The 57,671-nt window shown below is 55.1% G+C and carries 48 protein-coding genes and 1 pseudogene (1 of these 49 running past the window's edge); 17 read left to right on the top strand and 32 right to left on the bottom strand.

Translation table 11 applies throughout. From position 1 onward, the window contains the following. Positions 1-28, bottom strand: partial view of an AI-2E family transporter gene (locus C3708_RS15945; RefSeq protein WP_103947319.1) — the 5' portion only. It extends 1,034 nt beyond the left edge of the window; 28 of the gene's 1,062 nt are visible here — the first part of the coding sequence; its start codon is at positions 26-28; its stop codon lies off the left edge, out of view. Positions 29-249: 221 nt separating this feature from the next. Here C3708_RS15945 and bepA point away from each other — a divergent pair, with 221 nt between their 5' ends. Together bepA and arsC are read left to right on the top strand one after the other, a co-directional pair. After that, positions 250-1,713, top strand: a complete 1,464-nt coding sequence (bepA, locus tag C3708_RS15940; protein ID WP_095282868.1) for a beta-barrel assembly-enhancing protease — start codon at positions 250-252, stop codon at positions 1,711-1,713. 12 nt (positions 1,714-1,725) lie between these two features. After that, positions 1,726-2,085 carry an arsenate reductase (glutaredoxin) gene (gene arsC / locus C3708_RS15935; RefSeq protein ID WP_103949697.1) on the top strand — a complete coding sequence of 120 codons (360 nt, stop codon included), beginning with the start codon at positions 1,726-1,728 and terminating at the stop codon, positions 2,083-2,085. On the opposite strand, the gene C3708_RS15930 is transcribed toward arsC, so the two are convergent. Next, the gene (locus tag C3708_RS15930) at positions 2,082-2,906 is read right to left on the bottom strand and encodes a hypothetical protein (RefSeq protein ID WP_103949696.1); all 825 of its coding nucleotides are present in this window, start codon (positions 2,904-2,906) and stop codon (positions 2,082-2,084) included. The genes arsC and C3708_RS15930 overlap by 4 nt on opposite strands. Before the next feature lie 158 nt (positions 2,907-3,064). On the opposite strand from C3708_RS15930, the gene celB reads away from it, so the two are divergent. The 3 genes from celB to C3708_RS15915 are packed head-to-tail and all read left to right on the top strand — an operon-like array spanning position 3,065 to position 6,771. Then, positions 3,065-4,384, top strand: coding sequence for a PTS cellobiose transporter subunit IIC (gene celB / locus C3708_RS15925; RefSeq protein WP_103949695.1), 1,320 nt, complete (start codon positions 3,065-3,067; stop codon positions 4,382-4,384). Positions 4,385-4,387: 3 nt separating this feature from the next. Continuing rightward, a complete protein-coding gene (locus C3708_RS15920) occupies positions 4,388-5,347 on the top strand; it encodes a N(4)-(beta-N-acetylglucosaminyl)-L-asparaginase (RefSeq protein WP_095282872.1) in 960 nt (319 codons plus the stop codon). After that, positions 5,344-6,771, top strand: coding sequence for a M17 family metallopeptidase (locus C3708_RS15915; protein WP_103949694.1), 1,428 nt, complete (start codon positions 5,344-5,346; stop codon positions 6,769-6,771). Before C3708_RS15920 ends, C3708_RS15915 begins: the two co-directional genes overlap by 4 nt. Before the next feature lie 82 nt (positions 6,772-6,853). On the opposite strand, the gene C3708_RS15910 is transcribed toward C3708_RS15915, so the two are convergent. The 4 genes from C3708_RS15910 to C3708_RS15895 form a co-directional block, all read right to left on the bottom strand. Then, a complete protein-coding gene (locus tag C3708_RS15910) occupies positions 6,854-7,555 on the bottom strand; it encodes a DnaA inactivator Hda (protein WP_199184160.1) in 702 nt (233 codons plus the stop codon). A 96-nt stretch (positions 7,556-7,651) separates the two neighbouring features. Then, on the bottom strand, positions 7,652-8,941 hold the full coding sequence (gene uraA, locus C3708_RS15905) for a uracil permease (protein ID WP_095282874.1): 1,290 nt from the start codon (positions 8,939-8,941) through the stop codon (positions 7,652-7,654). Between the two features lie 87 nt (positions 8,942-9,028). Then, a complete protein-coding gene (upp, locus tag C3708_RS15900; RefSeq protein WP_023308769.1) occupies positions 9,029-9,655 on the bottom strand; it encodes a uracil phosphoribosyltransferase in 627 nt (208 codons plus the stop codon). A 294-nt stretch (positions 9,656-9,949) separates the two neighbouring features. Then, positions 9,950-11,380: a 6-phospho-beta-glucosidase gene (locus C3708_RS15895; RefSeq protein WP_103949693.1), complete on the bottom strand. Its 1,431-nt coding sequence runs from the start codon at positions 11,378-11,380 to the stop codon at positions 9,950-9,952. Between the two features lie 270 nt (positions 11,381-11,650). Here C3708_RS15895 and purM point away from each other — a divergent pair, with 270 nt between their 5' ends. From purM to ppx, 4 genes are all read left to right on the top strand, one after another. After that, positions 11,651-12,688, top strand: coding sequence for a phosphoribosylformylglycinamidine cyclo-ligase (gene purM, locus C3708_RS15890; RefSeq protein WP_095282876.1), 1,038 nt, complete (start codon positions 11,651-11,653; stop codon positions 12,686-12,688). Beyond that, the gene (purN, locus tag C3708_RS15885; RefSeq protein ID WP_095282877.1) at positions 12,685-13,326 is read left to right on the top strand and encodes a phosphoribosylglycinamide formyltransferase; all 642 of its coding nucleotides are present in this window, start codon (positions 12,685-12,687) and stop codon (positions 13,324-13,326) included. The genes purM and purN overlap by 4 nt, the downstream gene beginning before the upstream one ends. 244 nt (positions 13,327-13,570) lie before the next feature. Next, entirely contained in the window at positions 13,571-15,631 is a 2,061-nt protein-coding gene (ppk1, locus tag C3708_RS15880) for a polyphosphate kinase 1 (RefSeq protein ID WP_095282878.1), read from the top strand. A 3-nt stretch (positions 15,632-15,634) separates the two neighbouring features. Then, on the top strand, positions 15,635-17,176 hold the full coding sequence (gene ppx, locus C3708_RS15875; protein ID WP_103947309.1) for an exopolyphosphatase: 1,542 nt from the start codon (positions 15,635-15,637) through the stop codon (positions 17,174-17,176). 10 nt (positions 17,177-17,186) lie between these two features. Here ppx and C3708_RS15870 read toward each other — a convergent pair whose 3' ends face one another. Continuing rightward, positions 17,187-19,427 (bottom strand): EAL domain-containing protein, encoded by a 2,241-nt coding sequence (locus C3708_RS15870; RefSeq protein WP_095282880.1) that lies wholly within the window; start codon positions 19,425-19,427, stop codon positions 17,187-17,189. A gap of 349 nt (positions 19,428-19,776) precedes the next feature. Between C3708_RS15870 and C3708_RS15865 the strand changes: the two genes are divergently transcribed. Next, positions 19,777-19,965 (top strand): YfgG family protein, encoded by a 189-nt coding sequence (locus C3708_RS15865; RefSeq protein WP_095282881.1) that lies wholly within the window; start codon positions 19,777-19,779, stop codon positions 19,963-19,965. A gap of 133 nt (positions 19,966-20,098) precedes the next feature. On the opposite strand, the gene guaA is transcribed toward C3708_RS15865, so the two are convergent. Then, on the bottom strand, positions 20,099-21,676 hold the full coding sequence (gene guaA, locus C3708_RS15860; RefSeq protein WP_095282882.1) for a glutamine-hydrolyzing GMP synthase: 1,578 nt from the start codon (positions 21,674-21,676) through the stop codon (positions 20,099-20,101). Positions 21,677-21,737: 61 nt separating this feature from the next. Next, positions 21,738-23,204: an IMP dehydrogenase gene (gene guaB, locus C3708_RS15855; RefSeq protein ID WP_095282883.1), complete on the bottom strand. Its 1,467-nt coding sequence runs from the start codon at positions 23,202-23,204 to the stop codon at positions 21,738-21,740. 159 nt (positions 23,205-23,363) lie between these two features. Between guaB and xseA the strand changes: the two genes are divergently transcribed. Further along, positions 23,364-24,737, top strand: a complete 1,374-nt coding sequence (xseA, locus tag C3708_RS15850) for an exodeoxyribonuclease VII large subunit (RefSeq protein ID WP_095282884.1) — start codon at positions 23,364-23,366, stop codon at positions 24,735-24,737. A 116-nt stretch (positions 24,738-24,853) separates the two neighbouring features. Here xseA and C3708_RS15845 read toward each other — a convergent pair whose 3' ends face one another. The 12 genes from C3708_RS15845 to C3708_RS15790 form a co-directional block, all read right to left on the bottom strand. Beyond that, the gene (locus tag C3708_RS15845; RefSeq protein ID WP_103949692.1) at positions 24,854-25,069 is read right to left on the bottom strand and encodes a zinc ribbon domain-containing protein; all 216 of its coding nucleotides are present in this window, start codon (positions 25,067-25,069) and stop codon (positions 24,854-24,856) included. Between the two features lie 42 nt (positions 25,070-25,111). Continuing rightward, positions 25,112-26,143: a Gfo/Idh/MocA family oxidoreductase gene (locus tag C3708_RS15840; protein WP_103949691.1), complete on the bottom strand. Its 1,032-nt coding sequence runs from the start codon at positions 26,141-26,143 to the stop codon at positions 25,112-25,114. Between the two features lie 73 nt (positions 26,144-26,216). Beyond that, positions 26,217-27,692, bottom strand: a complete 1,476-nt coding sequence (gene der / locus C3708_RS15835) for a ribosome biogenesis GTPase Der (RefSeq protein ID WP_095282887.1) — start codon at positions 27,690-27,692, stop codon at positions 26,217-26,219. Between the two features lie 110 nt (positions 27,693-27,802). Then, positions 27,803-28,981 carry an outer membrane protein assembly factor BamB gene (gene bamB, locus C3708_RS15830; protein WP_095282888.1) on the bottom strand — a complete coding sequence of 393 codons (1,179 nt, stop codon included), beginning with the start codon at positions 28,979-28,981 and terminating at the stop codon, positions 27,803-27,805. 10 nt (positions 28,982-28,991) lie between these two features. Beyond that, the gene (locus C3708_RS15825) at positions 28,992-29,612 is read right to left on the bottom strand and encodes a YfgM family protein (RefSeq protein WP_095282889.1); all 621 of its coding nucleotides are present in this window, start codon (positions 29,610-29,612) and stop codon (positions 28,992-28,994) included. 13 nt (positions 29,613-29,625) lie between these two features. After that, a complete protein-coding gene (gene hisS / locus C3708_RS15820; protein ID WP_095282890.1) occupies positions 29,626-30,900 on the bottom strand; it encodes a histidine--tRNA ligase in 1,275 nt (424 codons plus the stop codon). Between the two features lie 91 nt (positions 30,901-30,991). Then, the gene (ispG, locus tag C3708_RS15815; protein WP_095282891.1) at positions 30,992-32,110 is read right to left on the bottom strand and encodes a flavodoxin-dependent (E)-4-hydroxy-3-methylbut-2-enyl-diphosphate synthase; all 1,119 of its coding nucleotides are present in this window, start codon (positions 32,108-32,110) and stop codon (positions 30,992-30,994) included. A 26-nt stretch (positions 32,111-32,136) separates the two neighbouring features. After that, on the bottom strand, positions 32,137-33,138 hold the full coding sequence (gene rodZ / locus C3708_RS15810) for a cytoskeleton protein RodZ (RefSeq protein WP_103947304.1): 1,002 nt from the start codon (positions 33,136-33,138) through the stop codon (positions 32,137-32,139). 299 nt (positions 33,139-33,437) lie between these two features. Beyond that, positions 33,438-34,604 carry a bifunctional tRNA (adenosine(37)-C2)-methyltransferase TrmG/ribosomal RNA large subunit methyltransferase RlmN gene (locus C3708_RS15805; RefSeq protein WP_095282893.1) on the bottom strand — a complete coding sequence of 389 codons (1,167 nt, stop codon included), beginning with the start codon at positions 34,602-34,604 and terminating at the stop codon, positions 33,438-33,440. A gap of 163 nt (positions 34,605-34,767) precedes the next feature. Then, entirely contained in the window at positions 34,768-35,199 is a 432-nt protein-coding gene (gene ndk, locus C3708_RS15800; protein WP_095282894.1) for a nucleoside-diphosphate kinase, read from the bottom strand. Between the two features lie 156 nt (positions 35,200-35,355). Beyond that, positions 35,356-37,680 carry a peptidoglycan glycosyltransferase PbpC gene (gene pbpC, locus C3708_RS15795; RefSeq protein WP_103949690.1) on the bottom strand — a complete coding sequence of 775 codons (2,325 nt, stop codon included), beginning with the start codon at positions 37,678-37,680 and terminating at the stop codon, positions 35,356-35,358. 1 nt (position 37,681) lies between these two features. Next, positions 37,682-42,631, bottom strand: coding sequence for an alpha-2-macroglobulin (locus tag C3708_RS15790; RefSeq protein WP_103949689.1), 4,950 nt, complete (start codon positions 42,629-42,631; stop codon positions 37,682-37,684). Positions 42,632-42,908: 277 nt separating this feature from the next. Between C3708_RS15790 and C3708_RS15785 the strand changes: the two genes are divergently transcribed. The 4 genes from C3708_RS15785 to C3708_RS15770 all read left to right on the top strand — a co-directional run bounded on the left by C3708_RS15785 (position 42,909) and on the right by C3708_RS15770 (position 47,539). After that, positions 42,909-44,453: a PTS transporter subunit EIIC gene (locus tag C3708_RS15785; RefSeq protein WP_103949688.1), complete on the top strand. Its 1,545-nt coding sequence runs from the start codon at positions 42,909-42,911 to the stop codon at positions 44,451-44,453. A gap of 11 nt (positions 44,454-44,464) precedes the next feature. After that, the gene (locus C3708_RS15780) at positions 44,465-45,832 is read left to right on the top strand and encodes a 6-phospho-alpha-glucosidase (RefSeq protein WP_103949687.1); all 1,368 of its coding nucleotides are present in this window, start codon (positions 44,465-44,467) and stop codon (positions 45,830-45,832) included. 91 nt (positions 45,833-45,923) lie between these two features. Further along, a complete protein-coding gene (gene sseA / locus C3708_RS15775; protein ID WP_095282899.1) occupies positions 45,924-46,769 on the top strand; it encodes a 3-mercaptopyruvate sulfurtransferase in 846 nt (281 codons plus the stop codon). Continuing rightward, positions 46,769-47,539 (top strand): MurR/RpiR family transcriptional regulator, encoded by a 771-nt coding sequence (locus tag C3708_RS15770; protein ID WP_095282900.1) that lies wholly within the window; start codon positions 46,769-46,771, stop codon positions 47,537-47,539. Before sseA ends, C3708_RS15770 begins: the two co-directional genes overlap by 1 nt. A gap of 18 nt (positions 47,540-47,557) precedes the next feature. Here the strand turns inward: C3708_RS15770 and sseB are convergent, their stop codons facing one another. The 11 genes from sseB to trmJ all read right to left on the bottom strand — a co-directional run bounded on the left by sseB (position 47,558) and on the right by trmJ (position 56,492). Continuing rightward, the gene (gene sseB, locus C3708_RS15765; protein WP_103949686.1) at positions 47,558-48,334 is read right to left on the bottom strand and encodes an enhanced serine sensitivity protein SseB; all 777 of its coding nucleotides are present in this window, start codon (positions 48,332-48,334) and stop codon (positions 47,558-47,560) included. A gap of 96 nt (positions 48,335-48,430) precedes the next feature. After that, positions 48,431-49,717, bottom strand: a complete 1,287-nt coding sequence (pepB, locus tag C3708_RS15760) for an aminopeptidase PepB (protein WP_103947297.1) — start codon at positions 49,715-49,717, stop codon at positions 48,431-48,433. A gap of 183 nt (positions 49,718-49,900) precedes the next feature. Beyond that, positions 49,901-50,101: a Fe-S cluster assembly protein IscX gene (gene iscX, locus C3708_RS15755; RefSeq protein ID WP_095282903.1), complete on the bottom strand. Its 201-nt coding sequence runs from the start codon at positions 50,099-50,101 to the stop codon at positions 49,901-49,903. Between the two features lie 11 nt (positions 50,102-50,112). Next, the gene (gene fdx / locus C3708_RS15750; RefSeq protein WP_095282904.1) at positions 50,113-50,448 is read right to left on the bottom strand and encodes an ISC system 2Fe-2S type ferredoxin; all 336 of its coding nucleotides are present in this window, start codon (positions 50,446-50,448) and stop codon (positions 50,113-50,115) included. A 1-nt stretch (position 50,449) separates the two neighbouring features. Further along, on the bottom strand, positions 50,450-52,300 hold the full coding sequence (hscA, locus tag C3708_RS15745; RefSeq protein ID WP_103949685.1) for a Fe-S protein assembly chaperone HscA: 1,851 nt from the start codon (positions 52,298-52,300) through the stop codon (positions 50,450-50,452). 14 nt (positions 52,301-52,314) lie between these two features. Beyond that, positions 52,315-52,830: a co-chaperone HscB gene (hscB, locus tag C3708_RS15740; protein WP_095282906.1), complete on the bottom strand. Its 516-nt coding sequence runs from the start codon at positions 52,828-52,830 to the stop codon at positions 52,315-52,317. 76 nt (positions 52,831-52,906) lie between these two features. Further along, entirely contained in the window at positions 52,907-53,230 is a 324-nt protein-coding gene (gene iscA / locus C3708_RS15735) for an iron-sulfur cluster assembly protein IscA (protein ID WP_095282907.1), read from the bottom strand. A gap of 13 nt (positions 53,231-53,243) precedes the next feature. After that, a complete protein-coding gene (gene iscU, locus C3708_RS15730; RefSeq protein ID WP_005120408.1) occupies positions 53,244-53,630 on the bottom strand; it encodes a Fe-S cluster assembly scaffold IscU in 387 nt (128 codons plus the stop codon). A gap of 24 nt (positions 53,631-53,654) precedes the next feature. Then, positions 53,655-54,869, bottom strand: coding sequence for an IscS subfamily cysteine desulfurase (locus C3708_RS15725; RefSeq protein WP_095282908.1), 1,215 nt, complete (start codon positions 54,867-54,869; stop codon positions 53,655-53,657). 169 nt (positions 54,870-55,038) lie between these two features. Next, positions 55,039-55,530 carry a Fe-S cluster assembly transcriptional regulator IscR gene (iscR, locus tag C3708_RS15720; protein ID WP_095282909.1) on the bottom strand — a complete coding sequence of 164 codons (492 nt, stop codon included), beginning with the start codon at positions 55,528-55,530 and terminating at the stop codon, positions 55,039-55,041. Between the two features lie 227 nt (positions 55,531-55,757). Beyond that, positions 55,758-56,492 (bottom strand): tRNA (cytosine(32)/uridine(32)-2'-O)-methyltransferase TrmJ, encoded by a 735-nt coding sequence (gene trmJ, locus C3708_RS15715; protein ID WP_095282910.1) that lies wholly within the window; start codon positions 56,490-56,492, stop codon positions 55,758-55,760. Positions 56,493-56,630: 138 nt separating this feature from the next. On the opposite strand from trmJ, the gene suhB reads away from it, so the two are divergent. Together suhB and C3708_RS15705 are read left to right on the top strand one after the other, a co-directional pair. Then, positions 56,631-57,437: an inositol-1-monophosphatase gene (suhB, locus tag C3708_RS15710; RefSeq protein WP_095282911.1), complete on the top strand. Its 807-nt coding sequence runs from the start codon at positions 56,631-56,633 to the stop codon at positions 57,435-57,437. A gap of 106 nt (positions 57,438-57,543) precedes the next feature. Beyond that, positions 57,544-57,671, top strand: a pseudogene (locus C3708_RS15705) (IS481 family transposase); the annotation flags it as partial.

Genomic DNA, 57,671 nt, shown 5'->3' with positions numbered 1-57,671 from the left:
GATACCACTGCATTAACATTTCGAGCATACAACCCTTCCCTGAATCTGATGGCTGGAGCGAGAGGCGAATTGTATCTAACTGTCACTCAAAAGACTTTCGCTTTTTGACTCTGGGTCACGAAACGCAAAAGGCCGTTGTTTGGGATTTTCTTCACGCCACAACACCGCTACACTCGCAGAGCAGTTGAAGGTGAACGATATGCACGTTCTTCGGTCAAATGGCTACATCCAAAATACAGGGCAGAGGTTATGTTCAGGCAGTTGAAAAAAACTCTGGTTGCAACGCTTATTGCCGCATTGACTGTCGGTCAGATGGCGCCAGCTTTCGCTGACTCCGCCGATACATTGCCGGATATGGGAACCTCAGCAGGCAGCACGCTTTCCATCGGACAAGAAATGCAGATGGGGGATTATTATGTGCGCCAGCTTCGTGGCAGCGCGCCGCTAATCAATGACCCGCTGCTGGTGCAATACATCAACGGGCTGGGGATGCGCCTGGTTGCCCATGCTGACTCGGTTAAAACGCCCTTTCACTTCTATTTAATCAATAACGACGAAATTAACGCCTTTGCCTTCTTCGGCGGAAATGTGGTGTTGCATTCGGCGTTATTCCGCTATTCCGATAACGAAAGCCAGCTCGCATCGGTGATGGCACACGAAATCTCCCACGTCACCCAGCGCCATCTGGCGCGTGCGATGGAAGATCAGAAAAAGAATGCGCCATTGACCTGGGTCGGTGCCCTAGGCTCGATTCTGCTGGCGATGGCCAGCCCGCAGGCCGGCATGGCGGCGCTGACTGGCACGCTCGCCGGGACGCGCCAGGGGATGATCAGCTTTACTCAGCAGAATGAACAGGAAGCGGACCGCATCGGCATTCAGGTACTCCAGCGCTCCGGGTTTGATCCACAGGCAATGCCCTCGTTCCTCGAAAAACTGCTCGACCAGGCGCGTTATTCCACACGCCCACCGGAAATTTTGCTGACGCACCCCCTGCCGGAAAGCCGCCTGTCGGATGCGCGTAACCGTGCCAACCAGATGCGCCCGGTCGTCGTCCAGTCATCGCAAGATTTTTACATGGCGAAGGTCAGAACCCTCGGCATGTATAACTCCGGGCGTAACCAGCTAACCAGCGATCTGCTTGATACGCTGGCGAAAGGCAACGTCCGTGAGCAGAATGCGGCACAATATGGTCGGGCGCTTCAGGCGATGGAAGCCAACAAATACGATGAGGCGCGTAAAGCGCTCCAGCCGCTTTTGTCGGCTGATCCGAACAATGCCTGGTATCTCGACCTCTCAACCGACATCGATTTGGGGCAGAAGAAAACGGCTGACGCGATCAACCGTCTGAAAAATGCTAAAGATCTGCGCACCAATCCGGTGTTACAGCTCAACCTTGCGAACGCTTACTTACAGGGCGGCCAGCCTAAAGATGCGGCAACCATTCTGAATCGTTATACGTTTGATCATAAAGACGATCAAAACGGCTGGGATTTGCTGGCGCAAGTCGAAGGGCAGCTCGGCAACCGTGACCAGGAATTAGCAGCCCGCGCCGAAGGTTTTGCTTTAGTTGGGCGACTGGATCAGTCGATTTCCTTGCTCAGCAGCGCCAGTTCGCAGGTTAAACTGGGCAGCCTGCAGCAGGCACGTTACGACGCCCGAATCGATCAGCTGCGCGCCTTGCAGCAACGCTTCAAGCCGTACGAAAAGATGTAATAAGGAGAAGTCATGTCAGACGCGGTAAAAATTTATCACAACCCTCGCTGCTCCAAGAGCCGCGATACGTTGAGCCTGTTGAAATCTAACGGTATCGATCCTGAAATCGTATTGTATCTGGACACCCCTCCGGACGCCGCAACCCTTCGCCAGCTTCTGAGTATGCTGGGCATGGCAAGCGCGCGGGAACTGATGCGCCAGAAAGAGGATCTGTATAAGTCGTTAAACCTTGACGATAGCCATCTGTCCGAAGATGCGCTCATTCAGGCGATGGTCGAGAATCCAAAGCTGATTGAGCGCCCGATTGTGGTCGCAAACGGTGAAGCGCGCATTGGTCGCCCACCGGAAGATGTGCTCGAAATCCTCAATTAATTCGACCGCCGCAGCGCTTCGAGAAAAGCCTGCGGCGTACTGTCTCCCAGCTTTTTCTGCGTTTTACCCTGATTATAAAATTCACAGATCCGCATCAGCAGTTGCCCTGCCGGTTCCATATTCATCCGAGGAATAATCTCGCCTAACGGGATCGCCACCTGCACCGCGCAATACCGGGCCGCGCTTCTTTTTGCCCCAATCCCTTCAAGCGTTAACGGTGCAGTAAACCCAAAAGTCTCAACAGATTGGATATCAGCCGGACAGGCTTTTAACAATTCATTCGCCCAGTTAGCCACCAGCTGCGCCGAGATGCCTGCGTAAAGCCGGGCAAAACACCAACCGCTGATCGGCTCCCGTGCCCACAAAAGATGTTGCTCGCCACCATCGTCCATGTGCAACGAGAGCGGCAGATGGTGCAATTCAAGCCGATGCGGCACCCCGCCTGCTTTTAAGGCTTTTTTACCCTGCAACGGCGCGCCCTGCCGTTGCACCGCAGCCGGTTTCAGGTAGCGATTGAGCGTTGCCCGCGAAACGCTGATCCCCAATCCTTCCGTCACCAAAAACAAAAGCTCGTCCAGCGGCGCACCGGTAGCGTCGCGTAGAGCATTAATCAACGCGATCTGCTCTTGTCTCATTGCTTTGTGTATCACTTTTGGGGTGGTGTGATTGTCTGTAACCTGGTCTCGTTTACGCCAGCGCCGGACGGTGGTCACTGAAATCCCCAGTTCAACAGCCAGCTCTCTGTGGCTTTTTTCGGACTGCTGAAGGTAGCGACGCGTCCGCGGCGTGGTCGTGGCATTGGCGTGCAGTTTAATTTCCATCGCGAGCCCTCAGTGAAATTTCTTATAACCAATCTTGTGAGATTTATATTAACAAGGCGATTACATTGTGACCTGTTTCACCTTTCGGTCGCAACGCTTCGCTGATAATCCTCAGACATAACACAAACAACGTCACTCGATCTTGTACGGAGTTCACAATGAACAATGTTCTGGGATTTATGGAAGCAAAATTGATGCCGCTGGCGGCCAAAACGGCTCAGCAGCGTCATCTGGGTGCCATTCGTGGCGCGTACGTATCATTCATGCCATTTATCATCGTCGGCTCAATTCTGCTGGTGATCTCCTCGTTCCCGAATCAGACGTATCAGCAGTTTATGTCCTCGGCCTTTGGCGAAAGCTGGAGCTCGATCATTGAAATCCCGTTTAACGCCGTCTTCTCTACCATGTCGCTGTTTATCAGCTTCCTGGTCGCCTTCCGTCTGGCGGAACATTACGGCGAAGACCGCATTTCGTGCGGTATTCTGGCGCTGGTTAGCTTCCTGATCCTCACGCCATTTATCAAAGTCGCGGAGAACGGCGGCATAACCGTCATGCCGGTCGAATGGATTGGCAGCAAGGGGCTGTTCGTGGCAATGATTGGTTCGCTGCTGTGGACGGAACTGTTCTGCTGGCTGAAGCGCAAAAATCTGGTGATCAAAATGCCAGACGGCGTGCCGCCTGCGGTGCAGGAATCTTTCGCCGCGCTGATCCCCGCCCTGCTGGTGATGATCCTGGTGCTGGTCATTCGCATCGTGTTTGAAAACACCCACTATCACACCATTCATCAGTTCATCTATGAAGTGGTCGCCACGCCGGTGCGCCACTATGGCACGTCCTATTTCGGCGCGCTGATGACAGTGTTCAGCATCACCATTTTGTGGTCTGTGGGTATTAACTCCGGGTCGATGATCAACGGCATCATCCGTCCGCTGTGGATGGAGAACCAGACCGACAACATCGCCGCCATTCAGGCAGGCGTGACGCCGCCGCACATTATCACCGAGCAGTTTTTTGACATGATCTGGATGGGCGGCGCGGGTGCCACCCTGTCGCTGGTGATCGCGATGCTGATTTTTGCCCGCAGTAAAAACATGCGCGAAGTGGCGCGGCTCGGCGCGGGCGCGTCGGTGTTCAATATCAACGAACCGATTTTGTTCGGCCTGCCGGTGATCATGAACCCGATCATGCTGATTCCGTTTAACCTGGTGCCGCTGGTATTAGTCACCGTGCAATACGCGGCGATGAAACTGGGCGCCGTGGCGGTTACAACGGGGGTCTTTATTCCCTGGACGCTGCCGCCGGTGATCAGCGGGTTTATCGTCACCGGGCATATTAGCGGCAGCGTGATGCAGCTGCTTAACCTGCTGATTGGCGCGATGCTTTATCTGCCTTTCATGCGGATTCTGGACAAACAGTACCGCGCGGCGGAAATTGCCACCGCGACGCAACCCGAAGCCACACTGGCGAAACAGGAGTAAAGCATGTGGGGAATTATCGCAACCTGGCGAATGGCGCTGGAAGGCGTGACGGAGTCTGCGTCTGCGCTGGCTGCGGGGAAGCCAGTTTCATCGGCGGTGGTGGATGCCGTTGCCACCGTTGAAGACTTCCCGTATTACAAGTCGGTCGGTTACGGCGGGCTGCCCACCGAAAATGGCGACGTGGAACTCGACGCCGCCTATATGGACGGCGATACGCTGGCCTTTGGTGCGGTAGGGAATCTGGTGGATATCGCCAACCCGGTGCGCGTCGCTCAGGCGCTTAGCCGCCAGCGCTACAACAGTCTGCTGGTCGGCCAGGGCGCGCGGGAATGGGCGCTCAGCCAGGGTTTTGCCGACAAAACCATGCTCACCGACCGGGCGATGCAGCACTACCGCAAGCGCTGTCGCGAAACGCTGGATAAAGGCTTAAGCCCCTACGATGGACACGACACCGTCGGCATTATCGGGCTTGATAAACAGGGGTCGATGAGCGTCGCCACCTCCACCAGCGGCCTGTTTATGAAAAAACGCGGACGCATCGGGGATTCACCGATCATCGGTTCCGGCTTTTATTGCGACAGCGAAACAGGTGCCGCCACTGCCACTGGTGTGGGGGAAGATTTAATGAAAGGCTGCACCAGCTACGAGATCGTGCGCCGTATGGCGCAGGGGATGACACCACAACGCGCTGCAGATTCCGTGGTCTTCGAACTGGAAGACAAACTGATGTCGCGCTTTGGTCGCGTGGGCGATCTTTCGGTGGTGTGTATGAATAACAAAGGCGAGTTTGGCGCAGCGACCAATATCAAAACCTTCTCGTTTGTCGTCGCTACCGCAAATCAACCGTTGACCGTTTTCCGCACCGAACGCCTGCGCGAGAAAACCCATTATCAGGCCGTGGATGACGAATGGATGCAGGCCTATGCCGCGCGGATCCGCGCCCCGATTGAGGAACAATCATGATTTCCTGTGAGCTTATAACCACTCTTGCAAAAGCAAAACCGCACAGCCATTTGCTGGCGTACCCGTCCAGCGCCCTGCTGCCAGATACTGCGCTTATCAACGAAATGCGCGAACAGAAAAACGTGGCGGATGCGCGCTTCGGCTGCGCGCCGTTTTCCCGTATTACCCTCCTGCCGGACGCACTCTGGCATGACGCGCTGACCGATGGATTACTCGCCGCGCTGCGCCCACTTTTCGCCGCACCGGTCAGCGAGAATGTGGTGCTGGATGTCAGCAACATTCACGACACCGTTCTGGTGCAGGTGCTGCGCTTTCTGTTCAATCAGGCGCACAGACTCAGCGATTTAAAGCTGAAGAAAACAGCCGACACTGACCTTCGGATTCGCCACGTCACCGTCCTGTGTTTGCCTGAGCAGCAGGAACACCTGAGCAAAATCATTGAGCAGCAGCGGGCCATCGCCAACGGTATGATCGCCGCACGCCGTCTGGCAGATACGCCGTCGGATCGCTGTACGCCGCAGTATGTGGTCGACGAGGCGCAAACACTCTGTGCCGCCTTCCCTGCCCTGCGCTGCGAAGTGCTCGATGAAAAACAGATCGTAGAGCAAGGTCTGGGACTGTTACACGCCGTCGGCAAAGGGGCCACCTGCCCGCCGCGCCTGTTGGCGATTCATTATGACGGCACAAATGACGGTCCGGTGCGCTGCTACGTAGGCAAAGGGATCACGTTTGATACGGGCGGTCTGTGGCTGAAAGAAGGCGCGGGCATGTACACCATGAAGTACGACATGTGCGGTGCAGCCAACGTACTGGGCCTGATGCTGATCGTGGCGGAGTTGAATCTTCCCGTGAGGATCATGGGCGTGCTGGCGCTGGCGGAAAACGCCATTGGCCCGGATGCCATGCAGCCGGGAACGGTGGCACGCGCCTGTAACGGTCTGACGGTGGAAATCAACAATACCGACGCCGAAGGACGGCTGGTGTTGGCCGATGCCATCGCCTGGGCCAGCGAGCGGCATCCGCAGGCGCACTACATTATTGATATGGCGACATTAACCGGCGCGGTGGTAAAAGCGCTGGGGTATGAGCTGAGTGGGTTGATGACGCAGAACGAGCCACTGCGCCAGGCGTTGTCCCTCGTAGGCAAAACGAGCGGCGATGACGTATGGTCGCTGCCGCTGGACGCGCGGCTGAAAAAGCAGACGGAGAGCACGATTGCCGACCTGTGCAATACGCCGACCAACAATGCGGCGATCAGCGCGTCGGCTGCATGGTTATTACATCATTTTTGTCCGCCGACGATTCCGTGGGCGCACCTGGATATCAGCGGGACCGCGTTGTGGCGTGAAGGCGGGAGAAGCGTGGCGTCAGGAAGACCGATTCCGTTATTAGTCGAGCATTTGTTAGCGGATATCGAATCGTAGGCCCGTGCAAGCGAAGCGCCGCCGGGCAACAAAGCCGGGTGGCGGCTTCGCCTTACCCGGCCTACAGGACCGTCGGTTTTTGCTATAACTTGAGCGTTTCTTTCACAAACGGAATGGTCAGCTTGCGCTGAGCGGTAATGGACGCGCGATCGAGCTGATCCAGCGTATCAAATAGAGTTCGCATCTCGCGATCCAGCCGCTTTAACAGAAAACGTCCCACGTCTTCCGGCAGCTCAAACCCACGTAACCGCGAGCGCAACTGCAGCGCCTGAAGCTTATCTTCATCAGAGAGTGGCTGGAGTTTATAGATTTGTCCCCAGTCGAGGCGCGACGCCAGATCCGGTAATCCGAGGTTTAGCTGACGCGGCGGGCGATCCCCGGTGATCAGCAACCGGGTTTTACCCGATTCCAGAATGCGATTGTAGAGGTTGAACATCGCCATTTCCCACAGCTCATCCCCGGCGATGCATTCGATATTGTCGATACAGACCAGCGAAAGATGTTCCATACCGTCGAGCACTTCCGGGACAAACCAGGTGCGCTTATCCAGCGGCACATAGCCTACCGCGTCACCGCGCTGGGAAAGCTCCGCGCAGGCGGCGTGCAGCAGATGGCTGCGTCCCGCGCCTTCGCGTGACCAGATATAAATGTATCCGCTGTGCTCCTGGCGTAACACGTTTTGCAACGCAGCCAGTAAAGAGGGGTTATCGCCCGGCCAAAAACTCGCGAAAGTTTCGTCGTCAGGAAGATAAAGTGGCAGAGAGAGCTGTGCCGGTCCGTTCAGAAATACCTCGATCAAGGTCTCACATAAAATCGGGAGGCAGTTTATCACGGAACCCGCGATGAGAGAACCGGGCGGATCGTCCGCCCGGTTTTAGGATCAATGTGATGCTTTTTCGCTCTCCTGAGCGTCCAGCACTTCTTCCTCAGGGCGAAGCACAGAGATCAGCTTGAAGATCAGGCTCAGACCCACACCAACGATAGTCGCCAGCGCCATCCCTTTCAGCTCTGCCGCGCCGATATGCACCTTCGCACCGCTCACGCCGATGATCAGGATAACGGAGGTCAGGATCAGGTTCTGCGTTTTGTTGTAATCCACTTTGGACTCAATCAGCACGCGAATACCGGACGCACCGATGACTCCGTACAGCAGCAGAGAAACACCGCCGATCACCGGAACCGGGATAATCTGGATCGCCGCCGCCAGTTTCCCGACACAGGAGAGCAGAATCGCAAAGATAGCCGCCCCGCCGATCACCCAGGTACTGTAGACGCGGGTAATCGCCATCACGCCGATGTTCTCACCGTAGGTGGTGTTTGGCGTGGAGCCGAAGAAACCGGAAATCATGGTCGACAGGCCGTTAGCAAACATCGAACGGTGCAGGCCTGGGTCGCGGATCAGATCTTTTTTGACGATATTCGCCGTCACCACCAGGTGACCAACGTGCTCGGCAATCACTACCAGCGCCGCAGGCAGAATGGTGAAGATCGCAAACCACTCAAAGCGTGGCGTGTAGAAGGTTGGCAGTGCGAACCAGTGCGCCTGCGCAATCGGAGAAGTATCCACCACGCCCATCGCGAAGGAGAGCGCGTAGCCCGCCAGCACCCCAATCAGAATCGGGATAATCGCCAGGAAGCCGCGGAACAGCACCGAACCGAAGACGGTTACACCCAGAGTCACCAGCGAAATAATAATGGTTTTGGATTCAGGCGATTGCCCGTCCGCAGGCAGCAGGCCGGCCATGTTTGCTGCCACACCGGCAAGCTCCAGACCAATGACGGCAACGATTGCGCCCATCGCCGCAGGCGGGAACATCACGTCCAGCCAGCCGGTCCCGGCTTTCTTCACAATGAAGGCCACCAGGCAGAACAGCGCGCCGCACATGATAAAACCGCCCAGCGCCACTTCGTAGCCTAACGGCAGTAACAACAAGACCGGGGAGATAAATGCAAAGCTGGAGCCCAGATACGCCGGAATTTTGCCTTTACAGATGAAAAGGTACAGCAGCGTGCCGACGCCGTTGAACAGCAACACGGTGGCCGGGTTAATGTGAAACAGGATGGGCACCAGTACGGTTGCGCCGAACATGGCAAACAAGTGCTGCAAACTAAGCGGGATCGTCTGCAAAAGCGGCGGTCTTTCACTCACCCCGATAGTACGGCGCGTCATAGTGTTTTCCTCTAAGTATTGTGAGTTGTTTGTGTTTTATTCAAAAAAAAGCCGACTTTCAAAGTCGGCTTCTTTATCGTTATTCGATTATTTCGTACCAAAAATCTTGTCGCCGGCATCGCCGAGCCCAGGGATGATATACCCATGCTCGTTCAAGCCCTGATCGATAGAGGCGGTATACAGCTCAACGTCCGGGTGTGCTTTTTCCAGCGCCGCGATACCTTCCGGTGCCGCAACCAGTACCAGCACCTTGATGCTGTTACAGCCGGCATTTTTCAGCAGGTCGATGGTGGCGATCATGGAGCCGCCGGTGGCGAGCATCGGGTCAACGACCAGCGCCATACGCTCGTCGATGTTGGACACCAGCTTCTGGAAATACGGGACGGGCTCGAGGGTTTCTTCATTACGGTAGATACCGACCACGCTGATACGCGCGCTCGGTACGTGCTCCAGCACGCCTTCCATCATGCCCAGACCTGCGCGCAGGATTGGCACCACGGTAATTTTTTTACCTTTGATCTGTTCAACCTGGACCGGGCCATTCCAGCCTTCGATGGTCACTTTTTCAGTTTCCAGGTCAGACGTCGCTTCGTAAGTCAGTAAGCTTCCAACTTCAGAGGCCAGTTCGCGAAAACGCTTCGTGCTGATGTCATGCTCACGCATCAGGCCCAGCTTGTGTTTAACGAGTGGGTGTTTCACTTCCACAATCTTCATTCTCATTCTCCTCTGAGGTGGCTACCGCAAAAAAAATCGCCGGATTATACCGCTTTTTTCCGGGATCGCCATACCCATCTTGCTTGATGCGGATCAAGCAAAGTGGATTAGGGAGCGATAGTGAGTATAAAACAGGAAAAAAAAGAAGGGAGTTTTGCCGGGTGGAGGTAAAGGCAAAACGGCAACCAGGTTGCCGTTTTTGGTGTTTGCGCCCTCTCCCGTGGGAGAGGGTCGGGGTGAGGGCACCAGACCGCAGAGGCTTATGGCCCGTGCAAGCGCAGCGCCGCCGGGCGATTACAGGTCTGCGCCGTTAGTGGCGATCACCTTCTGATACCAGTCGAAAGATTTTTTCTTGCTGCGGTTCAGGGTGCCGTTTCCTTCGTTATCTTTATCAACAAAAATAAAGCCGTAACGTTTTTTCATCTCGCCGGTGCCGGCAGAGACCAGATCGATACAGCCCCACGGTGTGTAACCCATCAGATCCACGCCATCTTCAACGACCGCTTTTTTCATCTCGCGGATATGGGCGTCGAGATAATCGATACGGTACTGGTCATTGACCGTGCCGTCACTCTCCTGCACGTCGATCGCGCCGAAGCCGTTCTCAACGATAAACAGCGGCAGCTGATAGTGATCCCAGAACCAGTTCAGGGAGTAGCGCAGGCCCATCGGGTCAATCTGCCAGCCCCAGTCGGACTTCTGCACGTACGGGTTGGAAACGAGGCTTTTGCTCTCGTCATAATCCAGCTGCGGGTTATCCGGCGTGGCTTTGGTGGCGAAAGACATGTAATAACTGAAGCCGATGTAATCCACACAGCCCTGCTTCAATGCCGCAACGTCTTCTTCAGTGATATCCAGCTCAAAACCACGACGCTCAAAGTAGTTCAGCAGATGCTGCGGATATTTCCCGCGCACGTGCACGTCGGTGAACCAGTAGCGACGGTGCATAGCGTTCATCGCCATCATGATGTCGTTTGGCGCGCAGCTCAGCGGATAGATTGGGCACATGGCAATCATGCAGCCAATTTGCAGGGACGGATTGATCTCACGTCCGGCTTTTACCGCCAGGGCGCTGGCCACCAGTTCGTAATGCGCAGCCTGGAACATCACCGGCTCGCGATCTTCGCCTTCTTCATACTTCAGGCCGGAGTTGGTGAACGGCGCAAAATCTTCGTGGAAGTTAGCCTGGTTGTTGATCTCGTTAAAGGTCATCCAGTACTTCACTTTGTGCTGATAACGCTTGAAGCAGACGCTGGCGAACCGCACAAACATGTCGATCAGCTTACGGTTGCGCCAGCCGCCGTATTCGGTCACCAGATGGAAAGGCATCTCGAAGTGCGACAGGGTAATTACCGGTTCGATGCCGTATTTCAGGCACTCGTCAAACAGGTCGTCGTAGAATTTCAAACCGGCTTCGTTCGGCTCCAGCTCGTCGCCTTTCGGGAAAATGCGCGTCCAGGCAATGGAGGTGCGGAAACATTTAAAGCCCAGTTCGGCAAAAAGTTTGATGTCTTCTTTGTAGCGATGGTAAAAATCGATGGCTTCGTGGTTCGGGTAATTTTTGCCCTGAATGACGCCCTGGGTGATTTCACGCGGTACGCCGTGCGCCCCAACGGTCATTACGTCTGCGACGCTGATACCCTTACCGCCCTCTTTCCAGCCACCTTCCAGCTGATGCGCCGCCACCGCGCCGCCCCACAGAAAACCTTCTTTAAATCCTGGCATGCCTTTTCCCTCATTCTGCGTTATTTTCTGCAAAAACAATTACAGAAACCGGTTTCAGTCAAATCATGTGCAATGGTTTAGCCTGTTGCAAGCAGATTACCGAAACCGGTTTCATTTTCGTGAACGGCATCAAGTTTGTCTGCGCCCGATGTATAAATGTGTAAATTTGCAGCGACTTTTTTTGACCGCAGAATAGGCTCGCAAACGTTTGCCTGGACTGTTAGAATTGCGCCGATTTTTCTTACTATGCTATGCGTGGGGACTTAAGCCGTGACCAACAAAACTTCTCTCAGCTATAAAGATGCCGGTGTTGATATTGACGCAGGTAATGCGCTGGTTGACCGAATCAAAGGTGTGGTCAAAAAGACTCGCCGCCCTGAAGTGATGGGTGGTCTGGGTGGATTTGGCGCGCTGTGCGCACTACCGCAAAAATATCGTGAGCCTGTTCTGGTTTCTGGCACTGACGGCGTGGGCACGAAACTGCGTCTGGCGATGGATCTCAAACGCCACGACACCATCGGCATCGATCTGGTGGCCATGTGTGTGAATGACCTCGTGGTGCAGGGTGCGGAACCCCTCTTCTTCCTCGATTATTACGCGACCGGCAAACTGGACGTGGATACTGCATCCAGCGTGATTACCGGTATCGCTGAAGGCTGTCTGCAGTCTGGCTGTGCACTGGTCGGTGGTGAAACCGCAGAAATGCCGGGGATGTACCACGGTGAAGATTACGACGTCGCAGGATTCTGCGTCGGTGTAGTAGAAAAATCAGAAATTATCGACGGCAGCAAAGTGGCCGATGGCGATGTCCTGATTGCGCTGGGCTCCAGCGGCCCGCACTCCAACGGTTATTCCCTGGTGCGTAAAATTCTTGAAGTCAGCGGCTGCGACCCGGAAACCACCGAGCTTGAAGGTAAACCGCTGGCCGATCATCTTCTGGAACCTACCCGTATTTACGTGAAGAACATTCTTGAGCTGATTGCGAACGTTGACGTTCACGCCATTGCGCACCTGACCGGTGGCGGCTTCTGGGAAAATATTCCGCGCGTTCTGCCTGACAATACGCAGGCGGTGATCGACGAGTCCTCCTGGCAGTGGCCGGCTGTGTTTAACTGGCTGCAAACCGCGGGCAACGTCAGCCAGCACGAAATGTATCGCACCTTCAACTGCGGCGTCGGCATGCTGATTGCTCTGCCTGCCAGCGAAGCGGATAAAGCCGTTGAGCTGATGCAGGCGAAAGGTGAAAACGCGTGGAAAATCGGTATCATCAAAGCGTCTGATTCCGAACAGCGCGTGGTCATTGAATGAAAAATATCGTGGTGCTCATATCCGGAAACGGAAGCAATTTGCAGGCTATTATCGATGCCTGCAAACAGAAACAGATCAATGGCACCATTCGCGCAGTATTCAGCAACAAGGCCGACGCGTTCGGCCTTGAGCGGGCGCGGGATGCACATATCCCAGCGCACGCGCTGGAAGCCTCTCAGTTTGCCAGTCGTGAAGCGTTTGACCGGGAGCTGGTGCAGGAGATCGACGCCTATGCGCCGGATGTCGTGGTGCTAGCCGGTTATATGCGTATCTTAAGCCCGGCGTTTGTTTCGCACTATTCCGGGCGCCTGCTGAACATCCACCCTTCTCTTCTGCCGAAATATCCTGGCCTGCATACGCATCGTCAGGTGCTGGAAAATGGCGATGAGGAGCATGGTACTTCCGTGCATTTCGTCACCGACGAGCTGGACGGCGGGCCAGTAATCCTGCAGGCGAAAATCCCGGTGTTTGACGGCGATGACGAAGACGATATCACCGAACGCGTCCAGTCTCAGGAACACGCCATCTATCCTTTAGTGGTGAGCTGGTTTGTCGACGGGCGTCTTGAGATGCGCGATAACGCCGCCTGGCTGGATGGCGTTAAGCTGCCCGCGCAGGGACATGCAGCTGACGAGTAGTCTGTTTGTCGGGTGGCGCTTACGCTTACCCGACCTACAAAACCGTAGGCCCGTGCAAGCGCAGCGCCGCCGGGCATTATTTTGCGGTCCCGCATTTATCCCCACCAACTCTCTAAATTCCCCCAGAAAAAAAATTAACTGTCATACTTTTCTGGCACAGTTGGACATCTCGTGTCAAAGCTCGCCATAATAGAATCGAGACGGATTTGCTGCGTCCCGTGATTGAAACGGAGTGTAAGTTGTAATGGGTCAGGAAAAGTTATACATCGAGAAAGAGCTAAGCTGGTTAGCGTTTAACGAGCGCGTGCTTCAGGAAGCGGCTGATAAAAGTAATCCGCTGATTGAACGTATGCGTTTTCTGGGTATTTATTCCAATAACCTGGATGAATTCTATAAAGTCCGTTTTGCTGAACTGAAGCGGCGGATCATCATCAGCGAAGAGCAAGGCCTGAACTCCCATTCGCGCCACCTTCTGGGTAAAATCCAGGCGCGCGTCCTGAAAGCAGACCAGGAATTTGACGGTTTGTACAACGAGCTGCTGCTCGAAATGGCGCGTAATCAGATCTTCCTGATTAACGAACGCCAGCTTTCCGCCAACCAACAAACCTGGCTACGCCACTACTTCAAACATTATCTGCGCCAGCACATCACCCCTATTCTTATCAATCGCGAAACCGATCTGGTGCAGTTCCTGAAAGACGATTACACCTATCTGGCGGTTGAAATTATTCGTGGCGACTCCATTCGCTACGCGCTGCTGGAGATCCCGTCGGATAAAGTCCCGCGCTTTGTGAACCTGCCGCCGGAAACGCCGCGCCGTCGCAAGCCGATGATCCTGCTGGATAACATTCTGCGCTACTGCCTGGACGACATTTTCAAAGGCTTCTTCGATTACGATGCGTTGAACGCCTACTCCATGAAAATGACCCGCGACGCCGAATACGATCTGGTGCACGAGATGGAAGCCAGTCTGATGGAGCTGATGTCCTCCAGCCTGAAACAGCGTCTGACCGCCGAACCGGTGCGCTTTGTTTATCAGCGAGATATGCCAGACGCGATGGTGGAAATGCTGCGCGACAAGCTGACCATTTCCCGCTACGACTCCATCGTGCCGGGCGGGCGTTACCACAACTTTAAAGACTTTATTGGCTTCCCGAACGTCGGTAAAGCTAACCTGGTTAACAAGCCGCTGCCGCGTCTGCGCCATATTTGGTTCGATAAATTCCGTAACGGATTCGACGCCATCCGTGAGCGCGACGTGCTGCTCTACTATCCTTACCACACCTTTGAGCACGTGCTGGAACTGCTGCGTCAGGCGTCGTTCGACCCGAACGTGCTGGCTATTAAGATCAACATTTACCGCGTGGCGAAAGACTCGCGCATCATAGATGCGATGATTCACGCTGCCCACAACGGTAAAAAAGTGACGGTAGTGGTTGAGCTGCAGGCCCGTTTCGACGAAGAAGCGAACATCCACTGGGCGCGTCGTCTGACGGAAGCCGGTGTACACGTCATCTTCTCCGCGCCTGGCCTGAAAATTCACGCCAAACTGTTCCTGATTTCCCGTAAAGAAGGTGACGACGTGGTGCGCTACGCCCACATCGGGACCGGTAACTTTAACGAGAAAACCGCGCGACTTTATACGGACTACTCGCTGCTGACCGCCGACGCGCGCATCACCAACGAAGTGCGTCGGGTGTTTAACTTCATCGAAAACCCGTACCGCCCGGTGAGTTTCGACTATCTGCTGGTCTCCCCGCAGAACTCGCGCCGCCTGTTGTACGCGATGATCGACAAAGAGATTGCTGCCGCGCAGAAAGGCGAGCCGTCGGGTATTACACTCAAACTGAACAATCTGGTCGACAAAGGGCTGGTGGATCGTCTGTATGCCGCCTCCAGTACCGGTGTACCGGTGAATCTGCTGATTCGCGGCATGTGTTCGTTGATTCCAGAACTGGAAGGCATCAGCGAAAATATCCGCGTGATCAGCATCGTTGACCGTTATCTGGAACACGACAGGATCTATATTTTTGAAAATGGTGGCGACAAACAGGTTTATCTCTCTTCAGCGGACTGGATGACGCGAAACATTGATTACCGAATTGAAGTCGCCACTCCGCTGCTCGACCCACGTCTGAAGCAGCAGATCCTCGATATTATTGAGCTGCAATTGAGTGACACTGTTAAGGCTCGCTATATCGACAAAGAACTGAGTAACCGCTACGTGCAGCGCGGCAACCGCCGTAAAGTGCGCTCACAGCTGGCGATTTACGACTATATCAAATCACTCGAGCAACCTGATTAACCTATGCCGATAAATGATAAGACCCCACGCCCGCAGGAGTTCGCTGCGGTCGATTTAGGTTCTAACAGCTTCCATATGGTCATCGCCCGCGAGGTCGACGGCGCCATGCAGATCATCGGGCGCCTCAAGCAGCGCGTTCATCTCGCCGATGGTCTTGACGACAAAAACATGCTCAGCGAAGAGGCGATGGAGCGTGGCTTAGCCTGCCTGTCGCTGTTCGCCGAACGCTTGCAAGGCTTTTCGCCGTCCAGCGTGTGCATCGTTGGAACGCACACGTTGCGCCAGGCGCTGAACGCACCGGAGTTTCTCAAACGCGCGGAAAAAGTTATCCCCTATCCTATTGAGATAATCTCGGGTAACGAAGAAGCGCGATTGATTTTCATGGGCGTGGAACACACTCAGCCTGAAAAAGGCCGCAAGCTGGTGATCGATATCGGCGGCGGTTCTACCGAGCTGGTCATTGGCGAAGATTTTGAGCCGAAGCTGGTTGAAAGCCGTCGTATGGGCTGCGTCAGCTTTGCGCAGATGTATTTCCCTGGCGGCACCATAAACCGGGAAAACTTCCAGCGCGCGAAAATGGCAGCGGTGCAAAAGCTGGAATCCCTCGCCTGGCAGTATCGCATTCAGGGCTGGAACGTTGCGCTTGGTGCGTCCGGCAGCATCAAAGCAGCGCATGAAGTGCTGCTGGCGATGGGCGAAAAAGACGGGATTATCACCCCGGAACGTCTGGAGTTGCTGCGCGAAGAGGTGCTTAAACATAAAAGCTTTGAAGCGCTGAGCCTGCCGGGTTTATCCGACGAACGTAAGGCCGTATTTGTACCTGGCCTCGCAATTCTGTGTGGGGTATTTGATGCGCTGGCGATCCGCGAGCTGCGTCTGTCCGACGGTGCACTGCGTGAAGGCGTGCTGTACGAAATGGAAGGTCGCTTCCGTCATCAGGATATTCGCAGCCGCACCGCACAAAGCCTGGCGAATCAATACAACATCGACCGGGAACAAGCAAAACGCGTTCTGGAAACCACCACGCATATTTATGAGCAGTGGGAAGCGCAGAATCCGAAGCTCGCTCATCCACAGCTGGCTGCCCTGCTGAAATGGGCAACGATGCTGCACGAAGTGGGCCTGAATATTAACCACAGCGGAATGCATCGTCACTCGGCGTATATTCTGCAAAACAGCGATCTGCCGGGCTTCAACCAGGAGCAACAAACGATGATGGCGACATTGGTGCGCTATCACCGTAAAGCCATCAAACTGGATGATTTGCCGCGCTTTACGCTGTTCAAGAAAAAACAGTTCCTGCCGTTGATCCAGTTGCTGCGCTTAGGCGTGCTGCTGAACAACCAGCGACAGGCTACGACCACACCGCCGACGCTGATTCTGAAAACCGACGACCATCACTGGACGTTGAGCTTCCCGCATGACTGGTTTAGCCAGAATGCCCTGGTGCTGCTGGATCTCGAAAAAGAGCAGCAGTACTGGGAAGGCGTGACCGGTTGGTTGTTGAAAATTGAAGAAGAGCAGTCGCCGGACGTCGCGGCGTAATCTGTGGTTCTCAGGCGTCTATCGGTGACGCCTGAGAATGCAGTAATGTTTCCAGCGCTTCAGGTTTACCGATCAAATACCCCTGCAGATAGTCAATTCCTAACGAATCCACCGCACTGCGAATCGCTTCACTTTCCACAAATTCAGCCACCACCAGCATTTTTTTCATTCTGGCAAGATGACAGATGGACGCCACAATCTGATAGTCGAGGCTGTTGTCGGCAATATTGCGAATAAAGCTACCGTCAATTTTCAGGATATCCGCGTCGACACTTTTCAGGCGCGCATAGCTCGCGTAACCCGTACCAAAATCGTCGATCGCAATCCGACAGCCCATTTTTTGTAACTGTTTCACGATTTGATTGAGCAGATCCGCGCTGCCAAAGCCGCTGCATTCAGTAATTTCAAATATCAGCTGCCACGCTTCGATTGAATACTTCTTCAGCAACCGGTGAACTTCAACAGGAAAGTGCGAACGGCAGAGCGTTGAAGGGGAAAGATTAATCGCAAACCGCTTGCCCCGCAGCCTGTCGCGATGCTCAGCCATAAACTGCAGCGTGCGCTCCAGAACCCATAGATCAACACGTGATGAAAGACCGAATTCCTGCGCCACCGGCAAGAATTTATCGGGCGCAATAAGTGCGCCATTTTCGCTCTGCATGCGGAGCAAGATCTCGTGGTAGTGGTCACCACGGATACCTTGTACTCGCTGAGCTACCAGCTGAAATTCGTTATGATCAAGTGCTCGTTGCAAGCGATTCATCATCGCCACTTTATCTTTCAGGCTACGCTGCAAATTCGCTGCGCCACGCTGCTGTAGACTCTCGGGATGATTGGTGGATAACGACAAATCCGCGATGATACTCAGCTCACCCAGCAGCAGATAAAGATGGTTAACCGGCGAGCGTACACAGCAATAGCTAATGCCGACCTGAGGCTGCAACGGCATACCATCCCAGATAAACCGAAACTGCTTGATATGTTCATCCAGCGCTTCAATGCGCGCCGCGTGTGACTCCGTATTCAGTCGTATCGCCAGATCGTGTCCAGACAGTTGATAAACGCACTCATTTTGCTGGAGCGAGCCGTTGAGCCACTCCGCCAGCTTTTGTTTGTACTGGATGCGCAGTAGCACCCCATAATTACGCCCCAGCACTTCAAGTTCAGGTACACGCAGCATACACAGCGCCGACCAGGGCGATTTAGCCAGCGATCGCGACAACGCCCGCAGATTCGGCATATGCACCATAGGGTCGAGAAAGGCCAGACGACTGGCGTGTCGCGTTATCTCGCGCTGGCGCGTGGCCAGCATCGCCATGTAAATCACCACGAAAGAGAAAACCAGATAGCTGGATGAGGTAATTGCCAGCTGAACGTCGTAACCCTGACCGAGAGGGATGTAGCGGTAAAAGTAGTGAATGGCAACCATTAACACCGGCGTCCAGACTATCGATATCAGCTTATAGCCAAAGCGCATCGATCCCCATAGCATCAGCGGCATCAGTAACGACAGCGTATAGTTGGTGCTGAAAATGGAACTGTTATCGCTCATAGGGAACAGCAGCAGGCACAGCAGACTCGCCAGGGCGGCTCCCCAAAGAATAAACTCTGCCACCGTGACTTTCTTATCTATCTGCGCGCGAATCTGAGAAGCTAACCGTTTGAGATAGCGCGGATGGCGGATTACCCGGATCAATAAATAACTCAGCGGTACACCCGTTAGCCCGCCAACCAGCAGTCCCTGGTAGTTAATCAAAGTGTGAATACTGAGCGGATTCAACCCGGCCAGGCTCTGGCGACTCTCATATATCCCCAGATAAACAGCAAACTGGAAGAGCACCAGAAATAACGTTGACGGACACAGAACCTGCCAGAAAATACGCTGCGACATGAGTCTGATATCGCCGTACGCCACCATATTTCGCCGGGGAGCAAACACCCGATAACCGCCCCAACTGATGATCAGAGGAACAATAAAATGACAAATAACAGCGATGGTTTCAAAAACACTGGTGTCAGGGTAATAACGAAGAAACAGTGCCAGCAAGATCCCCGGCAATGCGGCAAAGCCAAAAAAGAGCAACGTGGAAAGCAGAAATGCCAGTGGCATATAGTAAAGGGCAATAATTCCGCCGTTTAAGTGCGTATAGGTACTCGCAAAACTCAGGATGGGCAGAAAGATCACAGGTAAAACAAGAGGAAGCGCCCACCAGCGGTCTTTGTGTCGTTTCAGGAAGGGTATTATTTTCATAGATGCCTGACTAAGCCTTTTTTATCCGAAGATTGTTTTCAGACAGGCATCCAACCTGACGTATTGACCCACACTGTTTTCATAGAAAACGTCGTGGAGGGAGGATTTTAGTGATCAATGGCAGGTCGGAATTGACGTAAATCAAAGCAAGATGGTCAAAAAATCAATTATTACAATTTTCCCACTGAGTTTTCAGTTTTCTATCAGTGCGTTAAATAGTTCAATTACCATTGATAACAATAATTAATTTTTAGTCTGACGATTTTTTACACATCTCACAATTGACCCCTCGTTCCCACTGTGACTTAATAGTCCCATCGCCCAATAAGGGTATGCCCAGGAAAATACAGTGAGTCAGGCAACGAACATGCACAAACGAAATCGATTTAACACTCGAATGACCCGCATTATATTGCTTATCAGCTTCCTGTTTTTCTTTGGCCGCTTCGTTTATTCCTCCATTGGCGCCTGGTATCACCATCAGGACAAAATTCAGTCTCAGCAGGTGAGTCAACCGCTGGATGCTGCAATCCGATAGCCCACTCGCGCACGTCGGTCATTTCCCCTAATTGATACCGTCATCCATACCGTCAAAAATGGGTGAACAATGGGTATATGCAAAAAAAAACCTCTGAATAAACAGAGGTTTTTTTTTGATAACAGAGGGAAACTTATTCCCACTCAATCGTCGCTGGTGGTTTACCGCTAATGTCATAGACGACACGGGAAATACCGTTAACTTCATTGATGATGCGGTTGGATACGCGCCCCAGGAAGTCGTACGGCAGGTGCGCCCAGTGAGCGGTCATGAAGTCGATGGTTTCGACGGCGCGCAGAGAGACAACCCAGTCGTATTTACGACCATCGCCCATTACGCCGACGGAGCGGACTGGCAGGAACACGGTGAACGCCTGGCTCACTTTGTTGTACAGGTCAGCTTTATGCAGTTCTTCAATGAAGATGGCATCTGCACGACGCAGCAGGTCGCAGTACTCTTTCTTCACTTCGCCCAGCACGCGCACGCCCAGACCTGGACCCGGGAACGGGTGGCGGTACAGCATGTCGTACGGCAGACCCAGCTCAAGACCGATCTTACGCACTTCGTCTTTGAACAACTCGCGCAGCGGTTCCACCAGACCCATCTTCATCTCTTTCGGCAGGCCGCCCACGTTGTGGTGAGATTTGATGACGTGTGCTTTACCGGTTGCGGAGGCAGCGGATTCGATCACATCAGGGTAGATGGTACCTTGCGCCAGCCACTTCACGTCTTCCAGACGCAGCGCCTGTTCGTCGAACACTTCAACAAACACGCGACCAATGATTTTACGTTTGGCTTCAGGATCGTTCTCACCCGCCAGCGCGGAAAGGAAACGCTCTTCGCCTTCGACGTGAACGATGTTCAGACCGAAATGATCACCGAACATGTCCATGACCTGCTGGGCTTCGTTCAGACGCAGCAAACCGTTATCCACGAACACACAGGTCAGGTTTTTGCCGATAGCACGGTGCAGCAGCATCGCGGTCACGGAGGAGTCAACGCCACCGGACAGGCCAAGAATAACTTTGTCATCGCCGACTTGCTCACGCAGACGAACAATCGCGTCTTCGATGATTTTTGCAGGCGTCCACAGCGCTTCGCAGCCACAGATTTCACGCACGAAACGCTCGAGCAAACGCTGGCCCTGACGGGTGTGGGTGACTTCCGGGTGGAACTGCACGCCATAGAAGCGTTTTTCTTCGTTTGCCATAATGGCAAACGGGCAGCTTTCGGTGCTGGCAACGGTCACGAAGTCAGACGGAATGGCGGTCACTTTGTCGCCGTGGCTCATCCACACATCCAGCACAGGTTTGCCTTCAGCGGTCAGGGAATCTTCGATCCCGCGAACCAGGGCGCTGTCGGTCAGTACTTCGACCTGCGCGTAACCAAATTCACGCTCGTTAGAGGACTCAACGTGGCCGCCCAGCTGCATCGCCATGGTTTGCATGCCGTAGCACACGCCAAATACGGGAACGCCAGCTTCAAACACATATTGCGGTGCGCGTGGGCTGTTATGCTCGGTGGTGCTTTCCGGGCCGCCGGAAAGAATGATGCCGCTTGGGTTGAATTCACGGATTTGTGCTTCCGTGACATCCCATGCCCAAAGTTCACAGTAAACGCCGAGTTCGCGCACGCGACGTGCCACCAGCTGTGTGTACTGAGAACCGAAATCCAGGATAAGAATGCGATGTTTATGAATGTTTTCCATTATTGACGCTAATTCCGAGGCAAGTGAAACAAAGCGCCCGGCATAAGCCGGGCGCGGAAACTTATCAGGAGCCCAGACGGTAGTTCGGGGACTCTTTGGTGATCGTCACGTCGTGAACGTGGCTTTCCTGGATACCCGCACCGCTGATACGCACGAATTCCGCTTTAGTACGCAGCAGGTCGATAGTACCACAGCCGGTCAGGCCCATACAGGAACGCAGGCCGCCCATCTGCTGGTGAATGATCTCTTTCAGACGGCCTTTATACGCCACGCGACCTTCGATACCTTCTGGTACCAGTTTGTCAGCGGCGTTGTCGGTCTGGAAGTAACGGTCGGAAGAGCCTTTGGACATCGCGCCCAGGGAACCCATACCACGGTATGATTTATAAGAACGGCCCTGGAACAATTCGATTTCGCCAGGAGATTCTTCAGTACCAGCCAGCATGGAACCCACCATCACCGCTGCTGCACCTGCCGCGATCGCTTTCGCGATGTCGCCGGAGAAACGAATACCGCCGTCGGCGATAACCGGAACACCGGTGCCTTCCAGCGCTTCTACCGCGTCGGAAACCGCAGTGATCTGTGGAACGCCCACGCCGGTTACGATACGGGTAGTACAGATGGAGCCAGGGCCGATACCCACTTTCACTGCGCTGCAACCCGCTTCTGCCAGGGCACGAGCGCCTGCGCCAGTCGCCACGTTACCGCCGATGATTTGCAGGTCCGGGTATTTAGCACGGGTATCACGAATACGCTGCAGAACGCCTTCGGAGTGACCGTGAGAGGAGTCAATCAGCAGAACGTCAACGCCTGCTGCAACCAGCGCATCTACGCGCTCTTCATTGCCTGCACCTGCGCCAACCGCTGCACCTACGCGCAGACGGCCACGTTCGTCTTTACAGGCGTTCGGTTTACGCTCTGCTTTCTGGAAATCTTTCACGGTGATCATGCCACGCAGGTGGAAGCCGTTATCCACCACAAGCGCTTTCTCGACGCGCTTTTCGTGCATTTTAGCCAGCACGACTTCACGGGTTTCGCCTTCACGCACGGTCACCAGACGCTCTTTCGGCGTCATGTACACGCTGACAGGCTGGTTCAGGTCGGTCACGAAACGCACGTCACGACCGGTAATGATGCCGACCAGTTCGTTGTCTTCAGTCACAACCGGGTAGCCCGCAAAGCCGTTACGCTCGGTCAGCGCTTTCACTTCGTGCAGGGTGGTGGTTGGCAAAACGGTCTGTGGGTCGGAGACGATACCGGATTCATGTTTCTTCACGCGGCGAACTTCTTCCGCCTGACGCTCGATGGACATGTTTTTGTGAATAAAGCCGATGCCACCTTCCTGTGCCAGGGCGATAGCCAGGCGCGCTTCAGTCACGGTGTCCATTGCCGCAGAGAGCATAGGAATGTTCAGACGAATGGTTTTCGTCAACTGCGTGCTGAGATCGGCAGTATTCGGCAGAACGGTGGAATGAGCGGGAACGAGGAGGACGTCGTCAAACGTCAGTGCTTCTTTAGCGATACGTAGCATGGGCAATATCTCTGACCTGGGTGGTTAAATATTGCCGTGGCATTATACAGAGCGTAACCGATTGCATCCACACTTTTTTATAAAAAATGCTTGCGATTACCTCCGGGCGGGTTACTATCGATTGAATAACTTGCTGATTTAGAATTTGATCCCGCTCACATGTTATCCTCTCAAAGCCCCTCAATTTATACCGTAAGCCGCCTCAATCAATCGGTTCGTTTGCTGCTCGAGCAGGAAATGGGACAGGTTTGGATCAGCGGAGAGATATCTAATTTCACGCAGCCCTCTTCCGGCCATTGGTACTTTACGCTGAAAGACGACACCGCTCAGGTACGCTGTGCGATGTTTCGCAACAGCAATCGTCGGGTGACGTTCCGCCCGCAGCATGGCCAGCAAGTTCTGGTACGCGCTAATATCACATTGTATGAACCGCGCGGTGATTATCAAATTATCGTCGAGAGCATGCAGCCTGCGGGCGAAGGGTTGCTGCAACAAAAATACGAGCAACTGAAAGCGACACTTTCCGCAGAAGGCCTGTTCGATCAGCAGTTCAAGAAAGCACTGCCCTCACCTGCCCATTGCGTGGGAGTGATCACCTCCAAAACCGGTGCGGCGCTGCATGATATTTTGCATGTGCTAAAGCGTCGTGACCCGTCGCTACCCGTTGTGATTTATCCAACCGCCGTCCAGGGTGATGATGCGCCAGGGCAAATTGTTCGCGCCATTGCGCTGGCAAACGCCCGTCAGGAGTGCGACGTCTTAATTGTCGGGCGCGGCGGCGGTTCTCTGGAAGACTTGTGGAGCTTTAACGACGAACGCGTAGCGCGGGCGATTTTCGACAGTCAGATCCCTATCGTCAGCGCAGTCGGACATGAAACCGACGTCACCATCGCCGATTTTGTTTCCGATATGCGCGCACCAACACCGTCGGCTGCCGCTGAAATCGTCAGCCGGAACCAGCTGGAACTCTTGCGCCAGTTGCAGAACGGACAGCAGCGTCTGGAGATGGCGATGGACTATTTCCTCGCTAACCGCAATCGTCGTTTCACCCAACTTCAACATCGCCTGCAACAGCAGCATCCGCAGCTGCGTCTGGCGCGTCAGCAGACGGTGCTGGAACGTCTGCGCCAGCGGATGAATTTCGCGCTGGATAATCAGCTTAAGCGCGCCGTGTCGCGCCAGCAACGCATGACCCAGCGCCTGAATCAGCAAAATCCGCAGCCGCGCATCTACCGTGCACAAACCCGCATGCAGCAGCTTGAGTATCGTCTGGGCGAGAATATCCGTGCACGTCTGAGCAGCACACGTGAGCGCTTTGGCAACGCGGTGACGCATCTGGAAGCCGTTAGCCCGCTCTCGACTCTGGCGCGCGGCTACAGCGTGACCACGGCGACGGACGGCACGGTGCTGAAGCAGACCAAACAGGTGAAAGCCGGGGATGTGCTGACCACCCGTCTGGCCGACGGCTGGGTAGAAAGTGAAGTGAAAGGCATTACGCCCGCCAAAAAGACGCGCAAGAAAAAGGTGGTTTAAACCGGCTTTGACGCATCAGATGTTGCCGGGTGGCGCTTCGCTTACCCAGCCTACAAAACCCGTAGGCCCGTGCAAGCGAAGCGCCGCCGGGCAGAGTTGGCACAATCTGAAATTATTTACACCGGCTTAAATTCCACGCGTTTCTTCGAAATCAAACCGTGCCCATTCTGGCAGAAATAATCGACCGCGCCGCAGGCTTTCAACACCTGCAAAGGCTGATAGCAGTCGGGGCATAGCGCTTGCAGCGCGATATCTTTATCGCATGTTTCGCAGTGCGCCATTCCGTTGACGGGTTCCAGCTCGGAATGACAATCCGGACAGATAACAGACATCGTGACTCCTTAAAAAGTTTTGTAGTTATTTTACCACGCCGCTCAGTGCGGGCCACGCAGCAGCTGCTGTAATTCCAGAAGCAATTCGACCTCTTCCAGCCGGCGCTGGGTGATGCGGCTCACCTCTTCCGGCGCTCGCTCATACAGGCTCTTCTCCGCCAGGATATGCTCCGCCAGGCAGCGCGCGTAGATCGTGCCCGGAAGCGTCCAATGCTGCACGTTTTCACCCTCAATCAACTCAATCACATCCTCAGCGCCGCGCCGGTCATGGCTAATGATTCGGCCATCGCGCAGATGCAGGCGGAGCCCTTTTTGCCCGCCCGCGGGTCCGGCGTATTTATTCAGCCAGATATCGACTGGAATACCGCTCACGGTCCCCCGAAGCTGCGCTTCGCCTTCAGCGGTGTGCAGATCGCCTTTAGCTATCGGGCGGCCTAGCCTGTCTTTTGCTGAGATTAACTGCAACGACAATTCACCGCTTCCCCCCAGACCATGCAGGGTATCGCGCATCATCGCCAGTACGTGAGTGCCAATATCGATAATCACGCCGTCAGGATGCTGGAGCTGGCGGGTATCAGGCTCGCCGGTAGCAAAATTGAGGGCGACAGGCTCCCCCGCCGCGTTGAAGCCGCTTGGCTCCTGGAGAAATCCTTCGATTTTGACAATTTCGTCAAGTTGGCCCTGCGCGATCTGTATAGCCCCCGTGCGTGCCATCCAGTGATCGAGTGCCAGCACCCGAGAAGCATCCTCCGGCTGCGCCAGCAGATGCTTCAGCCGTTCAACCTGCGTCAGGCTCGCCACCACCGGTTTTTCCACCACGATTCGCTGGATCGGCGAGGCTAATGCCTGCTCTAACGCGTCGAGGTGATTTAGTGAAGAGGTGGTGATGAACAACGTGTCAATTGGGCTCGCCAGCAACTGTTCAAGCGTACGGCAGCGCGTTACGCCTTCCAGTTCACGCTCCGGGCGAATATCAAAACCAAGACAACTCACAGGCTGGTTAAAAATCTGACGCAATGCCGGTAGATAGGCCGTTTCAACCACCGCACCAAGACCAATAAACCCAAATCGCATTTTCCACTCCGTTCATCTGATTGTCGGGCGACAAAAGGCAAAAAACCCGACTCAGTCGGGTTTTATTGTGCAATTACTTGCCTTTCTTGATGTGCTTGATCAAACGCTTACGCTTACGCATCTGGTTCGGCGTCAGGGTGTTGCGTTTGTTGGCAAACGGGTTTTCCCCTTCCTTAAACTGAATGCGGATAGGGGTACCCATCACGTCCAGCGATTTACGGAAGTAGTTCATCAGATAACGTTTATAGGAATCTGGCAGGTCTTTCACCTGATTACCGTGAATCACCACGATTGGCGGGTTGTAACCACCGGCGTGGGCATATTTCAGCTTCACGCGGCGACCGCGAACCAGCGGCGGCTGATGGTCTTCTGCTGCCATCGTCATGATGCGTGTCAGCATCGCCGTGCTCACACGACGGGTGGAGCTGTCGTAGGCTTCGCGAACGGATTCGAACAGGTTACCCACGCCGCTGCCGTGCAGCGCAGAGATGAAGTGCACGCGTGCGAAGTCGATGAAGCCCAGACGGAAGTCCAGCATCTCTTTGACTTGCTCACGCACTTCGTTGCTCAGGCCGTCCCATTTGTTGACGACGATAACAAGTGAGCGCCCACTATTGAGGATAAAGCCCAGCAGGGAAAGGTCCTGATCGGAGATACCTTCACGCGCGTCGATGACCAGCATGACCACGTTGGCATCTTCAATCGCCTGCAGCGTTTTGATAACGGAGAATTTTTCCACCACATCGGTGATTTTCCCGCGCTTACGCACACCTGCGGTGTCGATAAGCACATACTCGCGCTCATCACGTTCCATCGGGATGTAAATGCTGTCACGCGTCGTGCCCGGCATGTCGTAGACCACCACGCGGTCTTCGCCGAGGATACGGTTAGTCAGTGTGGACTTACCCACGTTTGGACGGCCGACAATCGCAAGTTTGATAGGCAGATCCTGCGGATTGAAATCATCCTCAGGCTCTTCTTCTGCGCCCTCTTGATCGGCTTCGAACTGTGCCCAGTATTCGGCATCTTCGTCCACTTCTTCCGGCGGGTTCACTTCATCAACCCACGGCAGCAGAACGGTTTCGAGCAGACTGGTAACACCACGACCATGAGACGCAGCAATTGGGTAGATTTCGCCCAGACCGAGGGCCCAGAAATCAGCCACCGCCTGATCGGCATCAATACCGTCAGTTTTGTTCGCCACCAGGAAGGTTGGTTTTTCGCGGGAGCGAAGGTGTTTGGCGATAGCCGTATCGGCAGGCATCAGGCCCGCACGTGCGTCTACCATGAACAGAACAATGTCCGCCTCTTCAATCGCCAGCAGAGATTGCTCTGCCATGCGCGTTTCCACACCGTCTTCTGTCCCGTCGATACCACCGGTATCGATACAGATAAACTCGCGTCCTTCAACTTCAGCACGACCGTACTTACGGTCACGAGTCAGCCCCGGGAAATCCGCCACCAGCGCATCACGGGTGCGTGTTAAACGGTTAAAAAGAGTGGATTTTCCAACGTTCGGGCGCCCGACAAGCGCGACCACAGGTACCATGTTTGAAGCCTCATAAAATTCAAAGAAACGTCGCAGGTGCGGCGTTTTTATAAAAGTCAAAACGGCCCCTGAGTTAACAGGAGCCGTTTATTATACTACAAACGAGACGATTAACGCGTGATCGCGTAGAGCGTACCGTCTTTTGCCTGGATCAGCAGTTTGCCGTCGGCCACTACTGCATCGGTCAAGAAACCGGAGCTGTCGACTTTTTCCTGCGCCACGAAGCGACCCGTTTCCGGATCAATCCAGTGCATATAACCTTCGCTATCACCCACAACCAGGCTGCCATTATACAGCGCAGGTGCCGTTAACAGGCGGTGTAGCAGATCGCTTTGCGTCCAGAGCGTTACGCCACCATCGGTGTTCAGCGCCAGCAGGCGATCGTTCTGATCAACGATGTAAATACGATTGCCATCGACGATGAAATCGTTCACAGAACCTAGCTCACGTTTCCACATTACCTGACCACTGCGCAGATCCAGCGCCGTCAGGTTACCGTTATAAGCCAGTGCGTAAACGACGTTATCCACGATAACGGGAGTGGTATCCACATCGCTCAGACGATCGATTTCAGTCGGGCCAGTGGCCTGAGAGATACGCTGCTGCCAGATCATTTGACCTTGCTGCATCAGCACGGCGCTCACGCGACCGTTATCCCCACCGACGATAGCCGCACCGAAAGCCGTTGCTGGTGCAGATTCACCGCGCAGAGACAGGGCTGGCATATCCAGGTTGACGGTCCATTTCACTGCGCCGTCAGTTTCGTTCAGCGCCTGCAACTGGCCGTTGCTGGTATGAATCAGCACCAGGCCGTCGCTGACAACCGGACGTGACAAGGCTTCGCCCGCAACGCGAGTCTGCCATGCAATAGAACCATCGCTGGCGTTCAGTGCATAAACCTGCGCTTTTTCGCTACCGATATAGACATGCCCACCGGCAACGGTCACGCCACCTGAGAGCAGTGCAGGAGAACGGGAGAACCAACCGTCTTTCTCGGCCAGATTCACAGACCAGACTTCTTTTCCATCATCCGCATTGAACGCACGCACGGTGCCTTTGCGATCGGCTGCATAAACAACGCTATCAGCATACGCAGGATGCAGGTTGGAATAAAAATCACCAATACCATCACCCACGGAGGAGCTCCACGCGGTTGACGGGGTAAACTGGTTTTCAACAGTCGGCAGCGGGGACATTTTTACAACATCTTCTTCGCCACTGAACAGTGAACAGCCACTCAATAACGTAACAGAAAGCAGTCCTGGCAGAAGTAATTTACGCAATTGCATCGGGTCCCTCTCAGACGGACAAATTATTTATTTTCATCTGCATCATTTCGCTCAGCGCAGGTGAGGCGTTGCTTTTCACGCCTGCTTCCCACGCGCTGCGCGCGCCTTGTTTGTCACCTTTGCTCAACAGCGCTTCACCGCGCAGGTCAGCAACAATGGCTGCAAAACCTTCGCCTTTCACCGTATCGAGCGTTTTCAGCGCATCATCGGCTTTTTTCTGCTGTACCTGAATACGGGCCAGACGCAGGTTGATCACTGCTTTCAGATTGTCATCGCTGGCAGCAGCCAGACCTTGAGTCAGCTGGGCAGCCGCTTTATCCAGTTCATTTTTATCAACAAACTGCTGAGCCACTTCAAGTGCAGCCAGTGCACCGTAAGTATTTTTGTTGTCAGCTGCAAATTTTTCAGCGGCGGCCAGCGTTTGAGGCTGATCGGCGCGAATTGCGCTCACGGTATTTTCATAAGACAGGGAAGCATCACGCGCGGAATCAGCCTGATGACTGTTCCAGTAGCGCCAGCCAAGTAGCGCACCAACACCCAAAATCACCCCAACCACCAGGGCTTTGCCATTTTCGGCAAAGAAGCGTTTGATCGCATCAACCTGGTCGTTTTCGTTCTCGTACATTTCCACGCTGTTTTTCCCCTTACCAAGTCAAAGTGCGCAAGTGCGCGGCAACGCTTTCCTGCGTTACGGTTGTTTGCTCACCAGAGCGCAGGTCTTTTACGACCACTTCGCCAGCAGCCACTTCGGACTCGCCCAGCACCAGTGCGATAGTTGCGCCCCACTTGTCGGCACGGGCAAACTGCTTTTTGAAGTTGCCACCACCGTGGTTGGTCATCAGTTTAACGCCCGGCAGCGCATCGCGCAGACGTTCGGCAAACTGCATTGCCGCAGACTGCGTATCCGCACCTGAAGCCACCAGGTATATATCGACAACAGATTCTGCTTTAAATTCCGGATTAACTGCCTGAACCAGCAAAACAAGTCGCTCAAGACCCATCGCGAAGCCCACCGCTGGGGCGGCACGACCGCCGAGCTGTTCAACCAGACCGTCATAACGACCGCCTGCACAGACAGTACCCTGCGATCCGAGGCTGGTGGTGACCCACTCAAACACGGTGCGGTTGTAGTAATCCAGACCGCGAACCAGACGCTGGTTAACGGTATAGGCAATACCCGCGTCTTCCAGCAGTTTGCACAGTCCAGCGAAGTGTTCGCGGGAATCTTGATCCAGATAGTCACCCAGCGCCGGAGCATCGTTCAACAGCGCCTGCACTTCCGGGTTCTTGGAATCCAGAACGCGCAGCGGGTTGCTGTACATGCGGCGCTGGCAGTCTTCATCCAGCTTATCTTTGTGCTGTTCCAGGAACGCGACCAGCGCATCACGGTAGTTGGCACGCGCTTCGAGGGAACCAATAGAGTTCAGCTCCAGCGCAACGTGCTGGGAAATCCCCAGCTCACGCCACCAGCGCGCAGTGAGCATGATGAGCTCAGCGTCGATATCCGGCCCTTGCAGGCCAAAGACTTCAACACCCAGCTGATTAAATTGACGGTAACGACCTTTTTGCGGACGTTCGTGGCGGAACATCGGGCCGATATACCACAGACGCTGCTCCTGATTGTACAGGAGACCATGTTCGATGCCGGCGCGTACACAGCCCGCTGTACCTTCCGGGCGCAGAGTCAGGCTGTCGCCGTTGCGGTCCTCAAAGGTATACATCTCTTTTTCAACGACGTCAGTGACTTCACCGATCGCGCGTTTGAACAATGGGGTCTGCTCTACAATCGGCAAACGGATTTCGCTGTAACCGTAGCTGCCGAGCACCTGTTTCAGGGTGCCTTCAATGCGCTGCCAGATGGCGGTTTCGCCAGGCAGATAATCGTTCATGCCGCGAATGGCTTGAATGTTTTTTGCCACGTTTATTCTCTTTCTATATACAAAAAAGAACCCGAAGATTCATTAATCCAGGGTTCAATCATACATGGGAAGCCTTTGGCTTCCCAACACGTTATTTTTCAACTTGCTGAATGCTGATGCGCTGGGCTTCATCCAGCATCGTTGCTTTCGCGCGGATGCGGGCTTCCAGCTGATCGATCATGTCGTTGTTGTCCAGACGATCTTTACGAATCCCGTCTTCATAAAGGCCGCTTTTCTTGTTGCCACCGGTCACGCCGAGCGTGGATACCAGTGCTTCACCAGGACCGTTCACGACGCAGCCGATAATGGAGACATCCATCGGCGTAATCAGATCTTCCAGACGTTGTTCCAGCGCGTTTACTGTTCCAATGACGTCAAATTCCTGACGCGAACAGGTTGGACACGCAATGAAGTTGATCCCGCGAGCGCGGATGCGCAGCGATTTCAGAATGTCGAAACCGACTTTGATCTCTTCAACTGGATCTGCCGCCAGCGAAACACGCAAGGTGTCGCCGATTCCTTCGGAAAGCAGCAGCCCAAGGCCGATCGCCGATTTGACGGAACCGCTACGCAAGCCACCTGCTTCGGTGATCCCGAGGTGCAACGGCTGATCGATCTGTTTCGCCAGCAGGCGATAGGATTCAACGGCAAGGAAAACGTCAGAGGCTTTCACGCTCACTTTGAACTGATCGAAGTTAAGACGATCAAGGTGATCCACATGGCGCATCGCAGATTCGAGCAGCGCCTGTGGCGTCGGTTCGCCGTATTTCTCTTGCAGATCTTTTTCCAGCGATCCGGCGTTTACGCCGATGCGGATAGGGATGTTTTTATCACGGGCGCAATCAACAACCGCGCGAATACGCTCTTCGCTGCCGATATTACCTGGGTTAATGCGCAGGCAATCCACGCCATATTCCGCGACTTTCAGGGCAATACGGTAGTCAAAGTGGATATCAGCGACCAGCGGAACACTAACCTGCTGTTTGATAAGTTTGAATGCCTCTGCAGCATCCATAGTCGGCACGGAGATACGGACAATATCCGCACCTACGCGCTCTAATGCTTTGATTTGATTGACTGTGGCCTCAACATCCGTAGTTCGGGTGTTGGTCATCGATTGAACGGCGATGGGTGCACCATCACCAATCGGCACATTCCCAACGTAAATCCGTTTGGATTTTCTACGTTGAATCGGAGCCTGATTATGCATGAAAAGTCTCCCGCGCTACTCGCCTGTTACTGTGCTGCTGATTGTTCGGCATTAACGGTAAGACGCGCAACCTGGTTAGTTCTGATAAAACGGCTCAGATCGACAGGTTTTCCTTGATACTGGATCTGCACCGCAGCCGGAGCGCCGATTTTAAGCTTATACGGTGCCTGACCGGTAAGATTTAACGTGCCATCTTTACGCTGCAAGCCGCTGAACAGCTTTTTGCCGGTTGCGTCTGTCACTTCCAGCCAGCAGTCGGCAGAAAAGTTCATGACCAGCGCGTTAGGGTCGGCAGTTGTGGTCCCTGCAACACCCGCCTGATCCGTTGGCAGTGGTTGAGCGGTATTCGCCGTATTAGCCGTGGTGGCTGGAGCGGTATCAACATTGGCCTGAGAAGGCGCAACGACGGCGTTTTGCGCCGTCGTTTGATCCGGTGTAGTCGCTGGTACAGGCGTCTGTACAGGTTCTACGGTCTGAGAATCTGTCGCAGCCGTTTGCGGCTCGACAGAAGTGCTGCTCTCGGTGTTTAACGGCACGCTTTGCGCGCCGTCGTTACCGGAATTGTTCAGCTCAGCTGATGACTGATCGGCCATCGTGGTGATCTCTTCCTGCTGCGCTTTGTGGTTTTGCCACCACCATGCGCCCGTCAGACCAATCACTACAAACAGCACCAGCCAGGTAAAACTCATCAGCCAGCCATCACGTTTTTTACGACGTTTGCCCAGAGAAAAAGTCTGCATCGGCGCGACTTTCGCCGCACGAACCGGTGCCTGTTTTTCCATCATAGGCAGCAGTTCTTCTTCAGGGATATGCACCAGTTTTGCATAAGAGCGGATGTAACCACGCAGAAACGTTGAAGCGAGATCGGCGGGAGCCTTATCTTCTTCAATATTGCGAACCGTGGAAACCTTCAGGCACAAGCGTTCTGCAACGGCTTGCTGGCTGAGTCCGAGTTGTTCACGGGCGTTGCGAAGACGAACGCCGGTGGAGAGTGCTTCATTTTGGTCGTGAGTGGCTTCAGTATTCATTCGCTACAACTACTTACTGGTACGTGTAAATTAGGGTTCAGGCGCCGGTGAGTCACAATGCCACCCGCACCGCGAAACTTCTGGTCATTTAACCGTAGTCGGACACTAAGTATAAGACTGTCCGGCCTTAGTTGACAGTGCAGCGCTACTCATGAGGCTAAACTGTTGTTGCGACGTTACATACTGCCTTAAAGTCGTCGGAAACGCACCGTAATTATTCAGCAATCCCAATGAATCTAACTGAATATTCAGTAAGCTAATGCGTCACGACGCAAATATGCGCCGTGACCGCATAAGAATCACACCGCTTTGACCTCAATCGCCTCGCCCTGCATGCGTTTACGCAGCGTACGCTTGGTACGGTCAATCACATCGCCAGCCAGCTGACCGCAGGCAGCATCGATATCATCACCACGCGTTTTACGCACGATAGTGGTGAAGCCGTACTCCATCAACACCTTGGAGAAACGGTCGATACGACTGTTCGAGCTGCGACCATACGGTGCGCCAGGGAACGGGTTCCAGGGGATCAAGTTGATCTTGCATGGCGTGTCTTTCAGCAATTCCGCCAGCTGATGCGCATGATCGGTTTCGTCATTCACATGATCCAGCATTACGTATTCGATAGTCACGCGACCCTGATTAGCATTGGACTTTTCAAGATAACGACGCACAGCGGACAGGAAGGTTTCGATATTGTACTTTTTGTTGATCGGTACAATTTCGTCACGGATTTCGTCGTTTGGTGCATGGAGAGAAATGGCCAGGGCCACGTCAATCATATCGCCCAGTTTATCCAGAGCGGGTACAACGCCAGAAGTAGAGAGCGTTACACGGCGTTTGGACAGACCAAAACCGAAGTCATCCAACATGATTTCCATCGCTGGAACGACGTTAGTCAGGTTCAGCAACGGCTCACCCATGCCCATCATCACCACGTTGGTGATTGGACGCGTGCCGGTGACTTTTGCCGCGCCAACGATTTTCGCCGCGCGCCATACCTGACCAATAATTTCAGACACACGCAGGTTTCGGTTAAAGCCCTGCTGCGCTGTTGAGCAGAATTTACACTCCAGCGCACAACCCACCTGGGAGGAGACGCACAGCGTCGCGCGATCTTCTTCCGGGATATAGACCGTTTCAACGCGCTGATCGCCAACCGCAATCGCCCATTTGATGGTGCCGTCAGCAGAACGCTGTTCTTCCACCACTTCCGGTGCACGGATTTCAGCGACGTCTTTGAGTTTGTTGCGCAGCACTTTGTTGATGTCAGTCATGTCATCAAAGTTGTCGCTGCAATAGTGGTACATCCATTTCATGACCTGATCGGCACGAAACGGCTTCTCGCCCATCTCTTTGAAAAACTCGCGCATCTGCTGACGGTTCAGATCCAGCAGGTTAATTTTTCCATTTTTATTTGGAACCGCGGCAATGGCGACTTCAGAGGTGTTAACTAGTTCAGACATAATATTTTCCGGCCTCGTTGTTACACGTTATGGCCCGTGGAGGGTTGAAAAGAAACGCCCCGGTAGGCGATCTGCTCTTCCGGGGCGTTGCATTGTACAAAGTCTGACGCAGGGATGCCACGTTTGCACGCGGCATTTACGAAAAATTAGTATTCCAGCGGAATTAGCGCGTACGTGCGCACACTTCGCCTTCTGCGAAGAAGTAAGCGATTTCGCGCGCAGCAGATTCAACAGAGTCGGAACCGTGGGTGCCGTTTTCGGTGAAGCTGTCCGCGTAGTCAGCACGCAGGGTGCCAGCCAGTGCGTTAGCCGGGTTAGTTGCGCCCAGCAGATCGCGGTGACGCTGTACTGCGTTTTCGCTTTCCAGTACGGAAACCACGATTGGACCGGAAGTCATGAACTCAACCAGGCCGTCGAAGAAAGGTTTGCCGTCGTGCTCAGCGTAGAAACCGCGAGCCTGTTCAACGGTCAGATGCAGCATTTTGGTGCCAACGATTTTGAACCCTGCAGATTCAAAGCGAGCAAAGATGCTGCCAATAACGTTTTTTGCCACCGCGTTGGGTTTGATGATGGAAAAAGTACGTTCAATAGCCATGATTACCTCTGTTATGTGTTCTGTTGTTTTGCATACGTCTGTATATGATGGCGCGGATTATAGAGAGCAATAGCGCCATTGCCTATGGTTCGACGTAACATTTTTTTAAAATAAGACGAGTTTTAGCAACAGGTCACATCTACGATTTTCTTTTCGTTACTGCAAGGTGAAATTCGCCGTGGCGACTTGCCCCGTCTCATCCAGTACCAGTAACTGATAATCCCCTGCTTTATCAAGCTGCAAAGTGTAAGCGCGTCCCTTCACATTTAGCGGTTCGCCGTTCAGGAACCACCAGCGCACGCTGTCGCTGCCGATGGCCTGTAGCGGCAGCGACACCCGAGTCTCACCGGGCAGACGTTTAATCAACGCGCCTTCACGTATGCCAGATAACATCAGCGGCGCGGGGGAATCTTGCGCCAGTGGAGGACAAACGGCAGAAGACGCAGGAACCCGCGCGGCTCTGCGCTCAGATGCAGGCAGCCACGGCTCCAGCGGCAGCGGCCAGACGTCGAGGATTTTCTCCTGCGCATCAGGGCAATCTGCCGCGACACGTTTGCCCGCTTTATCCAGCCAGACCGGGAAACGAATCCCGCGAATGCCTTCCTGCTCGGGAAGTAACAGCGTGGGCGGCTGGCTGCCATCAAGCAACCAGGTCGCGAGCCTGCGACGACAGTTCTCACTACCTTCAGGCAGCGTCTGTCCACCAGGCCAGCAGATCACAGCCCGACTTACGGAGGCTGGACGTGGATCGCGCGGCAAACGCCCCTCGTCGACTGTCGAACTCGACTGCAGCATGTTATTGACCTGGTTCAGCAACGGCACGGCGCTGGCAAAGCCAAACTGCCCGGCAACCGGTGTGCCGTCCGGTCGACCAGTCCAGATACCGATGATGTAACGCGCATTCAGGCCAACGGCCCAGGCATCACGATACCCGTAGCTGGTGCCGGTTTTCCACGCCAGAGGCGCAACCTGTGGCAGTGCACCATCAGGCAGCGGTTGCGTTTCGTTACCTAAAATGCGGCGAATAATCCACGCCGCACCGGGCGAAAGCAGCGGGCGCTCAATCAGCGGGTCACCAGGCTGCAAACGTAACTGTCCCGCTTTCCCCTGACGGGCAAAGGCACTGTAGGCGGCAGTGATATCTGCAAGCCTGGCGCCCGCACCGCCCAGTATCAGCGATAAATTGGGCTGCGCACCAGCAGGCAGGATCAGGCGTAATCCGACGTTGCTCAGCATCCCGGCGAAACGTTTGGGACCGTAGGCTTCCAGCACCTGAACAGCAGGAAGATTGAGTGAGCGCACCAGCGCTTCGCTCATACTGACGGGGCCATGAAATCCACTGTCAAAGTTGCCGGGACGATAATCCCCGGTGCGCCTTGGCACATCCTGTAAAAGAGAAGCAGGATGGATCAGACCGTCGTCCAGCGCCATGCCATAGACAAAGGGTTTCAGCACCGATCCCGGCGATCGGATCGCGCTCACCATATCGACGTGGCTAAACCGGCTGTCGTCATTGATGTCCACCGATCCTACCCAGCCACGCACTTTCATGTTGGTGTGATCAACGACGATCATCGCCAGAGAGCTGCGCGGGGGCAGACGAGATTTCCAGTTCATCGCCAGCTCTTCGAGCTGTCTTTGAAGCGAGGCATCCAGCGTGGTCACGATTTTATTGTCGCGGCTTTTGCTCAGCATCATGCGGGAGAACAACGGCGCCAGCTGCGGCATTTGTCGTGGAGCCAACCAGACCGGCTCCTGACGCGACTCTTTCACCTGCTGCTCACTCCAGACCCCCTGCGTCACCATACGCTCAAGCACTTTATTGCGTGCCGCTTCAGCGCGGTCTGGCCAGCGGTCCGGGCGCAAACGACTCGGTGCTTGTGGAAGCACTGCCAGCAGCGCGGCTTCGGAGTAGCTTAGCTGCGCCGGTGATTTCCCAAGAAAGGCCCAGCTTGCCGCCCCCACTCCCTGAAGTGTTCCACCAAAAGGTGCGCGATTGAGATAGAGGGTGAGAATGTCGCGTTTGGAAAGATGCCATTCCAGCTGCATCGCCCGCCAGAGCTGACGCACTTTGCCGCCAAAGGTACGCGGATGCGGATCGAGCAGGCGCGCCACCTGCATGGTGAGCGTACTGCCGCCCGACACCACTTTGCCAGAACTCAGATCCTGCCAGGCAGCACGCAAAACGGAGAACGGATTGACGCCCGGATGATCCCAGAACCAGCGATCTTCATACTGGATCAGGGCGGCGAGATAGCGGGGAGAAACCTCTTCGATCGTGACCGGATAGCGCCAGATCCCGTCGCTATCGGCAAACCGCCACAGTGGCGTACCTTTTTCATCAACCACCACCCGCGCCGGGTTGACCTCTTTCAAAGGCAACGGCCACAGGCGGTCGGCGACAAAAATCAGTCCCCATAAAATGAGAATCGCCCCCACCAGCCACAGCCAGCGGGAGCGAATGAGTCGAGATAACGTCACGTTACGGAACGATAATCAACGGGCCGCTTGCGGCACCCGTTGCCCGCCACTGTGGAACATACATAGATTCCACCATCGGAACCGGAACCTCATACGTCCCAGGCGTAACAGCGCGAGCCAGGTACACCAGCGTTACAGGCTGCCCGTCGTTCACCGGAACCGCCGCGACAAAGCGATCGTCGCGGAACTCCATATGCTGAATATCGGCCTGTTGCATCTGGTTTAACAGGTTCTGCACTTCACTGCCGCTGTCCTGAAGGCTGGCGCTACTGCTGGCGAGATTCTGGTTTTCCAGCTCAAGACCTGCCGGGAGTAAATCCACCACCAGCGCATCCGGGACATTTTGATTCGCTTTCACTTCCAGCCAGACCAGAACCAGTTCACCGCTCTTCAGGGAGGAGAGGGATTTACTGCTGCCGTCGGTCGCCAGAATATGACGCTCGATTTGCAGGACATTAGACGATGGCTCTGGGGCATATTCCGGATAACCTGTACTGTCGAGACGCACCCAGAGTGGCGTAGTGCCGCTGTTGGTGACCTGCAATGCGCCCAACTGATCGCCCGTGACATTTTGCACCTGAGACTTGTCGCTGCTCAGCGCTTTATCAGAGACGCTGGTCGTTGCTTGCCAGGCACCGGAAAGCGTCTGGAGCGAACGTCCGGCCAGGAACAGGGCATTGCTCTCCTGAGTCGAGAGCCAGCGCTGGCTGAACGCCTGTTGAGAGAGCGTATTCAGCAACGTGTTTTGCGCATCCGGCAGCAGTTTGTACTCTTCCAGCAGAGAGAGCATCAGGGCGTTATCGCGTAGCTGGCTGCCGTAGTCTGCCATCCAATTTTTGCTGTCACTGCGCGGGGTTTTTATCGCCAGATCCAACGCCTGCTGGCTGCGCGGCGCATCGCCCATCAGTTTCAGCGCCATCCCCAGTTGCATCAATGGCAGACCAGAACCGGTCTGAGCACGACGATCCCAGATTTCACGCAGAGCGCCGAGCGGAGCCTTTTGCTGGCGTGCGAGCACCAGGGCGGCATACGCTTGTACGGCGAACTTACTGGCCTGAGTATCATCGCTGTAGCGAATGGACATCATGCCCGGATCTTGCAGATAGCGCAGCAGACGGCTGTTGGCATTGTTCACAGCATCCACGGGCACGCTGTAACCCTGTTCGCCCGCGCGCACCAGGAAATCGGTGACGTAGGCGGTCAACCAGTACTCTTCCGGGCCATTTTTATCCCACAGGGCAAAACCGCCGTCATCGCGCTGCATTTGCAGCAAACGGGAGATGCCGATATCAATGGCCGCGCGACGTTTGTCATCGGTATCCCCTTTGATGCCAAGCGCGGTCAGCTGCGCGGCGTTGGTGTAGAGCGACGGGAACAGGCCGCTGGCGGTTTGTTCCAGACAGCCGTACGGATACGCCTGCAATTCGCGAATATAGCGCGCCAGATTCAGCGGCGGCTTACCGCTGAGCAGCAACTGCCCTTGCAGCGTGGCCGGAGAGAATCCCGTGATATGCTGCGTCGGTGCCGTCCAGCTTTCGCCTGGGTTGAGCATCGTGCCGGTATTGACCGTCTGCGCCGGGAACGCCGGACGCACGCCGATTTTCCAGCTTTTCTGCTGCGGTGCGAAGGTTTCGCCCGGAAGTTCAAGGCCGGTCACCTGCGCGGTAATTTCACCGTCGCCGTAGCCATCCAGCGCACGCACCGGAATAAACAGCGTATTGCGTACGCCTGGCGCCAGTTGAACAGGCTGCGGCTGCGCCCCTTCAAGAGACATTAAACCCGACGCGGTGAGCGATACGTTCAACGTCTGCGGCTTGTCGGTGAGGTTGGTCAAGTCCAGCGTCAACCGCGTGGAATCACCGCTGGCCAGGAAACGTGGTGTGTTCAACTCGGTAATCACCGGGGCGGCGACAATTACTTTTCCTTCGCTGCTACCAAAGTCATCCTCGGTCCAGGCCTGGGCCATCAAACGCAATTCGCCGTTGAAATCGCCAATCGGTAAGGTAATAGTCCCCTCCCCATTCGCGTCCAGCGTCACAGGCTGAGCCTGTTGAGCAATAATCGTGACGTGATTCACCGGCGGTTTACCGCCGCGTTTCAGCTCATCACCATCGCCACCAAAGCGCAGCGCCGCCATGCGTCCCTGTCCTTCGATAACCTGGCCGTAGATGTCATAGATATCTGCGCCGTAGCGTTTCTGGCCGAAGAACGCCTGCCACGGGTCGGGCGTGACGTAATCGGTGATATTCAGTACGCCGCTGTCCACAGCAGACACCAGTACGTTCACTTTCTGCGGAACAGCACCGTCTTTCACGCTGGCTTTGACTTTCACCGACAGCGTCTGATTCGGGCGCATTTTTTGCGGATTTTCCAGCGCAATATTCAGGCGACGGTTTTCATCACCCATCGGCAGATGCAACAGACCTACGGCGCGTTTTGGTGTCGCTGATTTGGATTTATCTCCCGGACGCACCACCAGCGTGCTGAGGTACAGATCGTGACGCTTCCAGGCCTTGTCGACTGGTATAGAGATATCCAGGCCATTGGCCGGAACGTCGATCTCTTTCCACCACAGCGGCCCTTCGCTGGATTCGATCATCGCATAGCCTTTACCCGCAGCAGGTGCAGCGACGTGTAACTTAATGGTGTCGCCTGGCTGATAGGAGGGCTTATCGAGTTTCAGCATCACCCGGTCCGGGCGCGCAGCGCCGGTGCCGTCGCTGTTATCCTGCCAGCTGTAGCCCGCCCAGAAGCGCACACTGCTGACCATGTTATCTGGGGCTTTGACTTCCAGGCGGTAAGAACCCCACTCCACCGGGAAGGTCACTTTGCCCGTTTCGTCGGCCTTAAGCGTCAATTCCTGCTCGCCTTCCACCAGATCTTTCTGGTCGAACTGCGACAGCCAGCCATCGCTTTCGGACCAGTTCCAGTAGTAGTCACGACGCTCGCGAATCAGGCGCACCTGAAGATCCGAGACCGCTTTTTTGGCGCCGCTGGCATCGGCATAAACAATGTCGAAACTGGCGTTGCCATTTTCATCGACAATCGGCTGGTTCACCGTAGTGTCGGTCCGATAGTCGTAGACCGCCTTACTGGCAAACTGCGGGCGAATCCCTGGCAGCGTATCGGCAGGCCAAATAGCCTGTTCCGCACGGCGCGTCACCGGACGTCCACCCGATTCCAGCAGGCTTGCCTGGAGAATCAACTGCAGCGGCGAGTGAGTTTCTTTCCACTGGCTTTCGGTCGAGACCTGACCCCGGCCTTGATCATTGAGCGCTAACTGCACTTCATCCAGGCTGCGGCTGAGATTCTCCTCAGCGATGTCGCCAAACTGGAAGCCTGGCAAAGCGCTGACCGCCTCACGCAGCGGACGAAGGAACAACTGCCCCTGCAGGTTATTACCGTTGGCCGGAGCACCGTAAAGGTAATATCCGACAACATCAAAATTCACCTCGTCCTGCGTCGAAACCGGGGCTTTCTGCCCGGTCAGATTCAGCGCCATGCGTTCAGGCATGAAATCTTCGACGTGGAAATCCCACAGACGTTGCTGGTTGTCGCCGGTATTGGCACGAACGTGCCACATGCCCGTTTGCGCACCGCTCTCCAGCGGGTAGTTAAAACGGTACAGACCGTTTTCCGGTTTGCTAACCACCGTGCGCGCCACTTGTCCATCCGGGCGCAGAACTTCCAGCTTCACTGGCTGGTCTGGCAGCGGCTTGCCATCACTGTCGCGCAGCAGACCGTTGAGGATCACCGTCTCGCCCGGACGATAAAGATCGCGCGGACCAAACATGAAGAATTGCTTGCTGTAACCCGGCGCACCGGCGATATCAAATTCCGCCAAATCGAGCGCCGGGAGTTTGAGATCAAGAAGCGTGGTCTGCCCGTCTTTACGGGCCAGAATCAGCGCGGCTTCTTTATCGGTTTCTAGCTTCGCGTGGCCGTCAGTATCGCTGGTGCCTTGCGCCAGCGTCTGGCCTTTATCGTTCAGCAGCAACACTTCAACGCCGGACTGCGCCGCGCCGTTCTCCAGGCTCTGGGTGAAAATATCCAGACGGTTGTGATAGCGGTGCGCGGATAAGCCCACGTCGCTCAGCGTGAACAGGGTTGCCGCGTTGCTGTAATTGTAATGCCCGGCCTGATTCATCACGGCGATATAGACGCCAGACTGCTGCAACGGTTTGATATCACGCAGTGGCAGGAGCAGTTTTTCACGCGTGTTGCGTGCCGGATTGAGATCAAAACGCCCGGTATAAACCAAATCTGCCATCTTCAACAGATTGTCGGATTCCCAGTTGGTCAGGGAGTTGCGGTACTCCCACTGGCTGACAAATGACGCCAGCGATTCCGGCTTCACGCGGTAGAAGTTCACGTCCACGTTATTGACGTTGAGCGCCATCACCGGCAGGCCTTCGACGACTTTTCCTGGCAGGAGCGAACCCCGGCTGGCAAAGCCCACGGTCGGTTCAATATCCCGCGTAGTGATCGCTTTTTCGTAATCGATGCCAAACGTCGCTTTATTCAATGCCTGAAGATCGCGCTCCACGGTGACAACCAGGTTGCGATTCGGCTCCAGGTGACGCAGGCGCAGCTCTTTCAGATTCGGGGCAAGTTCCCAGGCACCATCCACTTTGCCGCTCTTTTTATCGACGACATGAACCGTGCGGGCGAAATCCTGATCGGGATTGAGCGGAACGGAAAAAGTCAGCACCAGCGTTGATGCACCATCAAGCTGCACTTCCGAGGCATCCAGTAGCGTCAGCTCTTTGCCTTGACTCAGCGCGGCCAGTTTCGCCAGCTTATCAGCATCGGGTTTTACAGGGGCTTTTTCTGTCGGAGTGGACGCAGCGGGTGCCGTCGCCTGAGACTTGTCGTCACTGTTATCACAGCCAACAAGCGTAAAAGTGGTGAGTAGCGCGAGAGAAAGCGCAGCTAAGCGAAACGGTGTCATCCTATATCCCTGGTCCGTAGAGCCTGTTAGTCGTCCGACTAAGTATTATCCGCAAGTTTCACGAATACAAAAGTCCAATTTTAGAATCTGGATAGCGCCTCGCATATTACTCCCGGAAAGGGGCAACTGCTACTCAGATCACAGTGGTAAAGGTTACATGTTACCTTTCGCGTCATTTGTTTTTAAAACAATAAGATAGCTGGATGTAAAGGTCACCCACCTGCTAGTTTAAACCTGAGACGCACCCAGAGTGCGCGGTTCACTTAGAGAGATAGCCATGAAACGAGCCGTGAACGCCCTACAAAATTTCGGAAAATCATTATACGGACCGGTACTTATCTTACCGATTGTCGGGCTGTTCATCGCCTTCGGCAACGTATTGGGTAACGGTAATCTAGCAGAATATGTGCCGTTTCTCGGCCATCCTTTGATTCAAAACATTGGCCAGCTGATCGCCAAATCAGCGGTCTCTGTGCTGGTAAACCTGGCGCTGGTCTTTGCGGTCGGCATTCCTATTGGTCTTGCGACGCGGGACAAAGGTTACGCCGCGCTCATAGGGCTGGTGACCTTTGTGGTGTTCATCAACGCCATGAATGTGACGCTCCAGCTGCAAGGGCATCTGGCTCCAGCCGATCAGATGAAAGCCGCCGGGCAGAGCATGGTACTCGGTGTACAAGTGCTGGAGATGGGCGTGTTCGCCGGGATCCTGACGGGTGCATTGTCGGGATACCTGTACAACAAATACTCCGGCGTACAGTTTAACGGTGCGATGGCGATCTACTCCGGGCACTGCTTCGTGGCGATTGTGATGCTGCCAGTATCGATGTTGCTCGGCGTGTTAATGAGCGAACTGTGGCCCTTCGCCCAGCACGGTATCAGCGCGATGGCTCTGGCTATTAAGGGTTCTGGCGCGTTTGGCGTGGCGATTTATGGTTTCCTGGAGCGCATTCTGGTGCCGACAGGACTCCATCATCTGGTCTACACCCCGTTCCTGTATACGGAGCTTGGCGGCACGCAGGACGTGTGCGGCACGGTGTATCAGGGCGCACGGAATATCTATTTCGCTGAAATGGCCTGCCCGGAAGTAAAACAGTTAAGCAGCACGGTGGTGTGGGATGCGCGCGGGATCAGCAAGATGTTCGGTCTGCCCGCCGCAGCGCTGGCAATGTATATGACAGCCCGCCCGGAACGTAAAGCGCTCGCTAAAGCCATTCTGATCCCGGCGGCACTGACCTCCCTGTTGGTCGGCGTGACTGAGCCGCTGGAGTTCTCATTCCTGTTTGTCGCCCCGCTGCTGTTTGTAGTGCATGCGGTACTGACCGGGATTGGCATGATGCTGTTCTACCTGTTTGGCGTTCATGCTATCGGCGCTAACGGCATTATCGATTTCATTTTGTACAACCTGCCGCTCGGCACCGAAAAGTCCAACTGGCCGATGTACATCGTGGTCGGGATGATTATGTTTGCCCTCTATTTCATCGTGTTCCGCTTCCTGATCCTGCGCTTCGACATGAAAACGCCGGGCCGCGAGGATGACGAACAGGAAACTCGTCTGTACAGCAAACAAGAGTATCAGGCGAAGGGCAGCAACGACGGGCTGGGCGAGTCCATCGTGGTCGGTCTCGGCGGGCGAGCAAACATTGAAGTGGTGGATAACTGCTACACCCGACTGCGCGTCACCGTCAAAGATGTCGACATCATCGACGAACCCCGTCTTAAGGCGACGGGCGCGAAAGGCATTATCAAGCAAGGTAACAACGTTCAGGTGGTCTACGGGCTGCACGTCAAAAAAATGCGAGAAGCCGTTGAGACGTTTCTCTGAAGGAGCCAAACATGTTTAAACCTCCCTTTATTCTGTCCATTGCCGGTGGCGGCAGCACTTACACGCCGGGCATTGTGAAAAGCCTGATGGTCCAGTTGCAGGATTTCCCGCTGGCGGAAATTCGCCTCTACGACATCGACGCCGCACGCCAGGACACCATCGCGCCAGTGGTCGAAAAAGTAATTCGCGACCACAGCCAGAGCATCAAATTTACCGTGACCGACAACCCGGAAGTGGCGTTCAGCGGGGCACATTTTGTCTTCGCTCAGATGCGCGTCGGTCAGTACAAAATGCGCGAGCAGGATGAGAAGATCCCCCTGCGCCACGGCGTCGTCGGCCAGGAAACCTGCGGTCCTGGCGGGCTGGCCTACGGTCTGCGCACCATTTTACCGATGGTGGAGCTTATCGACCTGGTCGAGCGTTACGCTCACCAAAAAGCGTGGATCGTGAACTACTCCAACCCGGCGGCAATTGTGGCAGAAGGCGTGCGTCGCCTGCGCCCGAATGCCCGCGTACTGAATATCTGCGATATGCCGGTGGCGGCGATGCGCAATATGGGCGCGATTCTGGGTGTCGATCGTCACAAGCTGGAAGTCGACTATTTTGGCCTGAACCACTTCGGCTGGTTTACCCGCGTACTGGTGGACGGCGTCGACAGATTGCCGGAACTGCGTCGCCACATCGCGAAATACGGCCTGCTGACGGAAGACGCGGCCAAAACCGACCCGCAGCACTCGGATCCCTCGTGGGTGAAAACCTGGCGCAACATTAAGCCAATCATGGATAACTTCCCGGAATACCTGCCGAACCCGTATCTGCAGTATTACCTGATGCCAAACCAGATTGTTGAGCATCAGAACCCGGACTACACCCGCGCCAACGAAGTGATGAACGGGCGAGAGAAAAAACTATTCGCGGCGGCGGAAGAGTACAAGCGTACCGGCATTCTGTCCGACGCTTTCCACGTCGGTGTACACGGCGAGTTTATTGTCGATGTTGCGCGCTCACTGGCGTTCAACCTGCGTCAGCGCCATCTGGTGATGGTTGAAAACCGTGGGGCGATCACCAATCTGCCGTACGACGCCGTAGTAGAAGTCCCGGCCTATATTACCTCCGAAGGGCCAGAGCCGATTCGCGTGGGCCAGGTTCCGCTGTTCCATCAGACGCTGCTCCAGCAGCAGCTCGCCTCTGAGCAACTGCTGGTGGAAGCGACTATCGAAGGCAGTTACGAAAAGGCGTTGCAGGCATTTACCCTGAACCGCACCGTACCGACGATGGAACACGCGAAAGCCATTCTTGATGAGATGATTGAGGCCAACCGCGACTACTGGCCTGCGCTGCAAAAAGCATGGCAGGACGGCGAAGCGGTGAAAAAATAAGGGCTTGCTCGCGAGTTGAACGTGGTGTGCTTGTCGGTGTCAGAAAAAACACCGACAATCCTTTCAATTCAAAAATGAAATGGAGGCACCCATGTCCACCTCATATTTTGTCGCAGCCGACTGGCTTCTCGAACACAGCGACGACCCGGAAGTGCAAATTCTTGATGCGCGAATGGCCCCTCCAGGGCAAGAACATCGCGACGTTCCCGCTGAATACCGCGCCGGACATCTCCCGGGCGCGGTCTTTTTCGATATCGAAGCCCTCTCCGATCACACCTCTCCTCTGCCGCACATGATGCCGCGCGCGGAAGCCTTTGCCGTGGCGATGCGCGAGCTGGGCGTGAGTCGTGACAAGCATCTGGTGGTGTATGACGAGGGCAATCTGTTCTCCGCCCCACGCGCGTGGTGGATGCTGAAAACCTTTGGCGTCGAGAATGTGTCTATTCTGGCCGGTGGACTGGCGGCCTGGCAGCGCGACGAACTGCCGCTTCAGCAGGGGGATGTCGCTCTGCCGGAAGGGGATTTCGACGCCACGCTCGATCCGACCGTCGTGAAACGTCTGACCGATGTATTACTGGCGAGCCACGAGAAAACGGCGCAAATCGTCGATGCCCGCCCTGCGCCTCGCTTTACTGCCCAGGCCGACGAGCCGCGCCCTGGCCTGAAACGCGGCCATATTCCCGGCGCACTTAACGTGCCGTGGGGCGATCTGGTCTTTGAAGGCGAGCTGAAAACCACCGATGAACTGAGCGAGATTTTTGAACGTCAGGGTGTGGATTTGCACAAACCGGTCATTGCCAGCTGCGGCTCTGGCGTCACCGCCTGCGTGGTGATCCTGGCGCTGGCGACCCTTGGCGTGACCGACGTGACCTTATACGACGGCGCGTGGAGCGAATGGGGTGCGCGTGACGATCTGCCGATTGAACCCGCTCAATAATGGATAACCGGCTGGCGACACTGCTCACGCGCGGGGAATCGTTGACCCGCGCGGAATATCGCGTCCTGTCGCATCTCACGGAGCATCCCCTGCTGGTGGGTAATATCACGGTGCGCGAGCTGGCGCAGGCGACATTTGTCTCGACGGCGACCATTATGCGCCTGTGTCAGAAGCTGGGGTTTAGCGGCTTTAGTGAGTTCATCTGGCACTGCAAGCAGTTACTCACCGATACGCCGCACATTGCGAGCCAGGCTCAGGATTTACCCCACCTGCCCGCCCTGTTCAGCCAGTTTATCGCCAACTATCAGCAGACGTTTCAGTGGGTGACGGAAGAGAAGCGCCGTCAGTTTGCGACGTTGCTGCGCGAGAAAGAGAGTTTCTTTTTGTACGGGGCCGGGTTTTCCTATTTGTTCGCCGAGTACCTGACCAAAAAACTGCAGGTGCTGGGCAAAACGGCGTTTATTTCCGGGCCGGGCGACAGTCGGAATATTTTTCTCAGCAACGCCGCGCGCTATCAGGTGTTTATCGCGGTGTCGCGCAGCGGCGAAACAGAACAGGTTCTGGATAAAGCGCGGATCGCTAAAAACGTCGGCATGACGGTAATCGCCTTTACCCGTGCGTCAGCGAATACCCTTGCCGGGATGGCGGATCTGCATTTTGCGCTGTATGACGAAGCGGTGCATTACGCCGCCGAGGCCGCAGGCGTGACGTCGTTTGAATCGAATCTGGTGTTACTGATGGATTTACTGCTGCTGGAAGCAACGGGGTGAATGTTCACCCCGCTCACTTTAGATAATGCGGGTGGTTTTCAAATCGCGCAGGAAGCCGCCCCAGCGACGTTCGTAGAACGGCGTGATGTGCTCGGTAATAAAGTGGCTGATGCCCTTCTCACCTTTAACGACCTGACAGATATCAATCGGCTCGTCGCCCGGCAGAGTATCGGTAGCAACGCTACCTGTCGCCTGAATGATCTCTTCGATATCACCGTCCGCTTCAATCCCAATCAGCAGAACTGGCTGTTCTTCCGCGCTCTCTTTGATCGAGCAGAGAAACGCGCGTTTCACCGGTTTGATGGTTTTGAACAGCGTGGTCAGGGAGTCGATCATCTGCGCCGGGGGTTCGGCCACTTCGGACAGCAGCAGCGTTTCGCCGCCTTCCAGCACTTCCTGCGTACTCAGCGGGTTGCCCTCTTCGCCAATCAGATGGCTGATTTCGCGCGGGGTGAACTCTTTTCCGGTCGGCAGTTTGGCGTTGAGGAACAGGGTTTCGCCGAGCGTCATTTCGAACAATGTGCGCACGGGCATGACCACAAACGCCTGCTCGTCTTCAACCGCTTGCTGTAAGGCTTCAAGTGAGGTGAAGAACGGGATGACGGAAGTGCCGTCGTCTTTTTCCCAGTGCAGCAGATCCAGCGCGCTGTCTTCAACAACCTGCCCGCCTTCCGCCGCCGTTCCTGGAACCCAGACGGTGGACTCCAGCAGGGTGCGGAAAAATGCCGGACGATGGGCGGGCTCAGTCGCCGCCTGCTCCAGCAGAGTTTCTAATTCGTTTTTGGTTTCGGACATAGTTTCGTTACGTTAATCGCCCGGCGGCGCTGCGCTTGCACGGGCCTACGGGTTTTGTAGGCCGGGTAAGCGCAGCGCCACCCGGCATTAAGCCAATTACTCAGCCGTCAACAGATTCGCAATAGTGCGCACACCCAGACCGGTGGCGCCCGCAGACCACTGCTCAACGCCCGCTTTACGGTAGGTGGCGGAACAGTCGATGTGCAGCCAGCCTTCGCGATAGTTTTCAACGAAGTGGGACAGGAAACCTGCCGCGGTGCTTGCACCCGCCGGATAGGCTGCGCTCGCAGTGTTATTCAGCTCGGCAAAGTTAGACGGCAGTTGGCTGCGGTGGAATTCCGCCAGTGGCAGACGCCAGAACGGTTCGTTCTCAGCGGCGGCACTCGCCAGCAGACGGGCGGCCAGTTTGTCGTCGAAGCTGAACAGGGCGTGATAGTCGTTGCCCAGGGCGGTTTTCGCCGCACCCGTCAGGGTCGCCATATCGATGATCAGCTCTGGTTTCTGCGCAGATGCGTCAATCAGGCCATCGGCCAGCACCAGACGGCCTTCGGCGTCGGTGTTCATCACTTCAACGTTTTTACCGTTGCGATAGCGAATGATATCGCCCAGCTTGAACGCGTTGCCGCTCACCATGTTGTCGGCGCAGCACAGATACAGTTTCACGCGCTTATTCAGGCCACGGGTGATGGCAAACGCCAGTGCGCCAGTGATGGTCGCCGCGCCGCCCATGTCGGACTTCATAGAGTCCATGAATGCGCTTTGTTTCAGGCTATAGCCGCCGGTATCAAAGGTGATACCTTTCCCGACCAGGCAGGCAAAGACAGGCGCTTGTTTGTCACCCGTTGGGTTGTAATCCAGCGCCAGCAGCACCGGTGGACGCTCGGAACCACGGCCCACGGTGTGAATACCCATGTAGTTCTGCTCGCGCAGATCTTCACCTTTGGTGATGCGGTACGACATTTTATCGCCTGCCGCTTTGCACAGCAGATCGACCGCGCGCTGCGCCAGCTGCTCTGGACCGAGCTCTTCCGCCGGGGCGTTGATGGTGTCGCGCACCCAGTCGATGATGGTCAGACGGTTTTCCAGCTCTTTCTGCGCGGCTTCATCGAGGTTTGCCCACTCGACTTTACGGGTGCCTTTCGGGCCTTTGTAACCCGCCCAGAAGGCCCAGCTGCGATCCGTGTCCCAGCCTTCACCAGCTAGAGTGACATGCTTGATGCCCAGGCCGTCGATTTTACGCGCGGCGCGCTGGATCAGACCCAAATCATCGGAATCGTTCAGGTGCAGGGTAATACCGTCGTTGTTAATGCTGTAGGTGGCTTTGTCGCCCCAGCGTGCGTCCGCAGGCTGTGTAGAGAGCGTAATTTTCATCGCTTCGGTCATTTTATTTTTCCTTATTAGCAACTAGCAAACGGGCCGCCAGAGGCAGCCCGTATATTCATTCCACTAAATGATTCGCGCTGCAGAAAGGCGGCAAGCGAGCAAATCCCCAGGAGCAGAGATTACTCTGTGACTGGGGTGAGCGAGCGCGGCCAACGCATCTGCAGCGTGAAGCATGACGTGGAACTACTCTGCTTCATCTAACCAGACTAGCAGAATCGCCTCCAGAATTTTTTCATTGGATGCGCTAGGATCGTCGTCAAAATCTTCAAGATCGCAGATCCACTGATGCATATCGGTGAATCGGACGGTCTTGGGGTCGAGATCCGGGTTGGCGTCGTATAGCGCCTCGCCGATTTCGCGGCTGTCGGTCCACTTCAGTCCCATACTACCCCCTGTTAATGCTCACGCGCATGGTTGATAGTGTAACGCGGGATTTCGACCACCAGGTCTTCATCGGTGACGCGCGCCTGGCAGCTTAAACGGCTGTCTGGCTCCAGACCCCATGCTTTATCCAGCATGTCGTCTTCGTCTTCGGTGCTTTCCGCGAGGGAGTCAAAACCTTCACGCACGATGCAGTGGCAGGTGGTGCAGGCACAGGATTTTTCACAGGCGTGTTCAACTTCGATACCGCCGCGCAGGGCAACATCGAGAATGGTTTCGCCGGTCTCAGCTTCCAGAACTACGCCATCCGGACAGAGGTCCGCATGAGGCAGAAAAACAATCTTTGGCATATTAAACCTCGTCCACGGACTGGCCTTTCAGCGCGGTACGGACAGACTGGTCCATACGGCGTGCGGCGAAGTCCTGGGTTTGTTTATCAACGTTTTTAATCGCTTGTTCTATTGCGTCAGCGTCATCGCCGTCGGCCACTGCGCGTAACTGCGCGGTAGCATCGTCGATAACCTGGCGCTCGGCGGCGCTTAACAGCGCGGCATCAGCAGTGAGTGCGCCTTCCAGACTTTCCAGCACGCGCGCGGCTTCGACTTTTTGTTCAGCCAGCATACGCGCCTTCACATCCTGTTCGGCATAGCTCATTGAATCCTGAATCATGGTGGCGATTTCGCCATCGGTCAGTCCGTAGGACGGTTTGACCTGAATGGAAGACTCCACGCCGGTCGATTTTTCCATCGCCGTGACGCTCAGTAGACCGTCGGCATCCACCTGGAAGGTGACGCGGATATGCGCCCCACCCGCTGGCAGCGCCGGGATACCGCGCAGCGCGAAACGCGCCAGCGAACGGCAATCCTGAACCAGCTCGCGCTCGCCCTGCATCACGTGGATGGACATCGCCGTCTGACCGTCTTTGAAGGTGGTGAACTCCTGCGCGCGCGCCACCGGAATAGTGGTGTTACGCGGGATCACTTTCTCGACCAGGCCGCCCATCGTTTCCAGCCCTAACGAGAGCGGAATAACATCGAGCAGCAGCATTTCGCTGTCCGGCTTGTTGCCGACCAGAATGTCCGCCTGCACCGCCGCGCCAATCGCCACCACTTTGTCCGGGTCGATGGAGGTGAGCGGCGTACGGCCAAAAAATTCGCCCACGCGATCGCGCACCAGTGGTACGCGGGTCGATCCGCCAACCATCACCACTTCCAGCACCTCGCTGGCGTCGACGTTGGCGTCTTTCAGTGCGCGACGACAGGCCAGGAGCGTGCGTTTTACCAGTGAGGCAATCAGTTCGTTGAACTGCTCGCGGGTGATTTCACCGCTCCAGCCCGCCACGTTAACGGTGACAGACTGCGCGTCGCTAAGAGCAATTTTGGCGTCAATAGCGGCGTCGAGCAGTTCGCGCTGGACGCGGACGTCGCTGCGATCGGCAATGCCTGCCTGTTCGCGAATGTAATCCGCCAGCAGATGGTCGAAGTCGTCGCCGCCGAGGGCAGAATCGCCGCCGGTCGCCAGCACTTCAAACACACCACGGCTGAGGCGCAGAATGGAGATATCAAAGGTGCCGCCACCGAGATCGTAAACGGCAATCACCCCTTCCTGACCGGAGTCGAGGCCGTAGGCAATCGCTGCTGCGGTAGGCTCGTTGAGCAGACGCAGCACGTGCAGGCCCGCCAGACGTGCAGCGTCTTTGGTGCCCTGACGCTGGGCATCGTCGAAGTAAGCCGGAACGGTGATCACCACGCCGTCCAGCTCACCTTCAAGCGTTGCCGTCGCACGCGCCGCCAGCGCTTTGAGAATGTCGGCAGAAACGCGAATCGGGTTGAGTAAACCGGCGTCGGTGGCGATCATCGGCAGGCCGTTTTCACTGGCTTGCAGCTGATAGGGCAGATGCGGGTAACGCGTCTGAATATCGACCAGCGAGCGGCCCATCATTCGTTTTACCGAGCTGATGGTATTGGCTGGATCTTTCGCGGCATTGGCGCGCGCGTCATATCCTACCGAGTAGCCCTGCTGCTGGTAGTAAACCACGGAAGGCAGCAGATGACGCCCTTCGGCGTCCGCCAGGGTTTCCGCCTGGCCGCTGCGTACGGTCGCTACGAGGGAATTGGTGGTGCCTAAATCAATGCCCACCGCCAGACGACGCTGGTGCGGTGCGGCGCTGAGGCCAGGCTCACTAATTTGTAATAAGGCCATAATTGCTTCCGAAATCAGAAATCGAGCAGCTTTTCTTCGAGTTGTTCAGCACTGCTTCGTAGTTTATCGAGAAAACGCAGCTTGCGTACAGTGTCCGCCGCCACGTCCCACGTCTGGTTATTCAGTTGTTCAACCATCAGCTGATGGCGGGAGTCGAACATCGCTTTCACCCGTTTGATGAAGCTTTCAAGACGCGCTTCGTCTTTTGCCTGTTCGATCTCATCCAGCTCTTCGCGCAACTCCAGCTGTTCCATCAGGAAGGCGGTGTCACGGACGGTGTGTTGTTCGCTTGCCAGATCAAAACCGTGCAGGGAGAGCAGATATTCCGCGCGTGCTAACGGATTGCGCAGAGTTTGCCACGCCTGGTTGATCGTGGCCGACTGCGAAACTGCAGCCAGTTGCTCCGCCGGGGTACCGCTGGCAAATTTATCCGGGTGGAATTGACGTTGCAGATCCTGAAAACGAACCGTCAGGCTCTGAATATCAATCGGGTACTGGGCGGGCAACCCAAAGAGGGTGAAGTAATCCATAACAATCTCAGGGTTAGCCAGTTAGAACAAACCCCACACGTAGCCAGGCCACGGTGGGGTTTCGGATAACGCGCCGTTAAACGTGGAAGCTTTCGCCGCAACCGCACTCGTCTTTTACGTTCGGGTTAGTGAATTTAAACCCTTCGTTGAGGCCTTCTTTCACGAAGTCCAGTTGAGTGCCGTTGAGAAATTGCAGGCTCTTGCCATCGACTACTACCTTCACGCCTTTATCTTCAAACACGGTATCATCAGTTGCCGGTTCGTCAACAAACTCCAGTACATAAGCCATACCGGAACAGCCGGAGGTACGTACGCCCAGTCGCAGGCCAAAGCCTTTACCACGGTTCGCCAGAAAGGAGCTTACTCGCGCGGCAGCGCTGTCGCTAAGGGTAATCGACATACTCAAACCTCAATTATTTCGCTTCACGTTTGCTTTTATAGTCCGCAATAGCGGCTTTGATCGCGTCTTCTGCCAGGATAGAACAGTGAATTTTCACCGGTGGCAGTTCGAGTTCGTCAGCAATATCGGTGTTTTTAATTGCCTGAGCTTCGTCCAGAGACTTGCCCTTTACCCATTCGGTAACGAGGGAGCTGGATGCGATTGCAGAACCGCAGCCGTAAGTCTTGAAACGTGCGTCTTCAATGATACCTTCATTGTTGACTTTAATCTGCAACTTCATCACGTCGCCACAGGCCGGTGCGCCGACCATACCGCTACCAACGCTTTCGTCGCTGTTGTCGAAAGAGCCAACGTTGCGTGGATTCTCGTAATGATCAATAACTTTTTCGCTGTATGCCATTTTTTAACTCTCCTGTCCTACCGATTAGTGATGTGACCATTCGATGCTGTTGATATCCACGCCCTGTTTGAACATTTCCCACAGTGGAGAAAGGTCGCGCAGGCGGCCAATGGAGTTACGAACCAGTTTGATGGTGTAGTCAATCTCTTCTTCGGTAGTAAAGCGACCTAAAGAGAAACGGATAGAGCTGTGTGCCAGCTCGTCGGTCATACCCAGCGCACGCAGCACGTAGGATGGCTCGAGGCTTGCAGACGTACAGGCGGAACCGGAAGAAACGGCCAGGTCTTTCAGGGCCATGATCAGTGATTCGCCTTCAACGTAGTTGAAGCTGACATTAAGAATGTTTGGAGCACCCTGTTCAAGATCGCCGTTCAGATACACTTCTTCCATATCTTTCACGCCGTCCCACAGACGGTTACGCAGAGTGCGCAGACGCGCCATCTCGCCTTCCATCTCTTCTTTCGCGATACGGTAGGCTTCGCCCATGCCGACGATCTGGTGAACAGGCAGAGTGCCGGAACGCATGCCGCGCTCGTGACCGCCGCCGTGCATCTGTGCTTCGATGCGGATACGTGGCTTACGACGAACGTACAGCGCGCCGATACCTTTCGGGCCATAGATTTTGTGGCCGGAGAAGGACATCAGGTCTACTTTCAGCTGGCTCAGATCGATAGGCAGTTTGCCCACGCTCTGGGTCGCATCAACGTGATAGATGATGCCGCGCGCACGGCACAGTTCGCCGATAGTCGCGATATCCTGCACCACGCCGATTTCGTTGTTTACATGCATAATGGACACCAGAATGGTGTCGTCGCGCATTGCCGCTTCGAGCTCTTTCAGGTCGATAATACCGTTGCTCTGTGGGGCGAGATAGGTGACGTCAAAACCTTCACGCTCAAGCTGACGACAGGTGTCCAGCACGGCTTTGTGTTCGGTTTTGCTGGTGATGATGTGCTTGCCTTTTTTCTGGTAGAAGTTGGCAGCACCTTTGATCGCCAGGTTGTCGGATTCGGTTGCACCGGAGGTGAAAACAATTTCACGCGGATCGGCACCAACCAGCTCAGCAATCTGATTACGGGCGATATCTACCGCCTCTTCAGCATGCCAGCCAAAACGGTGTGAACGGGAAGCTGGGTTACCAAAGTTTCCGTCCAGGGTCAGACACTGCATCATTTTCTCGGCAACACGCGGGTCCACCGGCGTGGTTGCGGAGTAATCGAGATAGATCGGTAATTTCATTGCTCTATAAACTCCGTACATCGCTTCAATGCAAGGAATCAGGCTAACCGGCTGGATGTACGACCGAGTAGACGGGGCGAGTTAACGCCCCGGCCTGATTCTGAAATTCTTTATATTTTTTTGCCCAAAATAGTTCGTGTTGCATGCAGCACGAAATATGACGGGCAAATTATGCGCGTAATTTGACGTCGATCGCGTCTTGTCCGCGGGTGCTGCGTTGGTTTTCGTGATTGTGCTGACGACCAGACACATCCAGAACTTCCTGGTTATTCACCAGTTCACCGAGGGTGATGTTGTTCAGGAAGCCGGTCAGACGGTCGCTCAGATCGCGCCACAGCGCGTGGGTCAGGCATTTATCGCCGCCCTGACAGCCGCCTTTGCCCTGGCAACGGGTCGCATCTACCGACTCATCAACAGCGCTGATAACTTCGCCAACTGCAATACTGCCCGCGTCTTTACCCAGCAGATAGCCGCCGCCTGGGCCACGCACGCTGGAAACCAGTCCGTTTTTACGCAATCTGGAGAATAATTGTTCCAGATAAGACAGGGAAATTCCCTGACGTTCAGAAATATCAGCCAACGGAACCGGGCCCGATTCAGAGTTGAGCGCGACGTCCAGCATCGCGGTCACAGCATAACGCCCTTTAGATGTCAGTCTCATGTCTTACTTAACCTCAAACTCGCCCCTGCCCGGGGTTTTTTATTGTAAAATGGGGGGTATTGCATAGCAGGGGCAAGTCTGACATTCCCGACTAAATTGGTCAACTATTTACTTGACTGTTTTAGTCAGGTATTTAACCTTCTGTGCCTTCAAAGCCTTGCCGGGTGGCGCTTCGCTTACCCGGCCTACAAAATCGTGCGTACTGTGCCACCCGGCAACAGGCCGCATTATTCTTTATTCTTCTGCTCAATAATCGACGCCAGCATCCCACGCAGGATATTCAGCTCCTGTGTTTCCGGGCGAGCACGAGTAAACAGACGGCGCAGCTTATTCATTACCTGGCCAGGATGGGACGCGCGGATAAAGCCCGTCGTCAGCAGCGTTTGCTCAAGGTGGCCGTAAAAACGCTCCAGATCGTCCACCAGCGGATACGCAGCTTCTTCTGGCTGTTCAGCGGTAACACCTTTTTCCTGAGTCGCCAGCCAGGCCATACGCACTTCATAGGCGATAACTTGCACCGCCATCGCCAGGTTCAGCGAGCTGTATTCCGGGTTCGCGGCGATCGCCACGTGGTAGTGACACTTCTGCAGTTCGTCGTTGGTCAGACCCACACGCTCACGGCCAAACACCAGCGCAATCGGCGCTGACGCGGCTTCTGCGACGCTTTTCAGGCCGCATTCGCGCGGATCGAGCATCGGCCACGGCAGCGTGCGTGAACGTGCGCTGGTCCCGACCACCAGGCTACAGCCCGCCAGCGCTTCGTCAAGGGTGTCAACAATTTGCGCGTTGCCAATCACGTCACTCGCGCCTGCTGCCAGTGCGATAGCCTGAGAATCTGGTTTCACCAGCGGATTGACCAGCCACAGATTGGTTAAACCCATGGTTTTCATTGCGCGGGCGACAGAGCCCATATTGCCAGTGTGTGATGTTTCGACCAGTACGATTCGGATGTTTTGCAGCATAATGAGTTTTGTCTGAGACCAGTGTCTAAAGAATATTCAGCCATATTATCATAAACGAGAGACATGATCCGAACTCGCTGCTATACTCTGCGCCGTTTTCGAGTATCCCTGTTCTTTAACATCCAGTGAGAGTAACCGATGCAACATCCTATGTTGACCATCGCCGTGCGCGCAGCGCGCAAGGCGGGTAATGTAATTGCCAAACACTACGAAACGCCAGATTCTGTAGAAACCAGCCAGAAAGGCAGCAATGACTTTGTGACTAACGTCGATAAAGCCGCAGAAGCGATTATTGTCGAAACCATTCGCAAATCTTACCCGCAACACACCATCATCGCCGAAGAAAGCGGTGAACTGGCAGGCGAAGATCAGGATGTTCAATGGATTATCGATCCACTGGATGGCACCACCAACTTCGTTAAACGCCTTCCTCATTTCTCTGTCTCTATCGCAGTACGCATCAAAGGCCGTACTGAAGTAGCCGTTGTATACGATCCAATGCGTAACGAACTGTTCACGGCAACCCGTGGTCAGGGCGCACAGCTGAACGGATACCGTCTGCGTGGCAGCAACTCTCGCGATCTGGATGGCACGATTCTGGCGACCGGTTTCCCGTTCAAAGCCAAACAACACGCTCAAACCTACATGAAGATCCTTGGCAAGCTTTACACCGAATGCGCGGATTTCCGTCGCACCGGTTCTGCTGCACTGGATCTGGCCTACGTTGCCGCTGGCCGCGTTGATGGTTATTTTGAAATCGCGCTGAAGCCGTGGGATTTTGCAGCTGGCGAACTGATTGCTCGTGAAGCAGGCGCCCTGGTATGCGACTTCACTGGCGGTCACAACTACCTGATGAGCGGTAACATCGTTGCCGGTAATCCACGTGTTGTGAAAGCGATGCTGGCGAACATGCGTGACGAACTGAGTGAAGCGCTGAAGCGTTAATTCCTTTCGGTTCCCTCTCCCTGTGGGAGTGTACGGTCCGGGGACATCATGAACACTTGTTCGGGGACATGGTAGACACTTACAACTAAGGCATACGAACCCGTTTATGGAGTCGCTTATGCCCTGGGATGCGAGAGATACCATGTCATTACGTACCGAGTTTGTTCTGTTCGCCTCGCAAGACGGGGCGAACATCCGTTCTCTTTGCCGTCACTACGGCATTTCGCCCGCTAC

Origin of the sequence: Lelliottia sp. 7254-16 (genome assembly GCF_002922995.1) — a bacterium.
GTDB lineage: Bacteria > Pseudomonadota > Gammaproteobacteria > Enterobacterales > Enterobacteriaceae > Enterobacter > Enterobacter jeotgali.
Note: the sequence above shows the minus strand (reverse complement) of the source record. Positions and strands in the feature narration are given on the sequence as shown.

What these genes read in the sequence shown, in the direction of transcription:
- iscA (WP_095282907.1), bottom strand. Translation starts at nt 53,230, where the DNA reads ATGTCGATTACCCTTAGCGACAGCGCTGCCGCGCGAGTAAGCTCCTTT.
- C3708_RS15915 (WP_103949694.1), top strand. Translation starts at nt 5,344, where the DNA reads ATGATTTCCTGTGAGCTTATAACCACTCTTGCAAAAGCAAAACCGCAC.
- bamB (WP_095282888.1), bottom strand. Translation starts at nt 28,981, where the DNA reads ATGCAATTGCGTAAATTACTTCTGCCAGGACTGCTTTCTGTTACGTTA.
- C3708_RS15725 (WP_095282908.1), bottom strand. Translation starts at nt 54,869, where the DNA reads ATGAAATTACCGATCTATCTCGATTACTCCGCAACCACGCCGGTGGAC.
- iscR (WP_095282909.1), bottom strand. Translation starts at nt 55,530, where the DNA reads ATGAGACTGACATCTAAAGGGCGTTATGCTGTGACCGCGATGCTGGAC.
- sseA (WP_095282899.1), top strand. Translation starts at nt 45,924, where the DNA reads ATGTCCACCTCATATTTTGTCGCAGCCGACTGGCTTCTCGAACACAGC.
- arsC (WP_103949697.1), top strand. Translation starts at nt 1,726, where the DNA reads ATGTCAGACGCGGTAAAAATTTATCACAACCCTCGCTGCTCCAAGAGC.
- ispG (WP_095282891.1), bottom strand. Translation starts at nt 32,110, where the DNA reads ATGCATAATCAGGCTCCGATTCAACGTAGAAAATCCAAACGGATTTAC.
- iscX (WP_095282903.1), bottom strand. Translation starts at nt 50,101, where the DNA reads ATGGGACTGAAGTGGACCGACAGCCGCGAAATCGGCGAGGCGCTATAC.
- C3708_RS15840 (WP_103949691.1), bottom strand. Translation starts at nt 26,143, where the DNA reads ATGCGATTTGGGTTTATTGGTCTTGGTGCGGTGGTTGAAACGGCCTAT.
- trmJ (WP_095282910.1), bottom strand. Translation starts at nt 56,492, where the DNA reads ATGCTGCAAAACATCCGAATCGTACTGGTCGAAACATCACACACTGGC.
- C3708_RS15845 (WP_103949692.1), bottom strand. Translation starts at nt 25,069, where the DNA reads ATGTCTGTTATCTGTCCGGATTGTCATTCCGAGCTGGAACCCGTCAAC.
- C3708_RS15930 (WP_103949696.1), bottom strand. Translation starts at nt 2,906, where the DNA reads ATGGAAATTAAACTGCACGCCAATGCCACGACCACGCCGCGGACGCGT.
- C3708_RS15895 (WP_103949693.1), bottom strand. Translation starts at nt 11,380, where the DNA reads ATGCCAGGATTTAAAGAAGGTTTTCTGTGGGGCGGCGCGGTGGCGGCG.
- suhB (WP_095282911.1), top strand. Translation starts at nt 56,631, where the DNA reads ATGCAACATCCTATGTTGACCATCGCCGTGCGCGCAGCGCGCAAGGCG.
- upp (WP_023308769.1), bottom strand. Translation starts at nt 9,655, where the DNA reads ATGAAGATTGTGGAAGTGAAACACCCACTCGTTAAACACAAGCTGGGC.
- uraA (WP_095282874.1), bottom strand. Translation starts at nt 8,941, where the DNA reads ATGACGCGCCGTACTATCGGGGTGAGTGAAAGACCGCCGCTTTTGCAG.
- guaB (WP_095282883.1), bottom strand. Translation starts at nt 23,204, where the DNA reads ATGCTACGTATCGCTAAAGAAGCACTGACGTTTGACGACGTCCTCCTC.
- C3708_RS15790 (WP_103949689.1), bottom strand. Translation starts at nt 42,631, where the DNA reads ATGACACCGTTTCGCTTAGCTGCGCTTTCTCTCGCGCTACTCACCACT.
- C3708_RS15770 (WP_095282900.1), top strand. Translation starts at nt 46,769, where the DNA reads ATGGATAACCGGCTGGCGACACTGCTCACGCGCGGGGAATCGTTGACC.
- ppx (WP_103947309.1), top strand. Translation starts at nt 15,635, where the DNA reads ATGCCGATAAATGATAAGACCCCACGCCCGCAGGAGTTCGCTGCGGTC.
- fdx (WP_095282904.1), bottom strand. Translation starts at nt 50,448, where the DNA reads ATGCCAAAGATTGTTTTTCTGCCTCATGCGGACCTCTGTCCGGATGGC.
- iscU (WP_005120408.1), bottom strand. Translation starts at nt 53,630, where the DNA reads ATGGCATACAGCGAAAAAGTTATTGATCATTACGAGAATCCACGCAAC.
- C3708_RS15870 (WP_095282880.1), bottom strand. Translation starts at nt 19,427, where the DNA reads ATGAAAATAATACCCTTCCTGAAACGACACAAAGACCGCTGGTGGGCG.
- der (WP_095282887.1), bottom strand. Translation starts at nt 27,692, where the DNA reads ATGGTACCTGTGGTCGCGCTTGTCGGGCGCCCGAACGTTGGAAAATCC.
- xseA (WP_095282884.1), top strand. Translation starts at nt 23,364, where the DNA reads ATGTTATCCTCTCAAAGCCCCTCAATTTATACCGTAAGCCGCCTCAAT.
- purN (WP_095282877.1), top strand. Translation starts at nt 12,685, where the DNA reads ATGAAAAATATCGTGGTGCTCATATCCGGAAACGGAAGCAATTTGCAG.
- C3708_RS15920 (WP_095282872.1), top strand. Translation starts at nt 4,388, where the DNA reads ATGTGGGGAATTATCGCAACCTGGCGAATGGCGCTGGAAGGCGTGACG.
- C3708_RS15805 (WP_095282893.1), bottom strand. Translation starts at nt 34,604, where the DNA reads ATGTCTGAACTAGTTAACACCTCTGAAGTCGCCATTGCCGCGGTTCCA.
- celB (WP_103949695.1), top strand. Translation starts at nt 3,065, where the DNA reads ATGAACAATGTTCTGGGATTTATGGAAGCAAAATTGATGCCGCTGGCG.
- hscB (WP_095282906.1), bottom strand. Translation starts at nt 52,830, where the DNA reads ATGGATTACTTCACCCTCTTTGGGTTGCCCGCCCAGTACCCGATTGAT.
- ndk (WP_095282894.1), bottom strand. Translation starts at nt 35,199, where the DNA reads ATGGCTATTGAACGTACTTTTTCCATCATCAAACCCAACGCGGTGGCA.
- rodZ (WP_103947304.1), bottom strand. Translation starts at nt 33,138, where the DNA reads ATGAATACTGAAGCCACTCACGACCAAAATGAAGCACTCTCCACCGGC.
- C3708_RS15780 (WP_103949687.1), top strand. Translation starts at nt 44,465, where the DNA reads ATGTTTAAACCTCCCTTTATTCTGTCCATTGCCGGTGGCGGCAGCACT.
- pepB (WP_103947297.1), bottom strand. Translation starts at nt 49,717, where the DNA reads ATGACCGAAGCGATGAAAATTACGCTCTCTACACAGCCTGCGGACGCA.
- bepA (WP_095282868.1), top strand. Translation starts at nt 250, where the DNA reads ATGTTCAGGCAGTTGAAAAAAACTCTGGTTGCAACGCTTATTGCCGCA.
- ppk1 (WP_095282878.1), top strand. Translation starts at nt 13,571, where the DNA reads ATGGGTCAGGAAAAGTTATACATCGAGAAAGAGCTAAGCTGGTTAGCG.
- C3708_RS15785 (WP_103949688.1), top strand. Translation starts at nt 42,909, where the DNA reads ATGAAACGAGCCGTGAACGCCCTACAAAATTTCGGAAAATCATTATAC.
- hscA (WP_103949685.1), bottom strand. Translation starts at nt 52,300, where the DNA reads ATGGCCTTATTACAAATTAGTGAGCCTGGCCTCAGCGCCGCACCGCAC.
- sseB (WP_103949686.1), bottom strand. Translation starts at nt 48,334, where the DNA reads ATGTCCGAAACCAAAAACGAATTAGAAACTCTGCTGGAGCAGGCGGCG.